Origin of the sequence: Bacillus sp. ISO11 (genome assembly GCF_003458115.1) — a bacterium.
GTDB lineage: Bacteria > Bacillota > Bacilli > Bacillales > Bacillaceae_G > Bacillus_A > Bacillus_A cereus.
Window position 1 is genome coordinate 56,175 of record NZ_QXCO01000021.1, and the last position, 44,328, is coordinate 100,502.

The window sequence follows — 44,328 nt, forward strand, 5'->3', positions numbered from 1 at the left end:
TCCGACTGTTAAAGCAGTTGTTCCTGAACTGGATTGGATTAATACCGTAACTAACATACCTGCTAGTACACCCATAAGTGGGTTTGTTGTAAAACGATCTAGAATATCGCGAAGACGATCTCCAGCTGCTTGTTGCAGTCCATCGCCCATGTATTTAATCCCGAATAAGAAAATACCTAATCCACCAATGAACTGGAAGATCATATCTTGAACATTATATTCCACGCATTCCACTCCTTAAATTTCATGTACGATGTAATTATTAACTGAACCTTGAGGCACTGTAAACGGTTTGCTAGTAAAATTTACACTAAATTTACAAAGAGAAGAAAAGTTTACAATCCCTTAAAGAAACAGCTGTGTTCTATTGGTTTTCATCTTGTATAAATCTTAATTTTGTAAAGAAATCACACTTTTTAGAATAATATTGTTCAGTCGAATATTAAGGAAAGCGTCTGCGAGTTCATCGTATATTTTTTGATGAAAGTTAAAAAAATATGTAGGAAAATGCATGTAGTTTTATAACAGCAAAACGAGGGGAAATAATTCTTTTAACACGATAAAAAAGCCACTGAATTATCCAGCAGCTTTTTCCGTGTTTTTATCGCCATGCTTTTGTTTTCTTATGCTTGTAATGTAAATGAAGAGAAAAGCAATAAGTAATAGAGAGGAGTAACGATATACAGTTGCATAGTTTGTAAAATGAGCAATAAATCCAAATATAATCGCTCCAGCGCCGATTCCAAGGTCAAATGCGGAGAAGAATGTAGCCGTTGCTACGCCGCGTCGATGCGGTGCTACGCGGTCAATCATCCATGCTTGTAGTGCAGGTTGGATCGCTCCAAAACCACTTCCGTAACATGCTGCAGCAATAATTAAGCTCGGAATTGTCGTCGTATACGACAATAAAATAATGCCTGTAAAAGTTATAATAACTCCCGGAATGATGACGAATGTATGGCCTTTCGCATCATATAGCTTTCCAGAGAATGGACGAGTTACAGCGATTGCTAGTGCGTTACATAAAAAGAAGAGACTAATATCAGCTATGCCGACTTCTGTAGCAAATAGAGTGATAAAACTTCCGATTCCTCCGTACATTAATGTAATACATAATATTAATAATGAAGGAAGTAAAGCTTTACGCTCAATAAATCCATCGAGAAAAGTACTAGATGATTGTTGTGGAGGCTGTTTCGATTTTTGGATTTGAAGTAGTTTCGTTAATATTAATGAAACAACTGTGCACGATAATGCACATAAAAAAAGAATTGTGAAGTTATATGTTTGCATAAGCCATAGTCCGATAAGTGGACCGAGGGCCATTGCAATTGTTCCAGAAAGGCCAAAATATCCCATGCCTTCTCCGCGGCGAGCTGAGGGAATTAAATCAGAAACGACAGTTCCATATGTAGTCGTTGTAATACCGAAACCAGCTCCGTGTAAAATACGAACAGCAAGCAAGAGAAAGATAGTTGAGGCGAAAAGGTAACTGCCCATAGCGAGTAAACAGATAGCAGTGCCGATCATTAAAATGATTTTTTTATTGAATTTTTGCAAGGCGTTCCCAGTTAGCGGTCTAACAAAAAGTGCTGCAACGGTAAACATGCCGACAACAAATCCGATATTGGAACTTGTGCCACCAATTTCTTTCACATAAACAGGTAAGGTTGGAATTAACATTTGAAACCCTAAAAACATACATAAGTTTGCAAAAATTAAAGCAACAAACTCTTTCGTCCATAACGGTTCTCGTTTTACGAGTATTGCTTCTCCCATATATTCATCCCCTATATAAAATTTTCTCTTTTCTTTCGAGTATATGTATTGGCCAATGCAACAGTCAAGGAAGGTGTCTTGAAAACGGATAACAATTTTTAAGATGAAAAACTGACAAATTTGTGTAAAAGCTACACAACTATGAAAAAAAGATGTAAAGTATAGATGTATAGACTTGTAGGTGTTAAGAATGATAGAAATTGTTTTTTCTTTAAAGAAAGCGGATTCAAAAGAGTAGTGAACAAGAAGGGGATATATACTTTTTCACTACATATATTTGAAAAGGTTTACAATATGATGAAGAAAGAGGCGTGTACATATGAGACGATTAGGTATTTCTATTTATCCAGAACATTCAACAGTAGAGAAAGATAAGGAGTATTTAACATTAGCAAGTAAATATGGATTTACACGTGTGTTCACATGTTTATTATCTGTGGATGGAGAAAAAGAGAAAATTATAGAAGAATTTAAAGAAACGATCTCTCATGCGAATGCATTAGGGTTCCAAGTATTAGTTGATATTAGTCCATCTGTTTTTGAACAATTAGGTATTTCGTATAATGATTTATCATTCTTCCATGAATTAGGTGCGTACGGTATTCGTTTAGATGTCGGTTTCTCAGGATTAGAAGAATCAATTATGACTTATAATCCGTATGGTTTGAAAATTGAGATTAATATGAGTAATGGTACGAAGTATGTAGATAACATTATGAGTCATAGACCAAATCGTGAAAATTTAATTGGTTGTCATAATTTTTATCCGCATCGTTATTCAGGATTATCATACGATCATTTCATTAAATGCTCGAAACAATTTAAAGATTACGGTATGAGAACGGCAGCTTTTATTTCATCATTTGATGCAACATACGGACCTTGGCCAGTAACAGAAGGGTTATGTACATTAGAGCAGCATCGTGAATTACCGATGACAACACAGGCGAAGCATTTATTCGCGACTGAATTAATTGATGATGTTATTATTGCAAACGCATATGCGTCAGAAGAAGAATTACAAGCACTAGGTGCATTAAATAAAGAGAAACAAACATTTGATATAGAAATATATGATACAACGACAGAACTAGAAAGAATTATCGTATTAGACGAACCACATTTTTATCGCGGAGATGTATCTGAATATATAATTCGTTCTACACAAAGTCGTGTGAAATATAAAAAAGAAGAATTTAAACCTCATAATACGCGCGAAATTAAGCGTGGAGATTTATTAATTGATAATGAACAATATGGCCAGTATAAAGGCGAATTACAAATTGCATTAAAAGATATGGTGAATACAGGAAAAACAAATGTAGTTGGTCGAATTGTAGAAGAAGAGATTTTCTTACTAGACTATTTACAAGCATGGGATAAATTCGGATTTACATTAAAGAAATAGAGAGAATATAAAGGGGAAAAACTACTGATTTCAGCAGCTTTTCCCCCTTTATATATAAAGAGCGAGAGGAAGAGCTATGACAAAGGTGCATCAGCGATTAATTTCTATTTTAGAGGAATTTTTAGAAGAGAAATCGATGTTAAATCGAGCTTTTTTAGCAGGCCGTTTACATGTATCAACGAAGACGATTCAAAAGGATATAAAATTATTAAATGATATATTGGAAGAAAACGGAGCGAAAATCGAATCGCAAAGAGGGAATGGGTACGAATTAGAAATTATACAAAAGAAGAAATTTGAAGACTTTTGTGTGAGTCTATTTCAAAAACAGACGGAAAAGATCCCAACTTCTTATGAAGAAAGAATAGCGTACATTCTGCAGCGTGTTTTAATGACAGAGGGATATGTGAAGCTTTCAGAATTAGCGGAAGAGATGTATGTGAGCAAATCAACGGTCAATTTAATTATGAAAGATGTTACAGATATATGTGGTTGCTATGAATTACAAATTGAGAAGAGACCGTATTATGGTATACGTATTGTTGGAGAGGAATTTAATATTCGTTCTTGTTTATCACAATATGGTTTACCGCGTTATGATCATACTCCGTTTCATGAGCAATTTGAGCAGACGGAGACATATTTATCGCTACCTCATATATCACTCATTCGTTCAATTATATTAAAGTATATTGAAGGCGGAACAATATATTTATCTGATATAGAAATTGATAATTTAGTCATTCATATTGCAATCGCATTAAAGCGTTGTCAAAGTCAACATTATATAAAAGGACTGCATGCGGAGCAATCAGAACTTATACTAAAGAAAGAATATACAATTGCGAAGCAGATTTTAGGAGATTTAGAGAAAGAGTTGAAATTTTCATTTCCAGAAGAAGAAGTATTATATGTGACGATGCATTTATTAAGTACTGCTGTTACAACGAGAGATCGCTATGAAAATGTAGAAGAGCTATTAGGGAAAGATATATATGCATTTATGCAACATATTCTTTTTAAAGTAGCGGAAGAACGGAATCTTATTTTTTATTATGATGAAGAATTATTATTTGGATTTGGTATTCATTTAAAAACGTTATTAAATCGTTTGAAGTATAAGCTAAATACGAGAAATCCTCTTTTGGCAGAAGTGAAAAAGAATTATCCGTATGCTTTTGAAATTGCTGTTCTCGTTGGAGATATCATTGGTGAATATACGGGTGAATCGATCCCTGAAAGTGAAATTGGTTATATTGCAATTCACTTCGGCGGAGCGATGAGCCGTTTGCAGGAGCAAAATCAAAAGAAAAGATGCTTATTAGTTTGTGCGACTGGTCAAGGAAGTGCACAACTATTAAAATATAAAATTTTATCACAGTTCCGAGATAAATTAGAGATTGTAGGTATTACAGGCTATTATCAATTGAAAGTAGAAGATCTTTATAAAGAAAAAATAGATTGTATTATTAGTACGATTCATATACCGAGTGGCTTGCCTGTTCCAGTTATAAAAGTGAATTCAATATTTGATGATAAAGAGATTAAATCGATTGGTCAGCGGTTGTTTACGCATGTGAATACTAGTGTGCAGCCTTATATTAAGGAAGATTTAATCTTTTTAAATCATAATGCTTCTACGAAAGAGGATGTTATTCAGTTTTTATGTGAAAAAGCTGCTGAGAAACGCTATGTACCAAAAAACTTTTATGCTTCTGTTATGGAGAGAGAAAATACGTCTCCGACAGCGGTTGGGAATTCAGTTGCAATCCCGCATCCGATGCAGTTATTAAGTGAGGAAACTTTTTTGATGTTTTGCACACTTGAAAAGGCTGTTGATTGGGGAGATAAAAAAGTACAAGTAATTATTTTATTTAGTGTAAAGCGCAATAATAATGAAGATTTGCAAAGGCTTTATGATTTTTTATATGATATTATGTCTAGTCAAACTACGATAGAGAAACTTACTCAGACCGAGGTAATTGAAGATTTTCAAGAGATTTTATTATCATTTTGAAAAAGTATATAAAAACTTCCGTTACATAACGGAAGTTTTTTATGTTTAATTGTATGCGTTTTCATAATAAGATAAAAATATAGAAAACATATAGCTTGGGGGAATTTAAAATGGCTGATATGCAAACTCCATTTGCGTTAATTTTACATGGTGGCAATGCGAGAAGCGCGGCGCTTGAAGCAATTGCTTTTGCAAGACAAGGAGATTTCGGGAATGCCGGTGAAAAGATGAAACTTGCTAGTGAGGAAATTTCAGCAGCGCACCGTATTCAAACGGATTTAATTCAAGAAGAGGCAAGAGGAAATCATGCAGAAATTAGTTTACTGTTAGTGCACGCACAAGATCATTTAATGAATGCAATTACAGTGAAAGAACTGGCTGAAGAATTTATTGCTCTTCATAAACGAGTAGAAGAGAAAGTGACCGTATAAGATGTACATTTTATTATGTTGTGCAGCAGGTATGTCAACGAGTATGGTCGTAAGAAAAATGCAAGAAGAGGCAAAGAAACAGGGGAAGAATTATAAAATTAAGGCGGTTGATTCAGAACTAGTGAAGCTTGAAATTAAGGAAGCCGATGTCGTTTTAATTGGCCCACAGGTGAAATATTTATTTCCAGCTGTAGAGTTTCTTGCAAATTCATACAACATACCAGTTGCGATTATAGACCAACGAGATTATGGTATGTGTGATGGTTTGAAAGTGCTTAAGCAAGCAGAACAATTAGTTTTAGCATAATTATATCTTTTTAAATATAAACATTATAATGTTATAAAGTTTATTTCATTCTTTTATAGTAGAGAGAAAGAGGAGGGCTATTGATGAATGGGTTTATGAGTTTTATGGAACAAAAGATTATGCCAACAACGCAAAAAATTGCAGGACAACGACATTTATTAGCAATTCGAAACGGGGTTATTTCTACATTACCGTTAACGATCGTCGGATCATTTTTCGTTATCTTTTTAAATTTACCAATTGATGCATATATGGAATGGATTGCACCGTTTCGCCATATTCTAGATATTCCATTTCGATTTACAGTAGGACTAATGGCATTATACGCAGCATTTGGAGTAGGGGCTTCGCTCGCGAACTTTTATCAGCTCAATCAGTTAAGTGCAGGGTTATTATCTGTACTCGCCTTTTTACTAGCATCAGTTGAACCAATTCAAATTACGAAAGCTGTACCAGGTGTTATTGATGCAGGGAGATATATTTCAGTAGGAACATTAAGTGCAACGTCTTTATTCGGCGCAATTGTTACAGCATTAATTGCAGTAGAAATTTATCATTTTATGATTAAGCATAATATCTCGATTAAATTACCAGATAGTGTACCACCAGCAGTTTCAAATTCGTTTGCAGCATTAATTCCAACATTAGCAGTTATTCTTTTATTCTGGGGCATTCGCTACGGTTTGAAATTTGATGTAAATACAACAATTACATACTTAATCGCACCACTAAAATCAGTATTAGTAGGAAATAATTTATTCGGCGGTTTATTAACAGTATTCTTAATCGTATTTTTCTGGTCATTCGGTATACATGGACCAGCGATTTTAGGACCAATTATTCGTCCGATGTGGGATTCAGCAATTCTTGAAAATATGGAAGTATTCACGGCTACAGGAAATGCACATCAGTTACCAAACTTATTTACAGAGCAATTCATTCAATGGTTCGTATGGATTGGCGGATCAGGCTCAACGTTAGCTTTAGTAATTATGTTTATGTTCTCTAAATCTAAGTTCCTAAAAGAGTTAGGTAGATTATCATTCGTACCAGGTTTATTCAATATTAACGAACCAATTATTTTCGGTGCACCAATTGTAATGAACCCAATCTTAATTATTCCGTTCGTTATTACACCGTTAGTGACAACGACAGTATCATATTTCGCAGTTGTTTCAGGTATGATTCCACTCATGATGGCGAAACTGCCATTTACGATGTTAGCACCAATTGCAGCGGTGATTAGTACGGACTGGACAATTATGGCTGGTGTACTTGTACTTGTTAACTTTGTTATCTCGTTCGTTATTTACTATCCATTCTTCAAAATGTATGAGAAACAACAATTAGCAGGAGAGGAGAAAACAGAATGCTCGGAGCAATTATCATCTTAATTACATTCGTGGTCGGACAGTGTATTGCCCATTATTCGAAATGGGTACAAAGTAAATCTTTATTAGTGTTACTACTAGTATCAGTTTTATTTATCGGTTGTTCAATGGGTGCATATGTAATGTTAGGATTGCAATCACCGTACGTAATTATTGTACCGACAATTTTATGTGCAACGTGTTTATCTGCAAAATATAGATTTACGAGCATGGCATTAATACAACGTGTGAAGGAGATGCAAAAGCATGGAGCGTAAATTAGGAATTTCACTTTATCCAGAACATTCAACGAAAGAAAAAGATATGGCTTATATTTCCGCAGCGGCACGACACGGTTTTTCAAGAATATTTACTTGTTTGTTATCTGTGAATCGTCCGAAAGAAGAAATTGTAGCTGAATTTAAAGAGATTATCAATCACGCAAAAGATAACAATATGGAAGTTATTTTAGATGTAGCTCCGGCTGTGTTTGATCAGCTTGGTATTAGTTATAGCGATTTATCATTCTTCGCGGAGTTAGGCGCAGACGGTATTCGTTTAGATGTAGGCTTCGACGGGTTAACTGAAGCGAAAATGACGAATAATCCGTACGGTTTAAAAATTGAGTTAAATGTAAGTAACGATATTGCGTACTTAGAAAATATTCTTTCGCATCAAGCGAATAAATCAGCCTTAATTGGTTGCCATAATTTTTATCCGCAAAAATTCACTGGTCTTCCGTACGATTATTTCATTCGCTGCAGTGAACGCTTTAAAAAGCATGGTATTCGCAGTGCAGCCTTTATTACATCACATGTCGCAAACATCGGTCCATGGGATATTAACGATGGATTATGTACATTAGAAGAGCATCGTAATTTACCAATTGAAGTACAAGCGAAGCATTTATGGGCAACAGGGTTAATTGATGATGTCATTATCGGAAATGCTTATGCGAGTGAGGAAGAGTTAGAAAAACTAGGAAACTTAAATCGCTACATGTTACAGCTAAAAGTGCACTTTGTAGACGAAGCGACTGAAGTAGAGAAGAGAGCTACGCTGCAAGAATTACACGTAAGGCGCGGCGACATAACAGAGTATATGGTACGTTCTACAGAAGTACGTAAAAAGTACAAAGACTATGACTTCCCAGTGCGCGAAAGTGTGCTACAGGAAAGAGGGCAAGTTGTAATTGGTAATAACTCATTTGGAAAGTATAAAGGTGAACTGCAAATCATCTTGAAAGAAATGCCGATAGATGAACGGAAAAATATCGTCGGTACAATTGCGGAAGAGGAGTTATTCTTACTAGATTATGTAGGAGCTTGGACGCAGTTTACTTGTGTGGAATAGGGAAGATAGGGGGCGTTCCAAATTTTGGACCGCCTTTTTAATATTAAAGTACTTTTAACGTCAAAATTTGTCGGTAAATCGATATCTCTTGTCGAATCGTTGATATATTATAAATTACGATAGATATATTCGAAAAATCGTTGATATATTGTAGGTTACGATAGATATATTTGAAAAATCGTTGATATAATTTCATTTACTATGTCATTTTTCAGTAGTTTAATAGAGTAAAAAAGAGCCAGCCTCAACGATGAGACTGACTCTTTTTTACTAACTAGTTTAATACTTTAACTGTAACTGTTTTACGTCCCCAGCTACTTGATGTACCTTTATCTGGCATTAAAACGTCGATTTTATTACCTTTAATAGCTCCACCAGTATCACCAGCGATTGCTACTCCGTAACCTTCAACCCATACTTTTGAACCTAATGGAATTACACTTGGATCAACTGCAATAAGTTTCATGTTTGGATTAGCTGTTAAGTTATGACCTAAAGCTGATTTTACTTGGTCGCCTGCTTTATAACCATTTTCAAGTGGATCTGCTGTGTAAGCTGTTGCTACAACACGTAACTCACGAGAAGATGATGGTGCACTTGTTTCAGTTTCTTTTGCAACAGGTTGTTGTGTAGCTGGTTTTTGAGCTTTAGCCGCTTCACGAGCTTTAGCTGCTTCTTGAGCTTTAGCCGCTTCACGAGCTTCAGCCGCTTCTTGAGCCTTAGCTTCTTGAGCTTTAGCCGCTTCACGAGCTTTGGCTGCTTCTTGAGCCTTAGCCGCTGCTTGAGCTTCAGCATCTGCTTGAGCTTCAGCATCTGCTTGAGCTTTAGCCGCCTCTTGAGCTTTAACTTCTGCTTGAGCTTCAGCATCTGCCTGAGCTTTAGCTGCTTCTTGAGCCTTAGCTGCTTCACGAGCTTTAGCCGCTTCTTGAGCTTTAACTTCTGCTTGAGCTTCAGCTGCTTCGCGAGCTTTAGTTGCTTCTTGAGCTTTAGCTTGAGTTTCAGCTACTTCCTGAGCTTTAGCCGCTTCACGAACTTTAGCTGTATCTTGAACTGTAGTCGTTTTTTCAACTTTAGCTACTGGTTGAACTTTAACTGGTGCTTTACCTGTTAAGTAAGGAACATGAACATAAGCTGTTTTTCCGTTATATTCAAATTGAATCCAATCATTTTGTACTTGGTGTGTTGTTTCAATTACATCATCTTTTTTCAACTTACCAAGAATCTCTGAGTCTGTGTTTGCTCCAGCACGTACGTTTAATACGTTTGCTGTTACGTAGTAAGTGTCTTTTGTATAGTCAGCGCTTATGAAAGCTTCTTTACCGCTATTCAATTGAACTTTTGACCAACCATTTTCTGTATGTAAAACATTTACTTTATATCCATCTAATAATTTTCCTACAACTTTTGATTCAGTAGTTGGGTTTTCTCGTACGTTTAGTACGTCAGTCGTTACGATTGTTTCTGCTTTAGCAGATGTTGTGAAAATCCCAAGACCAAAAACCGCTGCTGTTGCTATACCCATAAATTTTTTCATAATAGCCTCCATTGCATTTGTTTTCGTTGACCTCATTATAGCAACCATTATTTTCTTATTTGCGAAAAACATAAAATTACAAAGCTTTCGTAACGGGGCATTAATATTCTGTAACAATTCCATAAATATCCTGATAGCGCTTCCTTGTTGTTTTTTGGCGTATCAGGGCATATGAAACACAAAATGAGTAGTATTTCAATTACTTTAACGTTAATAATGTTACAGTAATATTTCTGAGTGATATCTATAGCGTTACGAAAGTAGCGTATTTTACTGTTTGAATGGAAATTTAGTTATAAAACGATAATATTTTTAGGCGTGAAAATATATAAATGAGGTGAAATTTAATAAAATATCGATATAATTGTTACAAAATCAGTCGAAGTATGGAAAAAATTACGCCTTGATTTTCGTCTGTTACATAGTATTTTTGCAATAATAGAATTAGATAATAGCCTTAGTACCTATAAATAATGAAGAGTATTAGAATGATAGTTGTAACGTGAAACATATATAATAGAAGAAACTCAATTTAGTAGATAAATAAAAAACGTAGGAGTGTAAACTCCTACGTTTTTGTTTATTCATATCGTAAACATTCAATTGGATCCAGTTTGGCAGCTTTGTTAGCTGGTAGTAAACCGAATATAATACCGATTAACATGGAGATACCTACTGCAAGAAGTCCAAGTTCTTTTGAGACAACGAGTGGCCATCCAGCAAAGATTGAGACAATCCAAGCGAAGAAAATACCGAGCATGAATCCGATGAAACCACCAAGTCCTGTTAAAATACAAGATTCGATTAAGAATTGTGTTAATACTTTACCACGTGTTGCACCAAGTGCTTTACGAATACCAATCTCCCGTGTACGTTCTGTTACAGATACGAGCATGATGTTCATTACACCGATACCACCAACAAGTAAGGAGATAGCAGCAATACCACCAAATACCATTTTCATCATACCAATTGATTCGTCTAGTTGTTTCGTAAATTCACCTAAGTCTTGTGCTTCGAATTTGTGCTCAAATTTAGGAGCTTTCATTTCGTTTAAGACAGAAACGGCTTGTTTTTCTACACTTTTACGTTCTGTCGGAGAGGTCATTGTTAATCTTACAGAGTCATACTCATTTACTCCTGAAATGACAGGCGCATTTTCAAGTGATGTATAACCTTCAGGCATAGGCATTCCAAAGTCGTTTTTCGTTTCGTATACACCAACTATTTTATACGGCTTTCCTTTTATATCTGTGTATTGATTTGATTCCCAACCACTACTAAATAATTTGTTGAAAGCTTCTTCATTTAATATAACAGCAGGGATTGCTTGGTTTAGTTCACTGTCATTTAATTCACGACCGTGAACTAATTTTATTTTCGAATCTGTCATAAAGGCGCCTGTTCCACCTTTTAAATCAAGATTTACATCTTTTGAACCAGCAGATGCTTTTACTTTCATACTTACGTCTGGATACACATCTTTAACGCCTGGTACAGTTTGCAGACGGTTTAGCATATCAGGTGTGATTTTGGCACTATCTGTTCCGTAATCAGGATTGTTGTAGTAAATCGTTACTTCGTTATCTTTTCCTTGGCCTAATTCTTTTTTAAACTTTGCATTTGTACCATCACCCATTGAAATGATAGTAATAATGGCACTAATACCGATAATAATACCTAACATCGTTAAAATAGAACGCATTTTATGAGCAAAGATAGAGGAAAGGGCCATGCGTATATTTTCACTCGTATTCAAAATTAACCTCTCCAATCTTGGACGATATTTCCGTCACGAATTACAATTTGACGTGCTGCAGCTTCCCCGATTTCACGGTCATGGGTAATCATAATAATTGTTGAGCCTTGTTTATTTAATTCGTAAAAGAGGTCCATAATTTGTGTGCTTGTTTTTGTATCAAGTGCTCCCGTCGGTTCATCGGCTAAAATGAATTTTGGGTTATTTACGATTGCACGTGCAACAGCGACACGCTGCTTTTGTCCACCTGATAATTCGTTCGGTAAGTGAGTAGCGCGATCAGCTAAACCGACTTTTGTTAAAGCAGCTAATGAGCGCTCGCGTCTTTCTTTTTTATCGACTCCAGCGTAAATAAGAGGTAGTTCTACATTTTGAAGCGCTGTAAGTCTCGGTAATAACATGAAGTTTTGGAATACGAATCCGATCTCTTTATTACGTACGTGTGCAAGTTCTGTTTCAGTCATGTTTGAAATATTTTGACCGGCTAGTTCGTACGTACCTGTCGTCGGTTTATCTAAGCAACCGATAATGTTCATTAATGTTGATTTACCAGAACCAGAAGGTCCCATAATAGAAGTGAATTCTCCTTGGTTCAGTGTTACGTCAATTCCGTGTAATATTTGAACGGATTCTGCACCATTTTGGAAGGATTTCGTAATGCCTTTTAAGTTAATCACTGGGCGACAACCTCCATACCATCTTTTAAGTCTTTTTCAGGTTTAGAGATAATTTCCTCTCCTTTTTTCACTCCAGAAACTTTTGCTTCGCTATCAGTCTCGAATTCAACAGTAACTGCTTGTTCTTTCGCCTTACCGTCTTTTACAACGAAGACAACATTTTTATCACCTTTTTTCACGATACTGCTTTTCGGAACAATTGTACCAGTTGCTTCGCCAGATTTACTTGTTACGTAAACGTGGAAGCCGTTTTGTAATTCGTCACTATTATCTAATGTGACAGTGAATTGATAGTTAGAAACAGTTTTATTTTCATCCATGCTCTTTAATGGTGTAGAACCGATTTCTGTTACTTTTCCTGTCCAAGTCTTACCAGCGACAGTTTTTGATGAAACAGTTACTTCTTGCCCAACTTTCATACTAGCAAGCTCATATTCAGAAAGTTGACCTTTTACTTTAAATTGACCAGCGTGACGAAGAGTAATTCCGCTCATACCTGTTTTTTCGTCAGCAGTTTTTACGATATCATCAATTACGCCATCAGCAGGACTTGTTACAGAAAGAGTGTTTACTTTCTCTTTTGCTGCTTTAATCATTTCATCAGCTTTTTCAACTTCAAACTTTTTCATTTCAAGTTGTGATTCTAATTGCCCAACTTCAGCTTCTGATGCTTTTAATGCTTCAGCGGGAAGGCCTGCATTTTTATCTTTTTGTAATTTTTGTTTCGCCGCATCAATTTGTTTTTGGAACAACGTTACTTCTTTTTGTGCGATTTTCTTTTGCATTTCTGCTTCTGTTACACCTTGTTTAGCAGTCGGGTCATTGTATTTAAATAGAAGCTGACCTTTTTTCACTTCATCGCCTTTTTTTACAGCTAATTCATATGTTCCTTTTGTTGGATCGAATGAAATAGTTTCAATTCCATTTGGAATAACTTCGCCACCAAATTTTTGCGCGTTTTGGATTTGTTTTTCAGTTACTTTATATCCGCTATATGCCATTGCTACTTCTGAACCGCCCCCAGCAAATGCAAAGTATGATCCAGCTGCAATTCCGATTGCTACTACACTAGTAATTAACACCTTATTTTTCTTTTTCATCTATTTATCACCTTTTCGTTCGTTTTAGTATCTACATTAAGTATAGAAGAGGTGAAGAATCTGACAAATCGTTTTAGCTTACAATAACCTTACAGTTTTGTAAGGTATGAATATGTAAATGTAAGGTAGAGGTTGTCCTATTGTAAGCAAATGAATTGACTCGTTGTTTCTTTCTTACAATAATATTGTATGAAGGAGAGGAGGAAGGAAGATGGAAGCTTATTTTAGTGCGCATCCATTAAAACCGTTTATTCCATACTCAAGGCAACATGCCATTATATTATTTATTATGTTGGTGGGGATATTTTTTCTGTATCAATACCAAGATTTATTACGTCAAAATGAGTGGAATATAACGGTTCGATATGCGATTGCATTTTTATTTATAGGTAGTGAAATTGGGCTTCATATGTGGGAGTGGAAAGCGGGGATTTTTGAGCTAGCTACTTCATTACCGTTTGAGTTATGTACAATTAGTTTGTTGTTAGCGTCGATTATGATTGTAACGAAAAGTTATCGAATATATGAGATTGTATTTTTTACGGGAATTATTGGTGCATCACAAGCCATTTTAACACCAAATTTGCAATATGCTTTTCCGCATTTTCGTTTCATTGAATATTTTATCGCGCATGTATTGCTTATTTGGGCACCACTCTTTATGACTTGGGTGGAAGGCTATAGACCGACCTTGCAATCTATTAAGCGTACGATGATATTTTTAAACATATTGATTCCGCTTGTTTCGTTTGTGAATTATAAAACAGGTGGTAATTATATGTTTTTAGCTCATAAGCCAGAAACAGCTTCATTACTCGATATGTTAGGACCGCATCCTTACTATATTATTTCATTAGAACTCGCAGCACTTATTGGATGTTTTATTTTATATATGCCGTTTGCGAAAAGAGAAAGGCATGCGCATAAAGAATCACTAGGATCATAACCTAGTGATTTTTTACGTTTAAAATATTTACAATTCAGAAAATTAAGAATAAAATTAGAGAGTAAAATATAAAGAGAGAGAAGGGAAAACGTGGTCAAAAAAGTTTTTCTGAATGGGATGGAAGTGACAATTCAATTTATTATTTCGATTTTGGGGATTATTATGTTAGGGGCTCTGCCGAAATTGTTTTATGGATTTAAGCTGGATGTATCAAAGTACATACAGAGTTTAAAAGAAGTGTTTGTGAACTTAATGGATATTTCCAATTTGCAATATGTGAGAGGTAAATTTTTATTTCCGCAGCTGTTCGTCCATTATAAAGAAACGATTATTATTTTTTTAGCTGCTTTTTTTATTTCATTATTTGTAGCATTTTGTATTGTTTATGTAATTATGAGTAGTTCACCGCGTATACAACATCGAATTAAATCATTTCTCATCTTCCTAGAATCCATTCCAGATATCCTTCTTATTTTAGTATCACAAATTTTAGTTGTATGGTTTTTTAAACAAACAGGTTTTTTACCTTTTCAAATTGCTTCAATTGGAGGCGAGTCGATTAGAGGGTTGCCAATATTGTGCTTGAGCATCCCGACTACGATTATGTTTGTAAAAATGGTCGTGCTTCGTTTTGAAAATGAACTAGAAAAAGATTATGTACTATTTGCTAAGGCGAAAGGGCTGGGGCGCTTTCATATTTTAAATCGTCATATTTTACGAAATGTGTTGCTTAGTACATTATTCTTTGCGAAAACGAATATCTTTTTTATGTTATCTAATTTATATATTATAGAATGGATTTTTAATACGGGTGGTATTTTTATGTTTTTGAAATCGTATTTCGGTATTAGAGTTGAGGTTTTCATCGTTAGTGTGCTTCTTATATATATTCCGATTTTTATTTTATTTAAATTGTTTCATTATCTCATTCCGGCTGCGATGAAGGAGAGATTATAATATGTGGACGTATATAAAACGTGATAAAAGATTTTGGATAAGCATTGGGTTTCTTCTCCTATTAGTTCTTTTGAGCATCGGAAATACGTTATGGAATGATGGACATATTAGACAAGTTACATTGCAATATGATGTGGATGAAAATCCACAAGTGCCACCGTTTCCACCTTCATTACAATTTTTACTCGGGACAGACCGGAAAGGGTATGACCTGTTACATTTAGTCATTGAAGGCGCGAAGTGGACGATTGGTATATCTATTTTAATTGCGGCACTTAGAATGGTGATAGGTGTGTTTTTCGGTGTCGTACTCGGAACGTATATAAAAAGAGGATTTTCAAAAATTGAGGCTTTCTTTGATAGTTTTACAGTTATTCCGACAGTTATGATTGCGTATTTTTTTCTTCAATCTGCAAATGCATTTGGAAGCGGAGAGGAGACAACAACCTTTTTTGAAAGGGCTTCGTTTCAAGTGGTATTACTTGTACTGCTTGTAATGCCAGTTATTGCACTGTATGTTGCGAAGGAAGTTCGTAAATTGCGAACGGAAGAATTTGTTGATGCCGCGCGCATATTAGGCGGATCGAGAAGACGTATTGTTATAAAACATCTTTTTCCGCATCTCTATATGACTTTTATACTCGTATTTCTTCAACAGTTTACGCAGAGTCTTACTATTTTACTGCACTTAGGATTACTTGAAGTGTTCTTTGGTGGGACTGTTACGTTTGGTGGACCTATAAAAGAGGTGGAATCTTATACGCATGAATGGTCAGGTTTAATTGGAGTATACTTTAGATCATTAACAGTGCATCCATGGATTCCTCTCGTCCCGATTACATTTTTCGGGCTAACTATTTTTTCAGGAAATATGATTGTGAAAAGTATAGAAGAGGCAATGTTGAAAGTAAGGTTAGGAGGGGAGAGAAAGAGGAAAGATGTAGAAGAGGAACAATCTGCTTTGCAGTCAAAAGAAGAGTTATTTACTTTTAAACATACGATGTGAAGAGAAAGAAGAAGCAAGCATGGATTTCATGCTTGCTTCTTTTCTTTATTTTGTAGAAACTTCACCTGCAGCTTCTGTTTGCGGAATAAAGTATCCAATTATACCACCGATTATTGCTGGAATGATCCAGCCAATTCCTAAGTTATAAAAAGGAATGGTGTGTACGATATTAGCGATAAAATCTGGTATCATTTCCACATTATCAAGTGCATGAATACAGCTAATAATAAACGCTGCGATCATCGCTCCAATGTAGACAGAAGGTTTACGTTTCGTATATTTATCGATAAATGATACGAAAACTAAAATGATCGTAATTGGGTACAAAATAATTAATACAGGTAAAGTAATTTTAATTAATAAGCTTAATCCTAAGTTTGAAATAACGAAACTAAAGATACAAACGTATAGTACAAGCTTTTTGTATGAAACATTTGTTAGCACTGTTGTGAAGTAATTTGCAAATGCACTTACAACACCAATTGCCGTTGTTAAACAAGCGAAGATAATGGCGATACTTAATAAAATATTACCGCTTGTCCCAAAAAATTGATACATAACAGTAGCTAATAGCTGCCCACCGTTTTCGAATTGTCCTAAGTTTCCGTTTGAAGCTCCAATATAACCGAGTAAGAAGTAAACAATTGTTAAGAATAGAGCAGCGATACTTCCGCAAATGATTGTATATTTTGCGATAGATTTCTTCTCTTGTATACCATTTTGACGAATTGCATTTACAACAATTGTTGATAGTACGAGAGCGCCAATTGCATCTAACGTTAAAAATCCTTCAAGAAATCCTTTGAAAAACGGGATGTCTTTATAGTCACCGATAGGCTCTGCAAACGTCCCTGGTGAAAGAATCGCTTTTGTTGCCATAATTGCAATAATTACAAGTAAAATTGGCGTTAATATTTTACCGATATGATCTACTAGCTTGGATGGATTTAATGATAAGAAGTAAACGACTGTAAAGAAAATCGCACTAAAAACTAACATAGAATACCATTGATCTGGGAAAAGTGGTGCAATCCCGATTTCATAAGATACAGATCCAGTTCGTGGAATAACAAATAGTGGGCCGATTGAAAGATAAATAATGATAGCGAATACTGCTGCGAATTTTGGATGAACACGGCTCGCTAAAGTGTTAAAACTACCACCAGCAAGGGCAACAGCAACGATAGCAAGTAAAGATAAACCGACGTCTGTAATAATAAACCCTGTAATGGAAACCCACATATTTTCTCCGGAAGAAAGACCGAGAAGGGGCGGGAAAATCATATTACCAGCACCGAAGAAAACTGCGAATAGTAATAAACTAATCGAAAGTATTTGCGCTGGTTTTAAAGTTGTATGCATATAAAGAAAATCCTCCTAATGAGTGTTTTTGTCGAAAATTCAAACAATTTGTCGAGTAACTGTTATTATTTTAAAGGTCTGATGACTAGAAAGCAATAGGGAATTTTGAAAATATTAAAAAATAATGCATTAAATCGAATAAATATACTATTTATATGTTTAATAGGAAGGATTTAACTTTTAACGTAAAAAAACACATATCGCTAGGATACGTGTATTAAAAATATATTTTTCTATCGCGTTCTTCTTTTAAAATTTCAACCGCTTCTCGGAAACGTTGTGAATGAACGATTTCACGTTCACGTAAGAAGCGTAGACTATCATTTATATCTGGATCATCGGATAAGTTAATGAGCCATTGATATGTTGCTCGTGCTTTTTCTTCAGCTGCAATATCCTCGTATAGATCGGCAATTGGATCACCTTTAGCCTGTATATAGGTTGCAGTAAATGGAACACCAGCAGCGTTATGGTAATGAAGAGCACTGTCATGATCAGCGTAATGAGGGTCAAGACCAGCAGCTTTCATTTGTTCAGGGGTCGCATCTTTCGTCAGCTTATAAACCATCGTAGCAATCATTTCAAGGTGAGCAAATTCTTCTGTACCAATATCAGTAAGTAGGCCAATGACTTTATCAGGAATTGTATAACGTTGATTTAAGTAACGTAGTGCAGCAGCTAATTCTCCATCTGCACCACCGTATTGCTCGATTAATAATTTTGCAAGTGCGGGATTGCAAGTTCCCACTTTAACTGGGTATTGTAATTTCTTTTCATAAATCCACATAGTTTCTCTCCTTTATATTTGCCATGGCCAAGGACCTTTGCTCCATTCCCAAGGGGCATTAGAATAGCTGTTTCCAAACTGTTGGAGTGGTCCGTATTTTTCTTCCATCTTTTGTTTTAATACTCTCCGTTTATAGGAAAAGTCATTAAATTGATTAATCGCAGCGGTGTCATCTGGATGTGTATCTAAATAAAGAGTGAGTTCAACTAGTACAAAGTCCAGTTCTTGAAGCTCCAGTAAAAGTTTATAGTATTCTTCTGGTAGCGATTGATTCACGACAGTAGTCACCGCCCTTTTTTATAAGGATTTTCATAATAGTCATAAAAAACAGGCCATAAAGTCCCTTTTTGTAGTGCTTCTTTTGGTGTGAATTGTGGTAAGTTTGGCGGTTGAAAGCCTAAAAATAAATTAGGAGGAGTAGAATAATATTTTTTTCCAATAGGAGGACAGGGATCGAGAGGACTATGATAGGGCACGAATGATCTCATATATTTATTCACGAATAAACCTCCTTAAGTGTTCATTACTACGTATTGTATTCAGACATAATAGGCATTTATGACACATATAAAAAAGTAATAGGTACGGGGGGAATGAATGTGGAGAATGTGAAACAATTCATTGTATTGGAAGTGAAAAACTTAAAGGAAACTTTGTATTTTTACGAAGGGATTTTAGGAATTAAACCTAGTTTAGAAAGACCTCAATTAGATGTAACAGGGGTTTGGTATGATGCTGACTCAACGAGAATTAGTTTTATTATGAAGCGCAGTTTGGGCGGGCGTGAGAAGAGTGTTACGGACTCAGTTGATGTTCTAACGTTTTCAATTTCTAACATAGAGAATGTAAAGAAGAGGTTAGTATTTTATAAAATCGCATACACAGAAAACAAAAGTGAGAAGAGTATTGTGGTACAAGACCCGGATGGATATAAACTTCAAGTGATAGAGAAGGATGAATAGACGGAGGGGATTTAGTGGAGAGAAATTATGAAGAAAGTGCGTTGTTTGAGCATCAATTTTGGTTAAAAGTACTTACTGATCATGCACAATTTTTACTGGATGCATTAGCTCCGAAGGAAAAAGAGGATATAAAAAAAGCTACTTACTTTGTTGAAACATTTACGAATTTGTTAAATAAAGTTCGGAATGTGAATCTGATGGCATTTTCAAAAGAGGCAGAACAAGCCGCTAAGGAGATTCGGGCGTTTAAATTAAATATTATACAGAAGCAGTTGGAAGGGAAATTTACGATTCATTTTACGCCAACTTTTATTAATCATATGGTAAACGAAGTGGAAGAGTATATAGCAGTTTTAGAGTTTTTGAAGAAAGGGGAAGTTCCGCCTGTTTTTCATGAATTACATTATCATCTCGTTTGGTTAACGGATGCGGCTGGTCACGCAGGCTCTATTTCTGGTGGATTAGATCTTGTTGAAAAAAGATTAAAAGAGAAAAGCGAAGAATTTACGAAGCATTTTGAACAATTTTACTTAAAGGCAGTTGAAATGACAGGGTATTTACGAACGGAGCTTCATCATTTTCCAGCATTAAAGAAGTTTACGAAAGATGTTTCACTTGAATTGAAATTATTTTCGCATTTTTTACATGAAGTGGAAGAGCTCGAGTTATCGAATGAAGTATTAAGTGTATTATCGGCTAGAATGGCAGATCATATGGCAAGAGAGGAATGTTACTACTTATTAAAACTAGCTCAATCGTCTGGACTTGAAATGCCGAAATGTAATCCGCTTTAAAGAAAAAGAGGTCAATTTTATTTGGCCTCTTTTTCTGTTTTATTGTCTCTTTTTATTTTTGCTTGTTCAATGCTTGCCTGTAATGTCTCCATAATATTAATGATGTTCGGAGTTGGAGAGATTGTTTCAGTTTTTTCCTGTTGTTCAATTTTATTCTCGATTAATTCGGTAAGGGCTTCTTTATATTCATCTGTATACATTTCTTGTTCAAAAGGATTTGTAAGGTGGTGGATTAAATTAATTGCTGCGGTGAGTTCTTGTTTTTGTATAGGATAATTTTCGTTACTTGGTAAGTTAGGTGTATTTGTTATAGCGCGAATTTCATTAGGGTAGTGGATGGTTTGTAACATTAGTCCATCTTCAAAGTTACGGATAATAGCTAAATGTTGTTTTTTTCTAATAGAAATATGAATAAGCCCAAGTTTATTTGTACGTTCAAGAGCTTCTTTTAATAATAAATAGGATTTTTCATGTCCTGGGGTAGGTCCTATAAAATAAGAGCGATCATAAAGAACAGAATCAATTTCGTTATTTTGGACAAAAGATATAATACGAATGGATCGTGGTTCATGAGCTTGTTGTAATTCAGCTAATTCTTTTTCATCCATAATAATATATTTATGAGGTGCGTATTCATAGGCTTTTACAATATCGTTATCATCAATTTCTTCATCCGTACAATCGGGAGCGAACTTTTTATATTTAATAGGTGTTAAGCATTCTTTATGGAGACTTAAAAATTTTATGTCGTTTTCTTCTACGGCACTGTATAGTTTAATTCCTATATTTAATAGTCCAAGTGAAAGTGCGCCTTTCCAGACGGTATGCAAATGAAACATCTTCCTTCGTTCAAAAATGGTTATGTATATTATGAGATAGTAAGAAATTTCCTATACGTTTTTTGTTTTTTACGGAAGGGATTGGAATATAAAATATATTGACAAGCCCTCTGAAATATTTTAATGTGAGTGTATAAAATTGTGTATAAAGGGGAGTAACTTATTACAATAAAGTCGTCATTACAGGGAGAAACCCTCGGCTTTATTGGCAACGTTTCGTTGTTAGTGAGACCTTTACCAGCAATGGTAAAGGCCCCTTTCTGTCTTTTTGAGGACCCTTACCATATTTGGTAGGGTCCTTTTCGTATACAAAGAGAGGAGATATAAAAATGAAAAAACTTATTAGTAGATTAAGAGTTGTATTTCATGTTCGCCGATTTGTTCCATTCCTATTTGACTTTTTTACTTCAAAAGAGGTTTCAATAAAGAAGAAAATTTTATCTGTTGCTTTTTTAGTTGGGTATGTAGCGATGCCGCTCGATTTAATTCCAGACTTCCTACCGTTTATCGGTATTTTAGATGATATTGGAGTTGTGTTATTTATTTTGAACCGAATTGTAAAAATGGCGCCAGTTCAATTACAAGAAAAGCATAACGTAAACGTAGGATAGGAGTTAAAAATATGGAGCAAATTATTTTAGATATAATCGAGTTTTTAAAGCAGTTTTCTTATTTTGGAGTTGTGTTAGCATTAACGTTTGAATTTATTCCGGCAGAAGTAGTGTTGCCTATGGTTGGGTATTGGGTATACGAGGGAGATATGAATTTTTGGTTGGCTGTATTAGCAGGGACACTTGGTGGAACGACAGGACCTTTAACGTTATATGCACTCGGTTATTACGGTGGTCGTCCGCTATTAATAAAATACGGAAAATACTTCTTTATTAAAGAAGAACAAATTCAAAAAGCAGATGATTTCTTTGAGAAATATGGACCAGTTGTAGCATTTGTTGGACGCTTTGTACCTGGAGTGCGAACGCTTATTTCTGTTCCATGTGGTATGGCAAAAATGAACATATGGAAATTTAGTATTTATACATTTGTAGCAATGTTCCCGTTAACGACTTTGTATGTTTATTTTGGAATGAAATTAGGTCCACATTGGGAAAAAGCAGCGGATGTTGTTGGACAATATATGCTACCGATATTAGGAGGCGTTATTCTTATTGTTGCTAGTATCTTTGTCTATAAATATATGAAAAAAAGAAACAAAACGGAATCTATCTAGTCATTTGAATATTTTTTGAAAATAGATGAATAGTACAGGCAAAAGACTCTGGGGGACATACACATATAGGGAATATAAAAGAGAGAGGGGAAACAACTATGTCTTGTGAGTGCTCAGGGTCAGCATTAACTTGTTGTCCAGATAAAAATTATGTGCAAGATAAAGTGTGTAGTCCGTGGTCAGGAACTGTAGTGGCGACTGCTATTACGAATGTACTGTACAACAATAATATTAATCAAAATATGATTGGAACAGGGTTTGTTCGATATGACGTCGGACCGGCTCCGATCACACTGACAGTTTTAGATGCAGCAGGCGCTACAATTGATACACAAACATTAAACCCAGGAACAAGTATAGCTTTTACGTACCGTCGTTTCGTAACAATTGAAGTAACTTTACCTGCTGCAACAGCTGGAACATATCAAGGGGAGTTTTGTATAACTACACGTTATCCACTTTCATAATAGAAAAGGAGAGGGCTAAGATGTACAATTCTAACTTATCATGCTGTTCCAGTAAAACACTTGTTCAAGATCAGGTATGTATAGATTGGGCTGCTACTGGTGCGGTAACTGAAACAGTGTATACGAATAATATTACGCAAGATTTATATGCATCAGGTTATGTGAAATATGATGTAGGTACAGCTCCAATTACGGTGAATTTTTTAGTAGGAGCGACAGTGGTGAATACAATTACTGTACAACCACAAAGCAGTGGATCATTTACAGTAAGATACTTTACTACAATTCAAATTGTAACAACAGGAACGGGAGTAAGCCAAGGACAATTATGTCTGACAGTACGTTATCCAATTTCATAAGCAAAAGCATACCAAGTGGTATGCTTTTTTATATAGTTTGTAAGTTAAGGTGGTGAAGAAATTTATAAGCAAAATGAGAATTGACAACAATATTTTCCTTCCATATATCGGGTTGGGTTATTTGGAATATCAATGATAGCCACAGATTGTAAGGATTGACCTGTATATGACATTGTGTTGCCAGGATAGACTGTAAAAGTATTTGTCACCTTTCCGATAATTTGAACGGTAATTCCTGCAGTACTACTAGTACTATTATACACAGAAATGGTACCAGATATTTTAACTACACCATCTCCTTCCCATAAGATTAATGTAGGATTTTCAGAAGGTGGTGGAATTTCTTTTGTTATAAGAAAATTACCGGCAAATTCATTTGTAATTAATTCACAGCCTGGTGGTTCTGGTGGATTAGGTGGATCATAGGGAGGGCAGATGATAGATAAAGGGGCATAACAGCCGATATTTTTTTACAAGCCATTAGTAGCTCCTCCCTTCATACTTTCTTTTTATTACTATTAAATGTTGGAAAACGATAGTTGTGTTAATAAAGGGGCGAAAAATTTCAGGAAAGTTTGTTTAATAGGCTTCCAAATCATAATAATGAATAAGAGTCTGTTAGACACAAGGTACTTGTATAAGATAATACAAGTAATGTTGGATGTTACAGAAAAATGACTGTATATTTACAAAAGTTAAATAAATTTCATTTTCACTTTAAACGAAGTTAATATGTGTTCGATACAATAACCATTGTAATTAATTCATTATATGAGGAGGATTTACGTGGACAGAACTGATTTACGAAAAGTAAAAGGCCTTATTGGATTATTAATGGTTTTTGTATTAGCATTCGTATCATTTCCGTGGAGTACATCAGTCAAGGCGGAAGAGAAAAAGCAAGAAAAGGCATCAAGTGAGAAGAAGATAGTTTTTCCAGTTGTAAGTGATGTGCATATTAAAAATAGTGGAACGGATGATACGTTTCGCTGGAAAAGAGCGATTGAACAGTTTAATACATTAGCACCGAAACAAGATGCGTTTGTTATTGTAGGTGATTTCACAGATACAGGATCAGTGCAGCAATATGATCGTTTCATGCAAGTGTATAATGAAAATGCAAATAAAGATGCAGTGCGAATGAATTCTCTCGGTAACCATGATTATTGGAACGGTTTATCCGTAGAGGGTGCACAGAAGCGTTTCTTAGAAAAAACAGGTATGGAATCAATTTATTATCATAAAGTGGTAAAAGGTTATCACTTCCTTGTTATGTCTCCAGAGAATGGAACAACACATGGTTATTATTCGGACAAGCAAATTAATTGGTTAAAAGAAGAAATGGCAAAAGCACAAAAAGATGATCCAGAAAAACCGATTTTTGTATTTTTACATCAACATATTAAAGATACAGTGTACGGTAGTCAGGAATGGGGAACACAAGATAGCGCAAAAATTAATGCAGTGTTAAAAGAATATCCACAAGTTATTACGTTTTCAGGTCATTCACATTATCCGTTAGATGATCCGAGATCGATACATCAAAAAGACTTTACATCAGTTGGTACATCTTCAGTAAGTTATATGGAAGTTGAAGGTGGTAAAGTACAAGGGAATATCCCGCCAGGAGCTAGTACGTTAAGCCAAGGTTTATTAGTAGAAGTAGATGAAGAAGAAGTGACGATTAATCGCCGTGATTTCCATACGAATTCTTGGACAGGCGAGCCTTGGAAAATTAAATTACCAGCAAAGAAAGAAACATTTACACATGTAGAAGATCGTGATAAAGAAAAGCCTTACTTTGCTAAAGATGCAAAGCTTGCTGTATCAAATGTAACAGAAAATGCGGCAACAGTAACATTCCCGCAAGCATTGGACAACCTCCTTGTTCACTCTTACCGTGTGCAGGCTAGAGATAAGCAAACGGGTGAAATAAAAAATAAATTGTTAGCATTCTCAGAGTTTTATCGTGATCCAGTGCCGAAAGATCTTACGTTTACGCTTGCAGGGTTAGATGGCGGGAAAGCATATACACTTGAAGTAGTTGCGATTGATTCATTTGGCAATGAAACCGCACAGCCGTTAACTGCGGAAATTACTACGAAAAAAGATAATATTGACCCGAATGTGAAAGTACCAAAAGCTGATGTTTTCGATGTAAATTTTGCAGATGGTACATTTAAAGACAATTCACCATTTGGTACAAAAGGTGATGTGAAGGGCAATGTGACTATTGAATATGATAAAGCATTGAAGAAGAATGTTATGAAGTTAAACGGAAAAGCAAATACATTTGGATACCTTCCATTTTCAGCAGCACAAAAAGAGAAAATAGTAAATACGTTTACATTAGAAACTGTATTTTCAATGAATGAAATTCGCGGACAAGGTATTTTGCAAAATACAGAGAGCGGCGGAATTGGATTTGAGTCTACAGGAAGTGGATATGTTGAATTATGGGCTCACATTGGAGGTAGCTATAAACGTGTTGGCGTTCAATTAGAAGCGAACAAAACGTATCATTTAACAGGAACGTATAACGGAAGCGAAGTGGCAATTTACGTAGATGGTAAAAAAGTAAATAGTCAGCCAGCTCAAGGAAAAGTTTATAACCCGAACGTACCATTTGCATTTGGAGCGGATCCTGATAGTAACGGAAATGGTGGTATTCCGTTAAATGGACAAATCGCGTTAGCAAAATTATATAGTAAAGCTTTAAGTTCTTCAGAAGTATTAGCATCATACAATGAGTTTTCTAACCGTACGAAGTTAGAGCAAGTAAATGCGTTATTTGAAGAGCTTGGAAAAGTAAAAGAAGTGTTAGTTAGTACGTATGAATTTGGTAATAAGCCAGGTCAATATTCAAAGGAAGCATTTCAAGAACTAGAGAAAAGCTATAACATTGCAAAGCAAGCATTTGAAAATGTAGGAAGTACTGGGGAACAAATTATTCAAACATATAACGAATTAAAATCAGCTAATGTAACATTCGTACAATCAAAAGTGGCAGAAGAACAACCAAAAACAACGAAAGAAAAATTACAAATCAATATTGAATCTGCAAAAGCAGTAGTGAAGAAAGCGCAAGCTGTAAATGTAACAGATGGTTCAGTGAAATCATTACAACAAAAAATTACAGTGGCCGAAGCTGTAGTGAAAGATGTAAAAGTAAAAGATGTACAGGTAGAAACGATGAATCGTACATTAGAGTATGCGATTTCACTTGTTGAAAAAAGTATGAACAAATAAGAGAGAAGAAAAGAAGCTTATCATGATAGGCTTCTTTTTTGTTATACTAAAAGTAGCATAGAAAGAGGGAGCGAATAAGTTGGAACAGAAAAAGCTAAAAAGAATTCTTGAATATGTATGGATCGCGGTTGTGCTCCTTGTAGGATATTATTTATTAAAAGATAAAAGTATTTGGGTTTTATTCTTAATGACGTTTTTATTAGCAGGATTAGGAACGTTATTTATTAACTTCTTCTTTGATAGTTTGAATGCCTGGAAGAAGAAAAAGAAGGGGACGAAGTAAAGGAGGGAATATATGCAAAAGTGGAAGCTCATATATCAGGTGATTATTTTCTTAGTGCTTGTGGGTATTGGAATGATCAAATACTCGACACCAATAGGAAATTGGGCATGGTTTACAGCTTGCATCGGCATATTTTTCATTTTACAATCGTTAACGAAAAAATATAATAGTACAGAAAGATAGCTCGCCATTTTATCGGCGAGCTATTTTGTTATGCTTTTTTCTGTTCATCATTTGTTTTTTCAATAGCTAAATGACTATGCTTTCTAGAGTAGAAGAAATAGAAGCATAAGCCGACTATAAGCCAAACTGCAAAGCTAATCCATGTTGTTTTAGACAAATTGATCATTAAATATAAGCAGCAAAGAATCGCGACAACTGGTAGTACAGGTACGAAAGGTGTGCGGAATCCGCGTTTTAAGTCAGGATGTGTTTTTCGTAAAATAAGTACTGCGCAGCAAACGAATGTAAAGGCTGTTAACGTGCCGATGTTTACTAAATTCGCTAGCAAATGTAAGTCTAAAAGGCCTGCTAATAAAGCAGCAACAACGCCAGTAATCCACGTATTTAATAAAGGGATTTTTACTCTTTTATTTACACGTGCTAACGCTTTTGGAAGTAGACCGTCACGGCTCATTGCATATGAAACGCGAACTTGTCCATACATAACGACTAAGAGGACGGTTGTCATTCCAGTCATCGCTCCAACAGCGAGTAGTCCTGCAATTGTATCCTCACCAACGAAATGCAATGCAAATGCAACTGGATCAGAAACGTCTAATTGCGTATAAGGAACCATACCTGTTAAAACGAAAGATACAATCATATATAAAACAGTACAAATAAGAAGAGAACCGATAATACCAATTGGTAAATCACGCTGCGGTTTTTTCGTTTCTTCTGCAGCGGTTGCGATTGCATCAAAACCTAAAAAGGCGAAAAACACAGTGGCAGCGCCAGTAATAATACCGTCGTATCCGAATGGAATGAACGGTGTCCAGTTTTCAGGTTTTACATATTTTGCGCCTGCTACGATAAAAGCGATAATAACTGCTAGCTTGATAAGAACCATAATATTATTAATGCGAGCGCTTTCGCGTATACCAAAACTTAAAAGACCAGTAATAAGAAGTAAAATACAGACAGCAGGTAAATCGATGAGACCACCTTTTCCTACGCCGGGGGCCGAGGCGATTATGGCGGGCAGGTGTATATTGAACCCTTGTAGTAATGATTGCAAATAACCAGACCAACCGACAGCTACTGCTGCAACGGCAAGTAAATATTCGAGCATTAAACACCATCCGACGATGAAGGCGACGACTTCTCCGACTGTCATGTATGCGTAAGTATACACACTTCCTGAGACAGGAATAGAAGAAGCAAATTCAGCGTAACAAAAGGCTACACAAGCACAAGTAAATGCAGCAATAAGGAATGATAGCATAATACCAGGACCAGAATGTTTTGCTGCAACAATACCTGTTAATACAAAGATCCCTGTCCCAATTACGGCGCCGATTCCTAAAAACGTTAAATCGAGTGCAGTTAATGTTCTAGCTAGCTGCTTTGGTGATTCAGTATTAAGCGCTTTTTTTCGTAATAATGACTTCACTTTGGACTCTCCCCCCGTTTTTTCATTTCCATAACTGCGACTATAGTATGAGCCCATTAAAAAAGAGTAAGTAAGGAAGTGGAGGTGCAGTTATGGTATATAGTTTTTAAAATTGCTGGATTAATCTTAATATAATTCAGAATATTTTGTCAAATAAAAATATGACAAATAAAATGCGGATCAATAGGGGAAACTACTTGCAGAAATGGACGGGGGTTAACGACCCACTGATTAAAGTTAAAGTAGGAGCAGATGCTATGTTATTTTATTTTGAACTTGTCGTCATTTTACTTTGTACGAAATTAGCTGGTGACATTAGTGTAAGACTTGGTCAGCCTTCTGTACTTGGTAAGTTAATTGTCGGTATTATTATCGGTCCGGCTGTACTCGGTATTATTAATAGTTCTGAACTGATTGATGAACTGAGTGAGATTGGTGTTTTGTTGCTTATGTTTATGGCGGGACTTGAAACGGATTTAGAAGAGTTAAATCGGAATTTGAAATCGTCATTTGCAGTAGCGGCTGGTGGAATTATTTTTCCTTTCATCGGTGGTTATGTAACAGGATTGCTGTTTGGATTAATACAGTCCCATGCCATTTTTTTAGGGTTATTACTTTGCGCAACATCGGTTAGTATTACGGTCCAGACGCTACGTGATCTAGGAAAAATGAATACGAGAGAAAGTACAACAATTTTAGGTGCTGCCGTATTTGATGATGTCATTGTCGTTATTTTATTGGCATTTGTAATGAGTTTTTTAGGAACACAAGATGTGAATATAACACTTGTCATTGTAAAGAAAATTATTTTCTTTGTAAGTATTGTTTTTATTGCTTGGAAAGTCGTTCCTTGGATTATGAAAATGCTTGTACCGCTTCGTGTAACAGAAGCGTTAATTAGCGCGGCTCTTATTATTTGCTTCTCTTTTTCTTATTACAGTGAAATGATGGGAATTGCAGGCATTATTGGAGCATTTGCAGCAGGAATTGCTATTTCTCAAACAGAGTATAAGCATGAGGTGGAACATAAAATTGAACCGATTGCTTATGCAATATTTGTTCCAGTATTCTTCGTAAGTATCGGAATGGAAATTACATTTCAAGGCATTGGAAGCCAGCTTTGGTTCATTATTATTATGACTCTCATTGCAATTTTCACAAAGTTAATCGGATCAGGTTTAGGAGCGAGACTGACAGGATTTAATCTCCAATCTTCTATTAGTATTGGCGCGGGGATGGTATCACGTGGTGAAGTAGCGCTTATCATCGCTGCAAATGGACTTACGGCGAATTTATTAGCGAAAGAAAATTTCACAGCGATTGTTATTGTTGTTATATTGACGACGATTATTACACCGCCACTTTTGAAGAAATATTTTGTATAGAGAGGAAGGGCTTATCTGATGTAGGTAAGCTCTTTTTTTATTCCCAAAAGCAATGATCATATAGCATGAAGGGTTTGTAATTATGGTAAAATCTATGTATGTGATATGACAAGGAGAGGGAAGTGTGAAGATTACGAAGGAGAAGGTTATTGGTGTAATCGTACTTATTGCAGTATGTATACCATTTACTGCATGGAAAGAATCAAAAGTGAAAGATTTTCCGGTTTCTATTTTTTCGGAAGAAGCAGATGGTGAGTACGGTCAGAAGCTGAAATATACTGCTTTTTTACCTGATGTTGCGATTTGGATGAACGGTTGGGAAAAGAAGTGGACAGAAGGGGAAAGAACTGTTTATCAAAAAGGGAATCGCATTGTAAATGTGTTTCATCCTCCTGGCGATGATGGTTTTTACCTTATTGAAGCAAGAGAAAATAAGTGAACGCAACCGTAAGAAGTGGAGGTTAAATAGTGAAAGCTTCAACATTACTATTTAAAATTGAAAGTAATATGGATCAATTTTCACCAGCTGAGAAGAAGGTTGCCATGTACATAATGGAGAATGCAGAGATTGTACCGAATTTAACGACGAAAGAAGTGTCAACGAATGCAGGCGCAAGTGAAGCGAGTGTCGTTCGCTTTTGTAAATCGATTGGAATCGGAAGTTTTAAAGCATTTAAGATAGCACTCGTTCGTGAATTAACGATTGCTGATTATAATATTAACGATTTTTCAGTGATGAATACAGAAGATGGACCGTATGATTTATTTAATAAAGTTACTTATGTGAATAAAGCTGCAATTGAGGCGAGCGTGACGGCGATAGATAAAAAAGAACTTGAAAAAGCTGCAGATCGTATTGTAAATGCCGATAAAATTATCTTTTATGGAGTAGGCGGATCAGCTACTCCGGCGATGGACGGAGCTTATAAATTTACAAGGCTCGGATTTACAGCGATGATGCTATCTGATTTTCATATGATGTTGCCGCTTGTGACGAATTTAAAAGAAGGCGATATATTTGTTGCGATTTCAACATCTGGTCGAACGAAAGATGTGCTTGAAATGGCGCAGTATGCAAAGAGACAAGGTGCAACTGTTATTGGAATTACGAAACTAGATCAATCATCACCGTTATATAAAGAAGCGGATATTCGCCTTTGTATGCCAGATGTAGAACAAGATCATCGTATTGCGAGTATTGCTTCGAGAATGACGCAATTGAATATGATCGATGCTTTATATGTGATTACTTTCAATCGAATTGGTAATAAAGTATTGAATCAATTTATGGAGACGCGAGAAGAAGCGTTGCGGTTACGGAAGTTAAAGTAGAAGAAAAGATGAGGAGACTCATCTTTTTTTATCCCCCTATTTGCCGTGCAGTAAGACCCTCACTTCAAAATTCAGCGGAAGCAAAGAAAGTTAGGTGGGGATCAACTGCCCGTAAATGCCCGATTGGTGCGGGCTAATAATCAGTGGGGATGAACAAAACCCACACTGATTAAAGTTTCACTTTATGATCTTTGACAAAAATATGTCATGTCGTGAAATTTTATTTCATAAAATAAGAAAGAGTAATTGATTTTTAGTTTCTTAAAGTTATAATAAAAGTGTGAAATATAATTTCAAAGAGGGTGGCAATATGTTAGAAAATTTATCGACAGAACATCGTAATGAGAAAACAATGAATTTGGATGAGATGAGCATAAAAGAAGTGTTGCAAAGTATGAATGAAGAAGATCGAACTGTTGCGTTAGCAGTTGAAAAAGAGATAGAACAAATTGAAAAGGTTGTACAGACTGTTATTAAATCTTTTGAAGAAGAGGGACGTTTAATTTACATTGGTGCTGGTACGAGTGGTCGTTTAGGTATTCTAGATGCAGTGGAATGTCCGCCGACATTTGGCACGGATGATAAAATGGTGCAAGGATTTATAGCAGGTGGATTGAAAGCGTTTACTAAAGCGGTGGAAGGTGCCGAAGATCGCGAAGAGTTAGCAGAAGAAGATTTAAAAAGTATTGGATTAAATGAGAAAGATACAGTGATTGGAATTGCTGCAAGTGGCAGAACTCCTTACGTAATTGGCGGCTTGAAATACGCACAGAGTGTAGGAGCGAGTACAGCGAGTATTTCTTGTAATAAAAATGCTGAAATAAGTAAATATGCAAAGTTAAATGTGGAAGTAGAGACAGGTGCAGAAATATTAACAGGATCAACGCGTTTAAAAGCTGGTACAGCACAAAAATTAGTGTTGAATATGATTTCAACAGCTTCGATGATTGGTGTAGGAAAAGTATATAAAAACTTAATGGTAGATGTTCAATCCACAAATGAAAAGTTAGTAGAACGATCAAAACGAATTATTGTGGAAGCAACAGGCGCTAGTTATGAAGTAGCGGCAGAGTATTATGAAAAGGCAGAACGTAACGTAAAAGCTGCCATTGTTATGGTGTTGTTGCAGTGCGAATATGGGGAAGCACTGGAGAAACTAAAATGCGCAAAAGGGTTTGTGAAGAAAGCACTATAAAATAATAGGGAGGGGGATTCTATTATGAAGAAAGAAGAGAGAATGGCTAAGGAAATTTCGGAGCAACTTGGAGGAATAAAAAATATTCGTAGTATTGCTCATTGTATGACGAGACTACGATTAACGCTTCATGATGAAAGTAAAGTAAATATGGACCTTTTAAAAAAAGTTGAAGGCGTTATGGGTGTTATAGAAGATGAGACGCTTCAAGTTGTCGTTGGTCCAGGAACAGTAAATAAAGTAGCAGCTGAAATGGAAGGCTTAACAGGACTACGAATTGGTGAGATAGCAGATCATCACCTTGAAGATATTGGGCAAGAGATGAAATCAGAGATTAAGAAGAAAAATAATACACCAGTGAAAAACTTTTTACGAAAAATAGGAAGTATTTTCATTCCGTTAATTCCAGGACTTGTTGCGTCAGGAATTATAAACGGGGTTGCTAACTTTGCGAAAAACGCTGGTGCTGATCCAAATGCAACGTGGTTACAAATGTTACTACTCATTGGCGGCGGTATCTTTACATTCTTAGGAATTTTAGTTGGTTGGAATACAGCGAAAGAGTTCGGCGGGACACCGGTTCTTGGGGCAATTGCTGGCATTTTAATTTTCAACCCGGCGATGGCAAACGTAAAATTGTTTGGTGAAGCATTAGTGCCCGGACGGGGCGGATTATTCGCAGTTATTTTTGCAGCATGGCTTATGGTTGTAGTGGAAAGACAAGTTCGAAAAGCAGTGCCGAATGCAGTTGATATAATCGTGACACCACTCATTACTGTATTAGTTGTAAGTATCGTAACGATGTTAGCAATTCAGCCATTAGCAGGTTTCTTATCAGATGGTATTACGAGCGGAATTAATGCGATTTTAAATATTGGCGGAGCATTTGCTGGCGCAGTACTTGCGGGAACATTTTTACCTCTCGTTATGGTCGGATTGCATCACGGTTTAACACCAATTCATATGGAATTTATTAATCAAACACACGTAACACCTTTATTACCAGTACTAGCAATGGCTGGTGCTGGCCAAGTGGGCGCAGCAATTGCGATTTATGTGAAAACAAAAAACAAACGACTTCGAAATGTAATTAAAGGTGGATTGCCAGTTGGCTTTTTAGGAATTGGTGAGCCGCTATTATACGGGGTTACATTACCACTTGGGAAACCGTTTATTACTGCTTGTTTAGGAGCGGCTGTCGGTGGTGCATTCCAAGCAGTTATGCAAACAGCTTCTCTTGGAATTGGCGTATCAGGGCTATCTTTAATTCCGTTAATTGCTGACAATAAATATTTACTATATTTCTTAGGTTTAGTAATTGCATATGCTTTCGGATTTATCTTTACGTACTTCTTCGGATTTAAAGAAGAAATGGCAGAAAACATATAGAGAAAGGGATTCCTTTCTCTTTTTCTATTAATAGAAGGGGAGATTTATATGATCGGAGTTTCCATTTATCTTTCAAAAGAACGAGTAGAGAAACAAGAAGAGTGGTTAAAAGTAGCGAAGGAAAATGGGTTTACATCTATTTTTACATCACTGCACATTCCAGAAGATGATCCAAATACGTATAAAGAGTTAATTCAAATATTAGGGAGACAAGCTCTTGCACATGAAATGGAGCTAATGGTTGATGTTTCTCCAAAATCGTTACACCATTTAGGGCTAACATATGAAAATGTGGAAGAGTTATTGAACTGGGGCATTACCGGTTTAAGAATGGATTACGGCATTGCGCCAAAAGAAATTGCAAGCGTATCTCATAAGATGAAAGTAGCTTTAAATGCGAGTACGATTACAAAATCATTTTGGAAAGAATTACTTGCAGAACATATAAGAGTAGAGAATGTAGAAGCATGGCATAATTTTTACCCGCGCCCAGAGACAGGACTAGCAAAGTCTTTCTTACAAAAACAAAATCAATATTTACAGAAGTGCGGAATAAAGACAATGGCATTTATTCCAGGAGATGGTGAAAAACGAGGGCCGTTATATGAAGGGTTACCAACGTTAGAAAAACATCGCAATATGCGCCCACTTGAAGCGTACTTAGAACTTGTTCAAGATTGTGGTGTTGATAAAGTATTGATTGGAGATATAAGCGCAAGTTTAAAAAGTATGCAAGAAGTAGCTAGTGCAAGTAGAGGGATTATTCCATTGCGTTACAAATCATTTATAACTGATAAAGAAGTATTAAAATTGGTAGAGCAAGTGCATACAAATAGACTAGATCCGGCTCGTGATGTTATTCGATCTGTAGAATCAAGGGAAGGAAATAGAGTGGTGATAAAGCCGATGCATACAATTGTAAGAAAGAAAGGGAGTATTACAATTGATAATGAATTGTATGGTAGATATGCAGGGGAGATGCAAGTTGCCATAAATGATTTATCTGTAGATGAGAAAGTGAATGTTGTTGGAATGGTTGTAGAAGAGGACGTGTCTTTACTGCCTTATATTGGCGCTGGAAAAATGTTTCAACTTTTTTTATGCGATAGAATAAAAGCTTGAATTAGCGCTATTTTGTAAGAAAACATTATCCGTAAAACGGATAATGTTTTTTGTTTTCTTTAAAAAAGTATTTGACGAATGAAATAAAATACCGTATTGTTTTGACTTGTAAATAAAAGTTCACCATAACAAAACAAAAAGGAGAGTTCAAAATGAATCAATATATTGGGAATTTAATTATTCGTATCGTGTTAGGAGTTACGTTCTTTGCACACGGTTTAGCAAAGTTTCAATCAGGTATCGATAACGTAGCAGGATGGTTTACAAGCATCGGTTTACCAGGTGGCCTTGCATATGGCGTAGCAACTGTAGAATTAGTTGGTGGTATATTATTAATTATCGGTTTAGGTGTACGATATGTAGGATTGTTATTCGCTCTTATTTTAGCTGGAGCTATCGTAAAGGTAAATGGAGCAGCAGGTTTATTAGGAGATGGAAAGAATCCAGGATATGAATTAGATCTTGCATTATTATCAATGGGTGCGTATTTATTCGTAGTAAAAGCAGAAGGATATGTAGATCGTTTCTTAAAAGAGAAAGTAATGAAAACGAAGTAAATTTTATTTATAAATGTTGACTTGAAGAAATATTGTAACTATAATGATTACAACTAATAGATTAAGAGTAAAACAATTTAAATATTTTTTTACACAAGATGTAACTACGTGAGTTACATCTTGTGTAAAAATAAACGGGAGGAAGTAATATGCCTAAATCAAATTTAGAAATTATTAAAAGCACGTATGAAGGATCAGCTTCTTCAAATGCAAAGCATTTAGCAGAAGCCCTCTCTGAAAAAGTGGAATGGACAGAGGCAGAAGGTTTCCCGTACGGCGGAACATATAAAGGCGTAGAAGCTATAATGAAAAATGTATTTAGCCGTTTAGGATCAGAATGGGATGATTATAAAGCAAGTGTAAATATGTATCATGAAGTAAGCGGAAAAGATGTAATTATTGCTGAAGGTATGTATTCTGGAGTTTATAAAGAAACAGGAAAATCATTTGAAGCAGAATTTGTTCATGTATGGCAACTGGAGAACGGAAAAATCGTGAAGTTTAAGCAGTATGTAGATAGTTATATTGTTAAGGAAGCAATGAAGAGCTAATGCTTTTTAAATGGATCGTAGGTATATGCATTACAATTATAGTAATTTTCTCGTCTATAGTTGGCGGAAAGAAATTGCTTGCATATGTGGAAAAAGAAAATAAAAATATTCAAACCGAGCGAGCGGCAAACGAAAAAGAGAAAAAAGCTGCAGAAGAAGCTCCGCAAATTAGTGAAGGTGAAATTATTTCTACTATGCATAAAATGGTGCACCAAAAGGTAAAATCCTCTGAAAAATGGGGATTTGTAGAGATGACAAAAAAGGAAATTTCTAATGTAAAAAGAGATATTGAAAATAGTACAGGTTTTCAATATAAAATGAAGTTATTTTCTATTATAAATAGGTGGGAAAAAGGAGATTTTTCTCAAACTGTTGAGGAGCATAACTTTTTATGGAGCCTTCAAGGTGGAGATACTGGCAAGGCGACGGAACGTTTATCGCCAGAAGAGGAAAAGCAGTATATAAGAGAAATGAAGAGTAAATAAAAACATCGCCAACCTAGATGACGATGTTTTTTCATTAAGAATGTTTTCGTATTAAAGGTCTAGTTGGCTGAACGGCAACAGTTTTGAAATGAGAAAATAAATAACATCCTGTTACAACGACAATTGTCCCTAAAATTTGTATCCACGTTAATTCTTCTCCGAGAAATATGAATGCTAAAATGGCTGTGAAAATTGGATTGAAGTTTAGAAAAATACCTGATGTAGTTGCGCCTAATTTTTGTACGCCAATATTCCAAAATACCATACAAAGAACTGTCGAAATAAGCCCAGTATATAAAAGTGATGTGATGAAAGAAGTATTTATATTTGAAACAGTGAAGCTACCTATGTTAAACGGTAGTAATAAAATAACGCCGAAAATACCAGAGTACAACGTTGCCATAAGTGGTGTAGTTGTTTTTGTTGCCCATTTACTACAAACAGAATAGATTCCCCAAATACAAACCGCTGCAATCATCCATAAATCACCGCTATTAAAATGTAGTGAAAATAAAAGCGAGAAATCACCTTTTAATAGGACGAGGATGACCCCGAAGAATGAAAGAATCATGGATAGGATTTGAAGTGTATTTACTTTTTCTTTTAGAAATAATACTGAAAATAATGCGATTGAAATTGCATTCAATGTAGAAATAAGCCCTACATTCGTAGCGGATGTTTTTTCTAATGCTAAAAATTGAAAGATGTTAAAAAGAGCGACTCCTGAAATTCCCATTAATATTAACGGAATTATTGCGGTACGTGGTGGAAGGATTTTCTTTTCTTTAAGCCATACCATTGGTAATAAACAAACAATCGCAATCATCCATCTTAAATTTGTCAATGTCATCGGTGATGCATGATCGACGAGTGATTTTCCAACGACGAAATTTCCTCCCCATAATAAGCTCGTTAGTAATAGTAAAAAGACGTAAAAATAAGGCATGATAAAATCCCCTTTTTTGTAATCAATACGAATTGTAAATAATTTTAGCATTTTTCTTTATTGTGTAATACATTATTTTGTATAATGGTGAAAACTCGATAAAATCTTTAGTTTAAAATGATATTTACAGAAAGATATTCAGTTTTATATAAATTATAAGTTGTTTTTTCGAATAATCATCGGTAAGAAAAAAGGAGGAATTGTAATGGAGTCGTCTGTTATTAAAGTGTTGGATGATTTGGATGTACAAATTTTAGATATATTGCAGAAGGATTCACAAGTAAGTAATGCAGAGCTGGCACGTCGCGTTAATTTATCACCGGCTGCGATGCATGCAAGAATAAAAAGGTTAGATGGGGAAGGTTTCATCGATAAGCAAGTTGCGATTTTAAATCAAGAAAAGCTTGGGTTTGATTTATTATGCTTTATTTTTATGAGTACGAATATTCATCAATTTGACAAGTTAGAAGTGTTGGAGAAAGAATTAGAATCGATGCCGGAAGTGTTAGAATGTCACTGTTTAACAGGAGAGTACGATTATTTATTAAAGGTTGCAAATCGTGATCGTAAAGAACTAGAGCAGTTTATTAGAAAGCTGAATAAGCTTGGTATTACACGTATACAGACGAGTTTGGCACTTCGTGAAATTAAATATTCAACAGTATTACCGATACGAGATGAGGAACCGAGCATCGATTAGATTGCTTGGTTTTTTGTTTGTATAAAGTGATTGACGAGGAGAAAAGAGAGCTGTATTATTATATGAAATTATGAATTAAAATTCATTTAAAGTTATAAATATTAATATTGAGGGGCAAGGGGATGTAATATGAAAATCTGTAATGCGGTGACCAGTGATGTGAAAGAAATTTATAGTCTTATTGAGGTTTATGCAAAAGAGGGAGTTGTTTTACCACGTTCTCTTTTGTCTCTTTATCAATATTTGCAATGTTTATATGTTATGAAAGAAGACGAGAGAATTGTTGGAGTTGCTGGATTGCATGTGTTAGGAGAAGATCTTGCAGAAATACGATCGTTAGTAGTTTCGCATACATATGCAGGGAAAGGGATAGGACGTATGCTCGTAAATCATGTAATGGAGGAAGCTACGAAAATAAATGTAAGAAGAGTAATTTCCTTAACATATGAAACAGTATTTTTTCAAAAGTGTGGATTTGATTTTATAAATAAAGAAGCGTTGCCAGAGAAAGTATGGATTGATTGTAGACATTGTCCAAAGATGGATTATTGTGATGAAGTGGCGATGGTTCGGTATGTTGGATAAAAAATTTATAGAGAAAAAGTTCCCACTATTATTTACAGATATAGTGGGAACATGTATTTACATAAGAAATGGACAGGTTATTAAGAATTTGAATTCGTTTGTCTTACGGCAAAATTATAAAGTGGATCTTTAAGTTCATAGTTATACGTTAAACCGTCGACAATTCCTACAACTTTATCATTATCATAAAGGTCGAGCATAAATTTTGCCATTTGTTTTGCAGTGTGGAATTTCGGTACAACATTATCGTATTCGAACTCATCAATACCAAATGAACGTTTTGCAAATTCTGTTTCAGTTGCCCCAGGTGCTAAAACCTTTGCTTGCAGTTTTGCGCCTTGTTCTTTCAGTTCGTGAGACAGCCCTTCTGTAAAGGCACTTACATAAAATTTTGTAGCGCAATACGTAACAGCATCAGCAACAATCGTGTATCCGCCGCCCGATGAAACGTTAATAAGCTGTGTTCCGTCAACCATTGAATAATCTCGAACGAAAAGAGAAGAGAGTATTGTTAGTGCTTCTATATTGACATGCAACATCGTCTCGATTTTATTTAAATTTTGTTCGGCAATTGAGGCGAAATTACCAAAACCTGCGTTATTAATCCACGTTTCAATTTGAAAAGCTTGTAGGCTTTCATAAAGTTTATAAACATCTTCAGTAACAGATAAATCAGTTCGTCGAATGACAACATCTAACTCTGGATGCATTTCGTTAATTTTCAATTTTAATTCGCTTAATTCTTCTTGTCTTCGAGCTACAAGTACTAAATTTTTCCCGCGAGATGCAAATGCTAAAGCTGTTTCATAACCAATTCCGGAACTTGCACCAGTAATAACAGTGTATTTCATATAAAATCCCCCTAAATTCAAATTTATTTATGGTTAGATTGTATTTGTTAGAGTATACTCTAAGTCAAATGTTTTTTATAAATTTGATACGTTCATAAAATATATAAGGATAAGCATGTGGAGGGAGTTTAGTATGTATACAATTAGTGAGGTAGCAAAATTATTAGGATTGAGCACACATACACTACGTTATTATGAAAAGGAAAATATATTGATTGCAAATCGTGATACAAATGGAAATCGACTTTACGAAGAGTCACATATAAAGTGGTTGCAGTTTGTAATGAAATTAAAACAAACGCAAATGCCAATAGCGAAAATAAGAGAATACGCTAGATTATATACAGAAGGGGCGCATACAACAGAAGCTCGTTTACAGCTCCTAGAAGATCATAGGAAATCTATTCAGATTCAAAGAGAAAACTTAGAGGTTACAGAGAAGATGCTTGAGAATAAAATTCGTGCATACAAAGGCTCATTGGAAAATAAATAGATGGTTGTTATGTGATGAAAAATGGATTTGATCTATGAGTATTTCATCATAGTGTATGGATAAATAAAAAAGAGCAGCTAGCAAAAGCTAACTGCTCCATTCAAGGGATCTCTCCAAGGGGGAGTGGAGAAAATATTATGTTACTAGCATTATTGACAGATTATTAAAAAATATACAAATAGGATGAAAGAAATTTTAAATAAACTTTCGGCATTGACAATTTTTAAAATGTTCATGTACAATATATATATGAATGACATTCAGTCATTTTCGTGTGACAGGATGCAGTTAGCTTAGAAATGGAACAAATACAATGGTAAATGAGGATGATAGTTGTTTTTATATAGTATTGATGAAAGAGTATATTTTTTTAAAATAAAAATGACTGATAGTCAGTCATGAAGGGTGAGAGGTATGAAAAATAGAGCTTGGTTATATGTCATATTAACATGTATCTTTGAAATTTTTTGGGTGTTTGGTTTTAATACGGCCGATACTTGGTGGCATTGGATTATTATTTTAGGAGTTATTGCTGTTGATTTTCACTTCCTTTCTAAAGCGTGTGAACATCTTGCAACAGGAACTGTATATGCTATTTTCGCTGGAGCTGGTACGGTAGGTACTTTCTTAATGGATGTATTTCTTTTCGGTGGAAGTTTCAGCGCAGGCAAACTATTCTTCATTCTTATGGTAGTAGCCGGCGTTATCGGTTTAAAGTTAGCTGACAATAAAGAAGAAACTGTGGAAGGAGTTGCTTAAAAATGGGTTGGTTTTTCGTATTTTGTGCTGCAATTAGTGAAATAGTCGGTGTGATAGGACTTAAAATGTATAGTAAAGATAAGACATTAGCCAATGGTGCGATTTATATAGGTGGGTTTGCTACATCCTTCGCATTTTTGTATACTTCCTTCTTATTTTTACAAGTAAGTGTCGCGTATGCGGTTTGGATTGGTATCGGAACAGCAGGTGCAGTTTTGTTAAACATGTTCTTGTTTGGTGAGTCGAAAAGTAAAGCGCGTATCATTAGTGTGTTTCTTATTGTATGTGGAGTGACAGGATTAAAGGCACTTTCTTAAAGATATATTGTATTTTTATCTCCTAATTGTTTATTAGGAGATTTTATTATAAAAAAATGATTTCCTCTTAGAGTTCACTATCATTGACAGTACAATCGATTATCTTATAAAATGAGTGACAGTCATTCAATATGCGTGTGAAAGGGTTTAGATGATGAATAAAAAAGAGAAAATTGTCTATGCAGCTATTGAAGTGTTTCAGGAAAAGGGCGTCGAAAAAACGAAGATTTCTGATATCGTGAAATTAGCTGGCATTGCGCAAGGAACTTTCTATTTATATTTTCCTTCTAAGTTATCTGTTATGCCTGCAATAGCAGAAGTGATGGTTGAAAAGATGATACTTGCAGTGAAAGAAAAAGTGCAAAACGATGCGCCTTTCTCAAGTAAAGTGACGCAAGTAATAGATGCGGTGTTTCACTTTATAGCTGAATATCGTGAAATACAAGCTTTAATGTATGCTGGTCTTGCATCTACAGAACATATAAAAGAATGGGAAGCTGTGTATGAGCCTCTTTATATGTGGCTAAGTGAATTTTTAAATGAGGCAAAAGAAGCCGGTGAAATTCGTGATTCGGTTCACGCAGAGCGAACAGCGAAGTTATTTATCGCTCTAGTTGAATCAGCAGCGGAACAAGTGTATTTATATGATCATAAAGATGATGAGCAAGTCGATTTGCAAAAGGCAGAAGTACTAGATTTTTTAACACATGCACTACATATAAAGAAATAGTGAGATGAACCTGTCTGAAAAGGTAGGTTCATTTTTGAGGAAAACTGAATGATAGTCATTCACCTAATGCGTATGTATGTGTGGAAGGATAGTGTGAAATTCTAACGAGTAGGGGGGCATCTCTACTCATGACTAGCCCACAAATAGAAGGATAAAGAAAAAGCTTCTTGGGCATTATTTTTTGAGAGGAACTTACGGGAAGAGGTGTTAAAAAGTGAAGAAACCGATAAAAGAACAAAAGATGGTATTGGTCATTCTTTTGAGTAATATATTTATCGCTTTTCTAGGGATTGGATTAATCATTCCGGTTATGCCATCCTTTATGAATGATATGCATTTAACAGGGAAGACGATGGGATATCTCGTTGCAGTGTTTGCAATGGCACAGCTCATTACTTCACCTATTACAGGCCGGTGGGTTGATCTTTACGGTAGAAAGAAAATGATAATCATTGGATTATTTATTTTTGGTGTTTCAGAGCTTCTTTTTGGATTAGGAAAAGATGTATGGATGCTTTATGTAGCAAGGGTATTAGGCGGAATTAGTGCTGCGTTTATTATGCCTGGTGTTACGGCATATGTTGCGGATATTACATCTATTCAGGAACGTCCAAAGGCGATGGGATACTTATCTGCGGCTATTAGTACTGGATTCATTATAGGTCCTGGAATCGGCGGATTTATTGCAGAATACGGTATACGTGTGCCGTTTTTCGTTGCAGCAGTAATTGCTTTTATAGCATGTGTGATTTCGATCTTTATTTTAAAAGAACCGTTAACGAAAGAAGAACTTGCAGAGATTTCTTCTAATACGAAGGAATCAAGTTTTATTGGTGATTTAAAGAAATCATTACATCCAATGTATGCAATTGCATTTATTATCGTATTTGTACTCGCATTCGGATTATCAGCGTATGAAACAGTGTTTAGCTTATTCTCTGATCATAAATTTGGCTTCTCGCCGAAAGATATCGCAGCAATTATTACAATTAGTTCAATCTTTGGGGTAGTTGTGCAAGTATTTATGTTTGGCAAATTGGTAGACATGTTCGGTGAGAAAGTGTTAATTCAAATATGTTTAATTGTAGGTGCAGTATTAGCATTCGTCTCAACTGTAGTCTTTAATTATTGGATTGTACTTCTCGTTACTTGCTTCATTTTCTTAGCATTTGATCTACTTCGTCCAGCTTTAACGACATTTTTATCAAAAGCAGCCGGAAAAGAGCAAGGATTCGTCGCTGGTATGAACTCGACTTATACGAGTTTAGGGAATATCGCAGGACCAGCGATGGGCGGAATATTATTTGATATGAATATTCATTATCCATATGCATTTTCAGGCGTTGTTTTAATAGTTGGTCTCGGCATTACATTTATGTGGAGAGAGAAACAGTTGGCTGAAAGTTTTGCGAAGTAATAAAACCCCTTACGACGTGAGGTAAAGTGACCTCCGACAACGGGACACATATCAAAACACCTAAACCATCTGTTCCCTAAATTCTTTAGGGGATAGGTGGTTTGTATTTTATTGAATTTTCACATAATTGTAGTGATGAATGTATTCTAGCGCAATCTTTCGCACAGTTTGGATACTTTTGTTATCTTTTGTGAATCGAAAGCTTCACTTTTTAAATGGCGAAAGAAGCTTTCCATGAAGGCATTATCATGGCAATTTCTTTTACGGGACATGCTGGTGATGATGCCGTTTTGTTTGGCATACGCTTGAAATTCCTTCGCAGTATAAATACTTCCTTGATATGAGTGAAGGATGATATTTTTTACTTTTCACCCTCTCATTGCTTGTTTCAATGTCTTCGTCGCTAATGTCAGTGTTTGTAATTCGTTGATGACACAACTAATAATTTCGCGATTAAGGGCATCCATGATCGTTGATAAATATAAGGTACGCTCTCCTAATAAGAGATACGTCACATCCGTAAACCTGGATGTATTGAATTGGCACTCCAATCGATCAGGGGCTACCATTGGTTCCGCACCATTGATATATTTCTTTTTTTCGACGTCCTTTACTTTCTCTTCTAAATGGGATACCACCCGCATTTTAACGAAAGTATACGCTAAGCAAATTTTGACATAAAAAAAGCCGATTTTTCTACTCTAAGAAATTTTCGATTCTAATTCGTTATAGGTTAGTTGTTACTTTGTGTGCTTCATATTCTTTCACTATTTTATAAAAGTATTTTTCTTCAGTTTTAATAGTTTCATAAACTTAACTCCTGTTATTTCACTATTTTTCTACCTTGGATAAATTTCTTGTGTGAATATTTTACATATAAAATTATCTATTTACATTTTCTACCATAATTATACCTCTACAAACT

The 44,328-nt window shown here is 35.4% G+C and carries 50 protein-coding genes and 1 pseudogene (1 of these 51 cut by a window edge); 35 read left to right on the forward strand and 16 right to left on the reverse strand.

Annotated features, from left to right (window positions below):
• Together D1166_RS20670 and D1166_RS20675 are read right to left on the reverse strand one after the other, a co-directional pair.
• Nucleotides 1-225, reverse strand: the 5' end (the start) of a protein-coding gene (locus D1166_RS20670; protein WP_000456270.1) for a Na/Pi cotransporter family protein. It extends 1,431 nt beyond the left edge of the window; only the first 225 of its 1,656 coding nucleotides appear in the window; it begins with the start codon at nucleotides 223-225; its stop codon lies beyond the left edge, outside the window.
• A 351-nt stretch (nucleotides 226-576) separates the two neighbouring features.
• Nucleotides 577-1,779 (reverse strand): MFS transporter, encoded by a 1,203-nt coding sequence (locus D1166_RS20675; protein WP_000503243.1) that lies wholly within the window; start codon nucleotides 1,777-1,779, stop codon nucleotides 577-579.
• A gap of 319 nt (nucleotides 1,780-2,098) precedes the next feature.
• On the opposite strand from D1166_RS20675, the gene D1166_RS20685 reads away from it, so the two are divergent.
• From D1166_RS20685 to D1166_RS20715, 7 genes are all read left to right on the forward strand, one after another.
• Nucleotides 2,099-3,187: a DUF871 domain-containing protein gene (locus D1166_RS20685; RefSeq protein ID WP_097856404.1), complete on the forward strand. Its 1,089-nt coding sequence runs from the start codon at nucleotides 2,099-2,101 to the stop codon at nucleotides 3,185-3,187.
• A gap of 76 nt (nucleotides 3,188-3,263) precedes the next feature.
• Nucleotides 3,264-5,204 carry a BglG family transcription antiterminator gene (locus tag D1166_RS20690; protein ID WP_097797237.1) on the forward strand — a complete coding sequence of 647 codons (1,941 nt, stop codon included), beginning with the start codon at nucleotides 3,264-3,266 and terminating at the stop codon, nucleotides 5,202-5,204.
• Between the two features lie 110 nt (nucleotides 5,205-5,314).
• Nucleotides 5,315-5,635, forward strand: a complete 321-nt coding sequence (locus tag D1166_RS20695) for a PTS lactose/cellobiose transporter subunit IIA (protein ID WP_000774631.1) — start codon at nucleotides 5,315-5,317, stop codon at nucleotides 5,633-5,635.
• A gap of 1 nt (nucleotide 5,636) precedes the next feature.
• Nucleotides 5,637-5,942 carry a PTS sugar transporter subunit IIB gene (locus D1166_RS20700; RefSeq protein WP_000275642.1) on the forward strand — a complete coding sequence of 102 codons (306 nt, stop codon included), beginning with the start codon at nucleotides 5,637-5,639 and terminating at the stop codon, nucleotides 5,940-5,942.
• Nucleotides 5,943-6,025: 83 nt separating this feature from the next.
• Entirely contained in the window at nucleotides 6,026-7,336 is a 1,311-nt protein-coding gene (locus tag D1166_RS20705; RefSeq protein ID WP_001013053.1) for a PTS sugar transporter subunit IIC, read from the forward strand.
• Nucleotides 7,312-7,590: a hypothetical protein gene (locus D1166_RS20710; protein ID WP_000900048.1), complete on the forward strand. Its 279-nt coding sequence runs from the start codon at nucleotides 7,312-7,314 to the stop codon at nucleotides 7,588-7,590. Before D1166_RS20705 ends, D1166_RS20710 begins: the two co-directional genes overlap by 25 nt.
• Nucleotides 7,580-8,665 carry a DUF871 domain-containing protein gene (locus D1166_RS20715; RefSeq protein WP_000440054.1) on the forward strand — a complete coding sequence of 362 codons (1,086 nt, stop codon included), beginning with the start codon at nucleotides 7,580-7,582 and terminating at the stop codon, nucleotides 8,663-8,665. Before D1166_RS20710 ends, D1166_RS20715 begins: the two co-directional genes overlap by 11 nt.
• Before the next feature lie 274 nt (nucleotides 8,666-8,939).
• Here the strand turns inward: D1166_RS20715 and entC are convergent, their stop codons facing one another.
• The 4 genes from entC to D1166_RS20735 form a co-directional block, all read right to left on the reverse strand.
• Nucleotides 8,940-10,322, reverse strand: a complete 1,383-nt coding sequence (entC, locus tag D1166_RS20720; protein WP_118043411.1) for a cell wall-binding protein EntC — start codon at nucleotides 10,320-10,322, stop codon at nucleotides 8,940-8,942.
• A gap of 457 nt (nucleotides 10,323-10,779) precedes the next feature.
• Entirely contained in the window at nucleotides 10,780-11,934 is a 1,155-nt protein-coding gene (locus tag D1166_RS20725; RefSeq protein ID WP_001986269.1) for an ABC transporter permease, read from the reverse strand.
• A 26-nt stretch (nucleotides 11,935-11,960) separates the two neighbouring features.
• Nucleotides 11,961-12,635, reverse strand: a complete 675-nt coding sequence (locus D1166_RS20730; protein ID WP_000609104.1) for an ABC transporter ATP-binding protein — start codon at nucleotides 12,633-12,635, stop codon at nucleotides 11,961-11,963.
• Entirely contained in the window at nucleotides 12,632-13,735 is a 1,104-nt protein-coding gene (locus tag D1166_RS20735; RefSeq protein WP_000728828.1) for an efflux RND transporter periplasmic adaptor subunit, read from the reverse strand. The genes D1166_RS20730 and D1166_RS20735 overlap by 4 nt, the downstream gene beginning before the upstream one ends.
• Before the next feature lie 211 nt (nucleotides 13,736-13,946).
• On the opposite strand from D1166_RS20735, the gene D1166_RS20740 reads away from it, so the two are divergent.
• From D1166_RS20740 to D1166_RS20750, 3 genes are all read left to right on the forward strand, one after another.
• Nucleotides 13,947-14,681 carry a YwaF family protein gene (locus D1166_RS20740; RefSeq protein ID WP_016109278.1) on the forward strand — a complete coding sequence of 245 codons (735 nt, stop codon included), beginning with the start codon at nucleotides 13,947-13,949 and terminating at the stop codon, nucleotides 14,679-14,681.
• Between the two features lie 90 nt (nucleotides 14,682-14,771).
• Nucleotides 14,772-15,638: an ABC transporter permease subunit gene (locus D1166_RS20745; RefSeq protein ID WP_118043412.1), complete on the forward strand. Its 867-nt coding sequence runs from the start codon at nucleotides 14,772-14,774 to the stop codon at nucleotides 15,636-15,638.
• A 1-nt stretch (nucleotide 15,639) separates the two neighbouring features.
• Entirely contained in the window at nucleotides 15,640-16,644 is a 1,005-nt protein-coding gene (locus D1166_RS20750; RefSeq protein WP_000269984.1) for an ABC transporter permease, read from the forward strand.
• A gap of 45 nt (nucleotides 16,645-16,689) precedes the next feature.
• Here D1166_RS20750 and brnQ2 read toward each other — a convergent pair whose 3' ends face one another.
• The 4 genes from brnQ2 to D1166_RS20770 all read right to left on the reverse strand — a co-directional run bounded on the left by brnQ2 (nucleotide 16,690) and on the right by D1166_RS20770 (nucleotide 19,293).
• Nucleotides 16,690-18,006, reverse strand: a complete 1,317-nt coding sequence (gene brnQ2 / locus D1166_RS20755) for a branched-chain amino acid transport system II carrier protein BrnQ2 (RefSeq protein WP_000557553.1) — start codon at nucleotides 18,004-18,006, stop codon at nucleotides 16,690-16,692.
• Between the two features lie 217 nt (nucleotides 18,007-18,223).
• Nucleotides 18,224-18,793 carry a spore coat protein CotJC gene (gene cotJC / locus D1166_RS20760; protein ID WP_000265274.1) on the reverse strand — a complete coding sequence of 190 codons (570 nt, stop codon included), beginning with the start codon at nucleotides 18,791-18,793 and terminating at the stop codon, nucleotides 18,224-18,226.
• 12 nt (nucleotides 18,794-18,805) lie between these two features.
• Entirely contained in the window at nucleotides 18,806-19,069 is a 264-nt protein-coding gene (locus D1166_RS20765) for a spore coat protein CotJB (RefSeq protein ID WP_001076509.1), read from the reverse strand.
• Between the two features lie 8 nt (nucleotides 19,070-19,077).
• The gene (locus tag D1166_RS20770; RefSeq protein WP_001046257.1) at nucleotides 19,078-19,293 is read right to left on the reverse strand and encodes a spore coat associated protein CotJA; all 216 of its coding nucleotides are present in this window, start codon (nucleotides 19,291-19,293) and stop codon (nucleotides 19,078-19,080) included.
• 93 nt (nucleotides 19,294-19,386) lie between these two features.
• On the opposite strand from D1166_RS20770, the gene D1166_RS20775 reads away from it, so the two are divergent.
• Both D1166_RS20775 and D1166_RS20780 read left to right on the forward strand, forming a co-directional pair.
• Nucleotides 19,387-19,755, forward strand: coding sequence for a VOC family protein (locus D1166_RS20775; protein WP_044129442.1), 369 nt, complete (start codon nucleotides 19,387-19,389; stop codon nucleotides 19,753-19,755).
• A gap of 14 nt (nucleotides 19,756-19,769) precedes the next feature.
• The gene (locus D1166_RS20780; RefSeq protein ID WP_098542575.1) at nucleotides 19,770-20,549 is read left to right on the forward strand and encodes a DUF2935 domain-containing protein; all 780 of its coding nucleotides are present in this window, start codon (nucleotides 19,770-19,772) and stop codon (nucleotides 20,547-20,549) included.
• A gap of 17 nt (nucleotides 20,550-20,566) precedes the next feature.
• Here the strand turns inward: D1166_RS20780 and ku are convergent, their stop codons facing one another.
• Nucleotides 20,567-21,379: a non-homologous end joining protein Ku gene (ku, locus tag D1166_RS20785; protein ID WP_000557746.1), complete on the reverse strand. Its 813-nt coding sequence runs from the start codon at nucleotides 21,377-21,379 to the stop codon at nucleotides 20,567-20,569.
• 338 nt (nucleotides 21,380-21,717) lie between these two features.
• Here ku and D1166_RS20790 point away from each other — a divergent pair, with 338 nt between their 5' ends.
• From D1166_RS20790 to D1166_RS20805, 4 genes are all read left to right on the forward strand, one after another.
• Nucleotides 21,718-21,999: a YkvA family protein gene (locus D1166_RS20790; protein ID WP_000733854.1), complete on the forward strand. Its 282-nt coding sequence runs from the start codon at nucleotides 21,718-21,720 to the stop codon at nucleotides 21,997-21,999.
• 11 nt (nucleotides 22,000-22,010) lie between these two features.
• The gene (locus D1166_RS20795) at nucleotides 22,011-22,616 is read left to right on the forward strand and encodes a DedA family protein (protein WP_000435017.1); all 606 of its coding nucleotides are present in this window, start codon (nucleotides 22,011-22,013) and stop codon (nucleotides 22,614-22,616) included.
• A gap of 98 nt (nucleotides 22,617-22,714) precedes the next feature.
• Nucleotides 22,715-23,083 carry a DUF3992 domain-containing protein gene (locus D1166_RS20800; RefSeq protein WP_001277547.1) on the forward strand — a complete coding sequence of 123 codons (369 nt, stop codon included), beginning with the start codon at nucleotides 22,715-22,717 and terminating at the stop codon, nucleotides 23,081-23,083.
• A gap of 20 nt (nucleotides 23,084-23,103) precedes the next feature.
• Nucleotides 23,104-23,442: a DUF3992 domain-containing protein gene (locus D1166_RS20805; RefSeq protein WP_000282809.1), complete on the forward strand. Its 339-nt coding sequence runs from the start codon at nucleotides 23,104-23,106 to the stop codon at nucleotides 23,440-23,442.
• 62 nt (nucleotides 23,443-23,504) lie between these two features.
• On the opposite strand, the gene D1166_RS20810 is transcribed toward D1166_RS20805, so the two are convergent.
• Nucleotides 23,505-23,906 (reverse strand): S-Ena type endospore appendage, encoded by a 402-nt coding sequence (locus D1166_RS20810; protein ID WP_033668249.1) that lies wholly within the window; start codon nucleotides 23,904-23,906, stop codon nucleotides 23,505-23,507.
• Nucleotides 23,907-24,228: 322 nt separating this feature from the next.
• Between D1166_RS20810 and D1166_RS20815 the strand changes: the two genes are divergently transcribed.
• From D1166_RS20815 to D1166_RS31355, 3 genes are all read left to right on the forward strand, one after another.
• Nucleotides 24,229-26,691 carry a LamG-like jellyroll fold domain-containing protein gene (locus tag D1166_RS20815; RefSeq protein WP_118043413.1) on the forward strand — a complete coding sequence of 821 codons (2,463 nt, stop codon included), beginning with the start codon at nucleotides 24,229-24,231 and terminating at the stop codon, nucleotides 26,689-26,691.
• 79 nt (nucleotides 26,692-26,770) lie between these two features.
• Complete coding sequence (locus D1166_RS20820; RefSeq protein ID WP_000435800.1) at nucleotides 26,771-26,974, forward strand: hypothetical protein; 204 nt, start codon at nucleotides 26,771-26,773, stop codon at nucleotides 26,972-26,974.
• Nucleotides 26,975-26,986: 12 nt separating this feature from the next.
• Entirely contained in the window at nucleotides 26,987-27,157 is a 171-nt protein-coding gene (locus D1166_RS31355; protein ID WP_001174850.1) for a hypothetical protein, read from the forward strand.
• A 28-nt stretch (nucleotides 27,158-27,185) separates the two neighbouring features.
• Here the strand turns inward: D1166_RS31355 and bcaP are convergent, their stop codons facing one another.
• On the reverse strand, nucleotides 27,186-28,589 hold the full coding sequence (bcaP, locus tag D1166_RS20825; protein WP_097856618.1) for a branched-chain amino acid transporter BcaP: 1,404 nt from the start codon (nucleotides 28,587-28,589) through the stop codon (nucleotides 27,186-27,188).
• A 161-nt stretch (nucleotides 28,590-28,750) separates the two neighbouring features.
• Between bcaP and D1166_RS20830 the strand changes: the two genes are divergently transcribed.
• The 9 genes from D1166_RS20830 to D1166_RS20870 all read left to right on the forward strand — a co-directional run bounded on the left by D1166_RS20830 (nucleotide 28,751) and on the right by D1166_RS20870 (nucleotide 36,605).
• Nucleotides 28,751-29,974, forward strand: a complete 1,224-nt coding sequence (locus tag D1166_RS20830) for a cation:proton antiporter (protein ID WP_061113410.1) — start codon at nucleotides 28,751-28,753, stop codon at nucleotides 29,972-29,974.
• 124 nt (nucleotides 29,975-30,098) lie between these two features.
• Nucleotides 30,099-30,413 carry a hypothetical protein gene (locus D1166_RS20835; protein ID WP_000704957.1) on the forward strand — a complete coding sequence of 105 codons (315 nt, stop codon included), beginning with the start codon at nucleotides 30,099-30,101 and terminating at the stop codon, nucleotides 30,411-30,413.
• 29 nt (nucleotides 30,414-30,442) lie between these two features.
• Nucleotides 30,443-31,306, forward strand: coding sequence for a MurR/RpiR family transcriptional regulator (locus D1166_RS20840; RefSeq protein WP_000648164.1), 864 nt, complete (start codon nucleotides 30,443-30,445; stop codon nucleotides 31,304-31,306).
• A 310-nt stretch (nucleotides 31,307-31,616) separates the two neighbouring features.
• Nucleotides 31,617-32,501 carry an N-acetylmuramic acid 6-phosphate etherase gene (gene murQ, locus D1166_RS20845; RefSeq protein WP_000892344.1) on the forward strand — a complete coding sequence of 295 codons (885 nt, stop codon included), beginning with the start codon at nucleotides 31,617-31,619 and terminating at the stop codon, nucleotides 32,499-32,501.
• 24 nt (nucleotides 32,502-32,525) lie between these two features.
• A complete protein-coding gene (locus D1166_RS20850) occupies nucleotides 32,526-33,890 on the forward strand; it encodes a PTS transporter subunit EIIC (RefSeq protein ID WP_000711291.1) in 1,365 nt (454 codons plus the stop codon).
• A 48-nt stretch (nucleotides 33,891-33,938) separates the two neighbouring features.
• Nucleotides 33,939-35,012, forward strand: a complete 1,074-nt coding sequence (locus tag D1166_RS20855) for a DUF871 domain-containing protein (protein ID WP_046392376.1) — start codon at nucleotides 33,939-33,941, stop codon at nucleotides 35,010-35,012.
• A gap of 152 nt (nucleotides 35,013-35,164) precedes the next feature.
• A complete protein-coding gene (locus tag D1166_RS20860) occupies nucleotides 35,165-35,569 on the forward strand; it encodes a DoxX family protein (RefSeq protein WP_001077751.1) in 405 nt (134 codons plus the stop codon).
• A 149-nt stretch (nucleotides 35,570-35,718) separates the two neighbouring features.
• A complete protein-coding gene (locus tag D1166_RS20865) occupies nucleotides 35,719-36,120 on the forward strand; it encodes a nuclear transport factor 2 family protein (RefSeq protein ID WP_001126691.1) in 402 nt (133 codons plus the stop codon).
• The gene (locus tag D1166_RS20870; protein ID WP_000897980.1) at nucleotides 36,120-36,605 is read left to right on the forward strand and encodes a PRK06770 family protein; all 486 of its coding nucleotides are present in this window, start codon (nucleotides 36,120-36,122) and stop codon (nucleotides 36,603-36,605) included. Before D1166_RS20865 ends, D1166_RS20870 begins: the two co-directional genes overlap by 1 nt.
• Before the next feature lie 34 nt (nucleotides 36,606-36,639).
• On the opposite strand, the gene D1166_RS20875 is transcribed toward D1166_RS20870, so the two are convergent.
• Nucleotides 36,640-37,551, reverse strand: coding sequence for a DMT family transporter (locus tag D1166_RS20875; RefSeq protein WP_048567866.1), 912 nt, complete (start codon nucleotides 37,549-37,551; stop codon nucleotides 36,640-36,642).
• Nucleotides 37,552-37,756: 205 nt separating this feature from the next.
• Here D1166_RS20875 and D1166_RS20880 point away from each other — a divergent pair, with 205 nt between their 5' ends.
• Nucleotides 37,757-38,251 carry an Lrp/AsnC family transcriptional regulator gene (locus D1166_RS20880; protein ID WP_000446088.1) on the forward strand — a complete coding sequence of 165 codons (495 nt, stop codon included), beginning with the start codon at nucleotides 37,757-37,759 and terminating at the stop codon, nucleotides 38,249-38,251.
• Between the two features lie 129 nt (nucleotides 38,252-38,380).
• Nucleotides 38,381-38,836, forward strand: coding sequence for an N-acetyltransferase (locus D1166_RS20885; protein WP_000686662.1), 456 nt, complete (start codon nucleotides 38,381-38,383; stop codon nucleotides 38,834-38,836).
• Nucleotides 38,837-38,916: 80 nt separating this feature from the next.
• Here the strand turns inward: D1166_RS20885 and D1166_RS20890 are convergent, their stop codons facing one another.
• Nucleotides 38,917-39,687: an SDR family NAD(P)-dependent oxidoreductase gene (locus D1166_RS20890; RefSeq protein ID WP_097856617.1), complete on the reverse strand. Its 771-nt coding sequence runs from the start codon at nucleotides 39,685-39,687 to the stop codon at nucleotides 38,917-38,919.
• 133 nt (nucleotides 39,688-39,820) lie between these two features.
• Between D1166_RS20890 and D1166_RS20895 the strand changes: the two genes are divergently transcribed.
• The 5 genes from D1166_RS20895 (at nucleotide 39,821) to D1166_RS20915 (ending at nucleotide 43,403) form a co-directional block, all read left to right on the forward strand.
• Nucleotides 39,821-40,180, forward strand: a complete 360-nt coding sequence (locus D1166_RS20895) for a MerR family transcriptional regulator (protein ID WP_000288059.1) — start codon at nucleotides 39,821-39,823, stop codon at nucleotides 40,178-40,180.
• A gap of 414 nt (nucleotides 40,181-40,594) precedes the next feature.
• Nucleotides 40,595-40,939 (forward strand): DMT family transporter, encoded by a 345-nt coding sequence (locus tag D1166_RS20900; protein WP_000796011.1) that lies wholly within the window; start codon nucleotides 40,595-40,597, stop codon nucleotides 40,937-40,939.
• A 2-nt stretch (nucleotides 40,940-40,941) separates the two neighbouring features.
• Complete coding sequence (locus D1166_RS20905) at nucleotides 40,942-41,256, forward strand: DMT family transporter (protein WP_000539671.1); 315 nt, start codon at nucleotides 40,942-40,944, stop codon at nucleotides 41,254-41,256.
• Nucleotides 41,257-41,407: 151 nt separating this feature from the next.
• Nucleotides 41,408-41,986 carry a TetR/AcrR family transcriptional regulator gene (locus D1166_RS20910; RefSeq protein ID WP_001999151.1) on the forward strand — a complete coding sequence of 193 codons (579 nt, stop codon included), beginning with the start codon at nucleotides 41,408-41,410 and terminating at the stop codon, nucleotides 41,984-41,986.
• A gap of 214 nt (nucleotides 41,987-42,200) precedes the next feature.
• Nucleotides 42,201-43,403 carry an MFS transporter gene (locus D1166_RS20915; protein ID WP_000742956.1) on the forward strand — a complete coding sequence of 401 codons (1,203 nt, stop codon included), beginning with the start codon at nucleotides 42,201-42,203 and terminating at the stop codon, nucleotides 43,401-43,403.
• Between the two features lie 108 nt (nucleotides 43,404-43,511).
• Here the strand turns inward: D1166_RS20915 and D1166_RS20920 are convergent.
• Nucleotides 43,512-44,005: pseudogene (locus D1166_RS20920) on the reverse strand (DDE-type integrase/transposase/recombinase); the annotation flags it as partial.
• Nucleotides 44,006-44,328: the final 323 nt, after the last annotated feature.

What these genes read in the sequence shown, in the direction of transcription:
- D1166_RS20880 (WP_000446088.1), top strand. Translation starts at nt 37,757, where the DNA reads ATGGAGTCGTCTGTTATTAAAGTGTTGGATGATTTGGATGTACAAATT.
- D1166_RS20715 (WP_000440054.1), top strand. Translation starts at nt 7,580, where the DNA reads ATGGAGCGTAAATTAGGAATTTCACTTTATCCAGAACATTCAACGAAA.
- D1166_RS20700 (WP_000275642.1), top strand. Translation starts at nt 5,637, where the DNA reads ATGTACATTTTATTATGTTGTGCAGCAGGTATGTCAACGAGTATGGTC.
- D1166_RS20695 (WP_000774631.1), top strand. Translation starts at nt 5,315, where the DNA reads ATGGCTGATATGCAAACTCCATTTGCGTTAATTTTACATGGTGGCAAT.
- D1166_RS20870 (WP_000897980.1), top strand. Translation starts at nt 36,120, where the DNA reads ATGCTTTTTAAATGGATCGTAGGTATATGCATTACAATTATAGTAATT.
- D1166_RS20735 (WP_000728828.1), bottom strand. Translation starts at nt 13,735, where the DNA reads ATGAAAAAGAAAAATAAGGTGTTAATTACTAGTGTAGTAGCAATCGGA.
- D1166_RS20705 (WP_001013053.1), top strand. Translation starts at nt 6,026, where the DNA reads ATGAATGGGTTTATGAGTTTTATGGAACAAAAGATTATGCCAACAACG.
- D1166_RS20910 (WP_001999151.1), top strand. Translation starts at nt 41,408, where the DNA reads ATGATGAATAAAAAAGAGAAAATTGTCTATGCAGCTATTGAAGTGTTT.
- D1166_RS20795 (WP_000435017.1), top strand. Translation starts at nt 22,011, where the DNA reads ATGGAGCAAATTATTTTAGATATAATCGAGTTTTTAAAGCAGTTTTCT.
- D1166_RS20905 (WP_000539671.1), top strand. Translation starts at nt 40,942, where the DNA reads ATGGGTTGGTTTTTCGTATTTTGTGCTGCAATTAGTGAAATAGTCGGT.
- D1166_RS20690 (WP_097797237.1), top strand. Translation starts at nt 3,264, where the DNA reads ATGACAAAGGTGCATCAGCGATTAATTTCTATTTTAGAGGAATTTTTA.
- D1166_RS20900 (WP_000796011.1), top strand. Translation starts at nt 40,595, where the DNA reads ATGAAAAATAGAGCTTGGTTATATGTCATATTAACATGTATCTTTGAA.
- cotJC (WP_000265274.1), bottom strand. Translation starts at nt 18,793, where the DNA reads ATGTGGATTTATGAAAAGAAATTACAATACCCAGTTAAAGTGGGAACT.
- D1166_RS31355 (WP_001174850.1), top strand. Translation starts at nt 26,987, where the DNA reads ATGCAAAAGTGGAAGCTCATATATCAGGTGATTATTTTCTTAGTGCTT.
- D1166_RS20865 (WP_001126691.1), top strand. Translation starts at nt 35,719, where the DNA reads ATGCCTAAATCAAATTTAGAAATTATTAAAAGCACGTATGAAGGATCA.
- D1166_RS20875 (WP_048567866.1), bottom strand. Translation starts at nt 37,551, where the DNA reads ATGCCTTATTTTTACGTCTTTTTACTATTACTAACGAGCTTATTATGG.
- D1166_RS20790 (WP_000733854.1), top strand. Translation starts at nt 21,718, where the DNA reads ATGAAAAAACTTATTAGTAGATTAAGAGTTGTATTTCATGTTCGCCGA.
- brnQ2 (WP_000557553.1), bottom strand. Translation starts at nt 18,006, where the DNA reads ATGCATACAACTTTAAAACCAGCGCAAATACTTTCGATTAGTTTATTA.
- D1166_RS20750 (WP_000269984.1), top strand. Translation starts at nt 15,640, where the DNA reads ATGTGGACGTATATAAAACGTGATAAAAGATTTTGGATAAGCATTGGG.
- murQ (WP_000892344.1), top strand. Translation starts at nt 31,617, where the DNA reads ATGTTAGAAAATTTATCGACAGAACATCGTAATGAGAAAACAATGAAT.
- D1166_RS20860 (WP_001077751.1), top strand. Translation starts at nt 35,165, where the DNA reads ATGAATCAATATATTGGGAATTTAATTATTCGTATCGTGTTAGGAGTT.
- D1166_RS20830 (WP_061113410.1), top strand. Translation starts at nt 28,751, where the DNA reads ATGACAAATAAAATGCGGATCAATAGGGGAAACTACTTGCAGAAATGG.
- D1166_RS20675 (WP_000503243.1), bottom strand. Translation starts at nt 1,779, where the DNA reads ATGGGAGAAGCAATACTCGTAAAACGAGAACCGTTATGGACGAAAGAG.
- D1166_RS20890 (WP_097856617.1), bottom strand. Translation starts at nt 39,687, where the DNA reads ATGAAATACACTGTTATTACTGGTGCAAGTTCCGGAATTGGTTATGAA.
- D1166_RS20885 (WP_000686662.1), top strand. Translation starts at nt 38,381, where the DNA reads ATGAAAATCTGTAATGCGGTGACCAGTGATGTGAAAGAAATTTATAGT.
- D1166_RS20805 (WP_000282809.1), top strand. Translation starts at nt 23,104, where the DNA reads ATGTACAATTCTAACTTATCATGCTGTTCCAGTAAAACACTTGTTCAA.
- entC (WP_118043411.1), bottom strand. Translation starts at nt 10,322, where the DNA reads ATGGAATTGTTACAGAATATTAATGCCCCGTTACGAAAGCTTTGTAAT.
- D1166_RS20855 (WP_046392376.1), top strand. Translation starts at nt 33,939, where the DNA reads ATGATCGGAGTTTCCATTTATCTTTCAAAAGAACGAGTAGAGAAACAA.
- D1166_RS20725 (WP_001986269.1), bottom strand. Translation starts at nt 11,934, where the DNA reads ATGGCCCTTTCCTCTATCTTTGCTCATAAAATGCGTTCTATTTTAACG.
- D1166_RS20710 (WP_000900048.1), top strand. Translation starts at nt 7,312, where the DNA reads ATGCTCGGAGCAATTATCATCTTAATTACATTCGTGGTCGGACAGTGT.
- D1166_RS20685 (WP_097856404.1), top strand. Translation starts at nt 2,099, where the DNA reads ATGAGACGATTAGGTATTTCTATTTATCCAGAACATTCAACAGTAGAG.
- D1166_RS20800 (WP_001277547.1), top strand. Translation starts at nt 22,715, where the DNA reads ATGTCTTGTGAGTGCTCAGGGTCAGCATTAACTTGTTGTCCAGATAAA.
- D1166_RS20895 (WP_000288059.1), top strand. Translation starts at nt 39,821, where the DNA reads ATGTATACAATTAGTGAGGTAGCAAAATTATTAGGATTGAGCACACAT.
- D1166_RS20775 (WP_044129442.1), top strand. Translation starts at nt 19,387, where the DNA reads ATGAATGTGGAGAATGTGAAACAATTCATTGTATTGGAAGTGAAAAAC.
- D1166_RS20850 (WP_000711291.1), top strand. Translation starts at nt 32,526, where the DNA reads ATGAAGAAAGAAGAGAGAATGGCTAAGGAAATTTCGGAGCAACTTGGA.
- D1166_RS20740 (WP_016109278.1), top strand. Translation starts at nt 13,947, where the DNA reads ATGGAAGCTTATTTTAGTGCGCATCCATTAAAACCGTTTATTCCATAC.